Origin of the sequence: Streptomyces sp. NPDC051218 (genome assembly GCF_044455475.1) — a bacterium.
In the GTDB taxonomy this organism is placed as follows: Bacteria; Actinomycetota; Actinomycetes; order Streptomycetales; family Streptomycetaceae; genus Streptomyces.
The window spans coordinates 408,758-462,927 of sequence record NZ_JBITEU010000004.1 but is presented as its reverse complement, the minus strand read 5'-3'; the positions used below and the strand labels follow the sequence as shown (position 1 = coordinate 462,927).

The following is a 54,170-nucleotide window of genomic DNA, read 5'->3' as shown; positions in this document are numbered from 1 at the left end:
CCATGTGGCGAACCTAGCCCCTGGGGGGAGGGCTCAAACGTCTGCTTCTCGCCGCCGCCACCGCGAGCGCCCCCAGCGCGCACAGGGCGATCGCGAGACCCGCGTACAGCATCGTGTCCGACTCGTCGCCCGCCTCGGCGAGCCCCCGAGGTCCGCTCGCCATCCCCACCGGCTCCTCCTGCCGCTGCGGGGCCGGCCGTGCCTGCACCCGCTGGGCGACGATCGCCGACGTGCACGGGGTGCCGCCGCCCCGGACGGACGCGGGGCAGTTGCTGCCGGGCGCCGTCACGGTGATCGCGCGCGCCTCACCGGAGGTGCAGGGCGCCTTCAGCCGCTGGGTGACGGTGACCTTGCCGCGCCGGTGGACATCGCCCTTCCACACGTACGTCCGTCCCTGCGTGGTGACCTTGCCGCTGCTCGCCACCGGCTTCGAGCCGGGCGTCGCAGGCCAGGACGCGACGGCCCCGGTGCGCGGTCTTCCCGAGGAGTTCGCGAGGACGATGGTGTTCCAGACGTCACTGCACACCGGCGCGGTCCGCTTCGCGGGCACGTTGGTGACCGTGACGTCCGGCTGCTCACGCCCGGTGCGGGCGGTGCCGTTGTCGCCGCCTTCGGTGTCCGCCGCGGCGGACACGGCCGCGGCGCCGAGCGCTCCTGCCGCGAGGGTGGCCGTGGCCATGGCCATGGCACCCACGCGTAGCGCGTTTCCCGTTACCTGTCTGACCCACATAAGCACCCACATAAGTGGGGAATGTAGACAAAATGCCCGGCTCGGGGCGGTTACGCCACGCGGCGTGCCGTGTACTCCGCGATGCCGCACATCGGCGGGCGCTCCTCCGTGTCCACCGAATGGGTCCGCGGCTCGAACCCCTGCTCGCCCCGTTCGAACTGGGTGAGCTCGGGCCGTACGAGATGGCCGCGCGCGAGCCGCAGCTGTGCCGTCCGGTAGATCGCCGCGGCCATCCGGCCGAGCGCCTGCCCGTCCTGATGCCGGTGCTTGCGCACACCGACATCGACCTGCGCGAGCGCGTCCAGGCCCACGGTGTGCAGCGCGTCGACGAGCAGGCCGAGCTCCACCCCGTAGCCGACGGGGAACGGCAGCCGCTCCAGGAGGGACCTGCGGGCCGCGTACTCGCCGCCCAGCGGCTGGACGAAGCCCGCGAGCTGGGGCCAGTGCATGTTGAGCAGCGGGCGCGCCATCAGCTCGGTCACCCGGCCGCCCTGATCGGCGGTTCCGGCCAGGGGGCGGTCGTACATCGCCTTCACGAAGTCCACGTCGGGATCGGTCAGGAGGGGGCCCACTATCCCGGTCACGAAGTCCGCCGAGAACTCCCTGAGGTCCGCGTCGACGAACGCGACGATGTCGCCGCCGGTCACCAGGAGCGAGCGCCACAGGACCTCGCCCTTGCCGGGCACGGCCGGAAGGCGCGGCAGGATCTCATCCCGGTGCACGACCCGCGCGCCCGCCTCCCGGGCGACCTCGGCCGTGCGGTCACGGGAGCCGGAGTCGATCACCACGAGCTCGTCCACGAGGGCCGCCTTCTCCACCAGCTCACGGCGGATCTCGGCGACGATCGCACCGACCGTCCCCTCCTCGTCGAGGGCGGGCAGGACGACACTCACCGAGGCCCCCGACGCCCGCTTGGCGGCGACGAGTGCGCTGAGCGGACGGTCGGCGACGGACCAGGAACGCCTGGTCAGCCAGCGCTCGGCCTCTTCCAGCACGGGTGGCTCCTCCTGTATGTGGCCTACATGTGATCCATCTCGCGGTTCGGACGACTATCTCAAGGGTCCAGGCCGTCGGTTACAGTCTTGAACAACGCGGATGACCATCGCACGTCGGGGGTCATCGCGTAACAAATGCCCGGGGCCCATGAAGCCCCGGCGCCATACCGCTCATCCAGAGGGGCAGAGGGATACGGCCCGTTGAAGCCCCGGCAACCATCCCGCCGACCACGCACGCGAGGTCTCGGTGGGGAAGGTGCCAATTCCGTCTCGTGGCGAGATGCGCCGCGAGGAAGATGAGGAGAAAGGGCCTCGCCTCCATGGCTGCGCAGACTGTCGCAACGAACGAAAACACCTCTTCGACCACGGGTTCCGTGGATCTCGGCCCCGCGTCCGGCCTCTCCTGCCGCGAGTGCGGCGAGCTCTACGCGCTGGGCCCGATCTTCGCCTGTCAGGCCTGTTTCGGCCCGCTCGAAGTCGCGTACGACCTGCCGACCGGTGACCCCGAGGCACTGCGGAAGCAGATCGAGGCCGGCCCGGACAACATCTGGCGCTACGCCCCGCTCCTGCCCGTCCCCGCGGACGTGGCGTCCAAGCCGAACATCAACCCCGGCTGGACCAAGCTCGTCAAGGCCGACAACCTCGCCCGCGAACTCGGCGTCGAGCAGGGCAAGTTGTTCGTCAAGGACGACTCCGGCAACCCCACGCACTCCTTCAAGGACCGCGTCGTCGCGCAGGCCATCGAGGCGGCGCGCGCCTTCGGCTTCACCACGCTCTCCTGCTCCTCCACCGGCAACCTCGCCGGCGCCGTCGGCGCCGCCGCGGCCCGCGCCGGCTTCCGCTCCTGCGTGTTCATCCCGCACGACCTGGAGCAGGGCAAGGTCGTCATGGCCGCGGTCTACGGCGGCGAGCTCGTCGGCATCGAGGGCAACTACGACGACGTGAACCGCTTCTGCTCCGAGCTCATCGGCGACCCGCTGGGCGAGGGCTGGGGCTTCGTGAACGTGAACCTGCGGCCGTACTACGGCGAGGGTTCCAAGACCCTCGCGTACGAGATCTGCGAGCAGCTCGGCTGGGTCCTGCCCGACCAGCTGGTCATCCCGATCGCCTCCGGATCGCAGCTCACGAAGATCGACAAGGGTCTGAAGGAGCTGATCGCCCTCGGCCTCGTCGAGGACAAGCCCTACAAGATCTTCGGCGCCCAGGCCGAGGGCTGCTCGCCGGTGTCCACCGCCTTCAAGGCCGGTCACGACGTCGTGCGCCCGCAGAAGCCGGACACCATCGCCAAGTCGCTCGCCATCGGCAACCCCGCCGACGGGCCGTACGTGCTCGACATCGCGCGTCGCACGGGCGGGGCCGTCGAGGACGTGAACGACGAGCAGGTCGTCGACGCGATCGAGCTGCTCGCTCGGAGTGAGGGGATCTTCGCGGAGACCGCCGGCGGGGTGACGGTCGGCGTCACGAAGAAGCTGGTCGAGGCGGGCCTCATCGATCCCTCCCTCACCACGGTGGTGTTGAACACCGGCGACGGACTCAAGACGCTTGATGCCGTTGCCGAGAGGTCTCAGGCGACCGCGACGATCAAGCCCAGCCTTGAGGCGTTCCGCTCCGCGGGTCTTGCCAAGTAGGCATCGCTGTTGTCTGCGGGGCCGTCGTGGCTGGTCGCGCAGTTCCCCGCGCCCCTTCGGGGGCGCCCCCTGGCGGGGCGCCCCCCGATCTACCGAGGTGAATCCCATGAGCGTCAAGGTCCGCATCCCCACCATCCTTCGCACCTACACCGGCGGTCAGTCCGAGGTCGCCGCCGAGGGGGCGACGCTCTCCGAGGTCATCGCCGACCTGGAGAAGAACCACACCGGTATCGCTGCGCGCGTCCTGGACGACCAGGGCAAGCTGCGGCGCTTCGTGAACGTCTACGTGAACGACGACGACGTGCGCTTCGAGCAGGGTCTCGAGACCGCGACGCCGGACGGTGCCGGGGTCTCCATCATCCCCGCCGTCGCCGGTGGTTGATCCTTTAAAGAAACACCCTGCGTAATCTTCATTGCCCCCTCCGCGAGAGAAGCGGAGGGGGCAATTCCATGTGATTGAGCGCGGTACAGTTGGGAAGCGAGCTTCCTGTTTGTGCCGAGCGCATATACGAAGTCGCCCCGAGGGCGACAAGAAGTAGCCAAAGTGCACTGCCCATTTGCCCTCTCCGTGGCATTTGTCTGGCCCGACTTGCCCTGAACTCCGGCGAATTCTCCGCATATCACCGATCAGGCGTGCCCAGAATTCTCGTCCGATTGACCTGTTGCAGAGGGCAGTTGGACAGATACATTCAGCCGCGGTCGACGCGTTCCGGCGCACGCCTCCACAACCCATTGGGGGGGTGAGGTCTGACCCGGGTCCGCGAAGTGCGGGCCCGTGCAAGGGCCAGTAATAGGGGAGTTAGGCATGGCTCAGGGCACCGTCAAGTGGTTCAACGCGGAGAAGGGGTATGGCTTCATCGCGGTCGACGGTGGTGCGGATGTTTTCGTCCACTACAGCGCGATTCAGATGGACGGCTACCGCACCCTTGAAGAAGGTCAGCGAGTGGAGTTCGAGATCTCGCAGGGCCAGAAGGGTCCGCAGGCGGACATGGTCAAGCTCGCCGTCTGATCTCGGCGCGATCGGCCAGCGACTTAGCGAGTGACGAGGGCCCGCATCCCGACAGGGGTGCGGGCCCTCGTGCGTCCCCCGGCGGCCCGGCCGGGGACGCACCCCCCTCGTACGTCTGAGATCCGTGAGAGGCGCTTGCACTCGTAGGGGTCGAGTGCTAATCATTGGGCTTAGCACTCTCCGAGTGAGAGTGACAGAACTTGGATCGGGTCGGTGAGGCCCGCAGGCCGGGTGGGGCAAGGAACCACAAGGTTTGCAGGCCGTCCGTCGCGGGCACTGGCGCGATCCGGAGCATGCCACCCCTGTCCGGGAGGACCACTTCACATGGCCAAGATCATCGCGTTCGACGAGGAGGCACGGCGCGGCCTCGAGCGCGGCATGAACCAGCTCGCCGACGCCGTCAAGGTGACCCTGGGCCCCAAGGGTCGCAACGTCGTCCTCGAGAAGAAGTGGGGCGCCCCCACGATCACCAACGATGGTGTTTCCATCGCCAAGGAGATCGAGCTCGAGGACCCGTACGAGAAGATCGGCGCCGAGCTGGTCAAGGAGGTCGCGAAGAAGACGGACGACGTCGCCGGTGACGGCACGACGACCGCGACCGTCCTGGCGCAGGCGCTGGTCCGCGAGGGCCTTCGCAACGTAGCCGCCGGTGCCAACCCGATGGCCCTCAAGCGCGGCATCGAGAAGGCCGTCGAGGCCGTCTCGGGCGCCCTCCTTGAGCAGGCCAAGGACGTGGAGACCAAGGAGCAGATCGCTTCGACCGCCTCCATCTCCGCCGCCGACACCCAGATCGGCGAGCTCATCGCCGAGGCGATGGACAAGGTCGGCAAGGAAGGCGTCATCACCGTCGAGGAGTCGCAGACCTTCGGTCTTGAGCTTGAGCTCACCGAGGGCATGCGCTTCGACAAGGGCTACATCTCGGCGTACTTCGCCACCGACATGGAGCGTATGGAGGCGTCGCTCGACGACCCGTACATCCTGATCGTCAACTCGAAGATCTCGAACGTGAAGGACCTCCTTCCGCTCCTCGAGAAGGTCATGCAGTCCGGCAAGCCGCTGCTGATCATCGCCGAGGACGTCGAGGGCGAGGCCCTGTCGACCCTGGTCGTCAACAAGATCCGTGGCACGTTCAAGTCCGTCGCCGTCAAGGCCCCGGGCTTCGGTGACCGCCGCAAGGCCATGCTCGGCGACATCGCCATCCTCACCGGTGGCACCGTCATCTCCGAGGAGGTCGGCCTCAAGCTGGAGAACGCCGGTCTCGACCTGCTCGGCCGCGCCCGCAAGGTCGTCATCACCAAGGACGAGACCACGATCGTCGACGGCTCCGGTGAGAGCGACCAGGTCCAGGGTCGCGTCAACCAGATCCGCGCCGAGATCGAGAACTCGGACAGCGACTACGACCGCGAGAAGCTGCAGGAGCGCCTGGCGAAGCTCGCCGGCGGTGTTGCGGTCATCAAGGCCGGTGCCGCGACCGAGGTCGAGCTCAAGGAGCGCAAGCACCGCATCGAGGACGCCGTTCGCAACGCGAAGGCTGCCGTCGAAGAGGGCATCGTCGCCGGTGGTGGCGTGGCCCTCATCCAGGCCGCCGCTGTCTTCGAGAAGCTTGAGCTCGAGGGCGACGAGGCCACCGGTGCCGCCGCTGTGAAGCTGGCCCTTGAGGCCCCGCTGAAGCAGATCGCGGTCAACGCCGGCCTTGAGGGTGGTGTCGTCGTCGAGAAGGTGCGCAACCTGACCGTCGGCCACGGCCTGAACGCCGCGACCGGTGAGTACGTCGACATGATCGCCGAGGGCATCCTCGACCCGGCGAAGGTCACGCGCTCTGCCCTGCAGAACGCCGCGTCCATCGCCGCGCTGTTCCTCACCACCGAGGCCGTCATCGCCGACAAGCCGGAGAAGGCGGGCGCTGCCCCGGCCGGCGGCGGCATGCCGGGCGGTGACATGGACTTCTGATCGACCTCTGGTTGATCAGCGGTTCATCGCTTCACGCGAACCGAGGGCGGCACTCCTTCTCACGAAGGGGTGCCGCCCTCGGGCGTTTCGGGAGCCGTGCGTGACTACGGCAGGCTGACTACGGCAGGCGGTCGAGCAGCCAGGTGCAGAGTTCTTGCGTGATCAGGGTGTGGGCCTCGTTGTGGGTGGCGCAGAGGTACTCGTCCAACTCGCTCTCCTCGGACTGCTCCGGGAACGGCGCGTGCAGCTTCTCGTGGGTGTCGATGTCGCGCAGGGCCACCGCGCTCACGGCGGGTACGAAGCAGTGCTCGCGGATCTCGGCCTCGGAGCCGAGACCGATGATGGCGGGGATCTTGTTCAGCTCGTCGGCGAGGATGCCGAAGCCCTCCAGGGTGCCGCCGGGGGCGCCGTCGATCTCGGGCATGCCCGAGATGTGGATCTGCGGCTTGCGCAGGGTCACCACCCGCAGTTGCGCGACGAGTTGGTCCTCGCCCGCGGGCTGCGTGCAGAGGTGGGTGCCGGTGATGGCGAGGCCCTTGCCGCGGAACGCCCGCTGCCCGGGGGCGATGCCGTTGGCGACGCCGGTGCGCACGCCGTTGGCGACGCCGATCTTCCGCGGGCGGCTCGGCCAGCCGCCGACCCGCTCCAGCTCGGCGAGGAACTCGACGCGCTCCTTGTCGGTCTCCGGGGTGTCGTCCCACTCCGCGATGTGCTGCCACAGGAGCTGGCGCGCGGCCGGGCTGTTCATCTGGTTCGAGAAGGCCGCGTTGAGCCGCCGGATGTAGTGCGCGAACGACTGGAGCCCGATCGGGATCCAGGCCCCGCGGTGCGGGCTGTCGTAGGAGAGGTACAGCTTCGTCTGGTGGTCGACGCCGTCGCGCTCCATCTTGGCGAGCGCGTACCGCGTGACCAGACCGCCCATGCTGAAACCGCCGACGGTCAGCGGGTGGTCGCCGGTGCGTCGTGCGATCGCCTCCTGGATCGCCGAGCGCGCTGCCACGGCGTTGTCCAGGATGGAGGCGCTGCGTTCGTCGAAGCCGAGGATGATGACGTCCCTGCCGCGCGTCCGCAGCTCGCTGATGAGCGCGTACTCGCCGCGGTCCAGGCCTTCGTAGAGGAAGTCCAGGTCGCTCGGCCCCGCGCTGAAGCCGTCGGCGAGTAACACCGGCCGGGTCAGGCCCTGTTGGGGATCGGCGAGGTACACCCAGGCCCTGCCGCCCGGCAGCGTCCACTCCTGGTCCGGGGTGGGGGCCGCCTCGGACACCTCCTGGGGGCCGGGAGCCAGGGTGATGTGGGCGGCGGACCGCCAGGCCTCGATGATCTGCTCTTCGGTGGGCGCGTTGGGGTCGTTGGGCTCGTTGAGCTCGGTCATGAGGGGTCCCCTCCGGTTGTGCCGCTTCGATGACGTTCGGTGTCATCCTCGTTACGTCACGTAGGTGCCGGAAGGTGGTCCGGGGTTTCCACGCGGGGAGCGGGGCCCTTTCGGACGGAAGGGAAATGGCGGCATTTGCACTGCGTGGGCCGGGGAGTCTTCAGGGCCGCGTGGTCGACGGCCGGGCGTCGGTCGTGTCAGCGGCGGAACTCGGTCAGCGGGGCCTGAGGGGGCCTGCCGGGGCCGGGGAAGTATGTCGCGAAGGCGACCGGGGAGGGGGCCGGTTCAGCGTTCGCGCGGCGGGTCACCGTTCGTAGTGGTACCGGCACGAGGCGATGCGAATCTCATCCCCGGCGATCTTGTAGATGAGGCGATGCTCATCGGTGATGCGGCGGGACCAGTACCCCTGGAAGCCGTGTTTCAGAGCCTCGGGTTTGCCGATGCCCTCGTTGCCGTTGCGTGCGATGTCCTGGAGGAGCGTATTGATCCGCTTGAGGACCCTGCGATCCTGCATCTGCCACCAGACATAGTCCTGCCAAGGAGACTCGTCCCAGACGAACTTCACTCGGCGAGCTCCCTTACCGTGCCCCCGCCGTTCTCCAGGCGGTCGATGGAGGCCAGCAGGCGGCGGGCGTTCTCGGGGTTCCGCAGCAGGTAAGCCGTCTCCTTCAGGGACTCGTACTCCTCAAGCGCCACGATGACGACCGGCTCCCGCCCTGCGCGGGTCACTATGACTTCCTCGCGGTCGTCCGTGACGGCGTTGAGCGTCTCGGCGTACTTCGCTCGCGACTCTGTGTAGGTCATGGTGCGCATCGGGGCCTCCTTGGGTAGGTACGACATCCTGTACGTACAGGAAACTGTACGGCTTGGGCTATCGGTGGGCAACCGGCGCCCGGCCTGCCGGGGAGCGGGGTCAGTTGGCGTAGTCCTTGAGCTTTTCGGTTTCGAGGGTGATGTTCACGGGATCGGGCAGCCGGACGGTGCTTCCGAAGGGGTAGGAAGGGCAATGCCGGTACGCCCCATTCATGGGTTCGCTGAACACGACAAGTGCGTCCTTGTCGCGGTCGACGAGCAGGTAGACCGGGATGCCTGCTGCCGCGTAGCCGTCGCGCTTCTCCACTCGGTCACGGAGGTGGGTGTCCGCGTCGAAGGAAGTGACCTCGACGACCATGAGAACGCCGCTGCTGTCGGCCCACATGCCCGCTTGCGTCACGAAGTGGTCGACCGGAGCGAGGGCGGCGTCTGCGTAGGCGCGGCCGTTGCGGTACGTCTCCACCTTCAGATCCTGTTCCGGGTACAACAACAGCTCAGGGCGCTGCTGCATGCACTGTGTCAGCAACCACATGACGATGGCCCTGTGGCGCTGGTCCGGCATCGGCTTGACCTTCAGCTTTCCTCGGATGAATTCGAGCTTCACCGACTCGGGAGCATGCTTCTCCAGATGCTCGAACTCCTCGACGGTCATCTGGGCGTGCTCTGCGGTGCTGGGGGTCATGGCGTCGCCTCCTCCCCTACATCGTGCCCCGCTTCTGGCCCGAGTGAGCTGCACGGTCATGTTCGTGTCCTTTCGTGCTGGTGGGATACGGCCGCGCGGGCGTTGGCCGCGTGCGCGTGAACCTGGATCGGGGGCAGGGTGCCGGTTCGTCCCTGAGGGCCCGGCTCGCCCCGGCACGGGCCGCACAGGCCGCCCGGCAGAGCTTCCGGGCGGCCGGGGGCTCCGCATCTCCCGCACTCCAGGACGCGGAGCGCGGGCCGGGGGGCTGGTGCCGGCGGGAGCTTGGTCGTGAGGCGGCTGCGGATGAGGGCCGCCGGGCTGTGGACCGGGGTGGGGAGTCCTGCTGTGAGGGCGCGGAGGATGTCCGGCTCCGTGGCGCCGCGCGTGAACCACTCCGTGAGCTGGGGTTCCAGGGCGACGCAGTCCGCGTACGAGAGGGACAGTGCGGGGGCCGTCCGGCCGAGGGCCGCCAGGAGGATGAACGCGCGGCTGCGGGTGGGGCGTTGGGGTCTGTCCGGCTCCCGCCCCGGCTGGGGGTTCGGTTCCGGTACGTCGCCGCGCGTGAATGCCGTCCACCAGGTGTCGTCCCGCGCCGTCCGCGAGAACCACGTTCGGGTGATCCAGCGAGCGCTGCCGCTTCCGTATACGTGTTCCCTGCCCCGCCTCAAGTGCCCGGCCGCCTGGAGCTTGTTGAGGGCGGTGCGGAGGGCGCACTGGCCGTACGGGAGGTGCTTGGCCAGGGTCTTTACGGAGATGTCCGCGCCGTCGGGTAGCCGGTCGATGCTGGCTGCGATGGCGGCTTCGCGGGGTGGGAGGTGGGTGAAGTCGTTGTTTGTGCGGGGGAGTTGTTCGGGTGCCGAACGCTTTCCGTAGCCCGGGTTGGCCGCAGGGTGCGAGTCTGCGTGCGCGGGGCGGAAGGCGGTACTAAGCTTGGCGTCAGCCATGGATCGACTCTTTCTCGATCGTGATGGTTAAACCCCCGCAGGTGTTCGCAGCACCTGGCGGGGGTTGTTCGTTATTCGGGCACGCTAGAGCGTCGTCACGTTGCGTGGCAAGTCGAAGCCCGAAAGTGATCGACTGTGCCAACTCCTAGGGAGGGAGGGCGGGTTGAGGCCCGCCTCCCGTTCCTTGAAAAGAGGGCTCGGGGCTCGGCGCTTGAGCTTCGGGGTCAGTGATCCTTGAGGTCCGCGAGGAATGCGGACCAGGCCGTGGCCCGGAACACGAGCTTCGGGCCGGCGGGGTTCTTGGAGTCGCGGACGGGGATGATGGCCGGGTGCCCGTCGGCCACTTCGAGGCAGTCGCCGCCACTGCCGCCGCTGTACGTGGACTTGCGCCAGGAGGCTACTTCGAGGCAGTTGCCGCCGCTTGCGTCGCTGTAGCTGGACTTGTGCCAGAGGGCCGCGCTCAGGTCGTACTCGTACTCACGGGTGCTGTTCTCCATGCTCGTAATCCTGCGCCAACGACTCGATCAGGGCCAGGGAGTTCCGAGGGGGGAGGGCCGTGGCTTGGAGGAGGTTGAGCATCAACGTGTGGCGAGCGACGGTAGCCGGGTCGTCGAGGAGCTTTCCCATGTTCGGGCCTTCGACGAACGAGAGCGGAGGCGCGTCCTCGAACTCCATCAGCTTCAGATTGCCCTCCATAGCTGCGTGCGCACCCGCTCCGAACGTCAGCACCTGCGCGATGATGCGGTGCCTGCGCGCAAGGCCCGCCACATGGCGCAGCGCCTCCGCCATCACCGCACCGCCGCCGACCACTCGCCTGAGCGCCGCCTCGTCAACAATGCACCACAACAACGGCGTTGTTGGGTTGTCGAGGAGGTGGGCGCGTTCGAGCCGCACCTCCACCTGGGTGCTGATCGTGTCGTCCGTCGCTGTCGGGTGATAGGCGCGGAAGATCTCCGTCGCGTACGCCTTCGTCTGTAGCAGCCCCGGGATCAGCAAGGTCGCGTACTGCTTGATCGCCGTGGCGGCGGCCTCCGCCTCCGCCGCCTCAGCAAAATGATCCGGGTACTTCGACTTGGCGACCGCCCGGCAGTTGCGGGCGAAGAAGCCCCCCGTGTCCAGCACCTCGTCGAAGTGGTGGGCGTACTCCAGGTGCATGCGACGCGTACCCGCCTCCAGCTGGCCGATGAACGAGCCGCTGACGAACAGAGGTGCGCCGAGGGCCTCTTGGCTGATCCCCTTCCGCTCGCGCGCGTGTCGCAACTCGCAGCCGAGGAGGGCGCGGGGGTTCGATGAGGGGTCGAGGTCCTTGCGGCGGCCGGTCATGGGCAACTCCTCATCCAACAAGGCGGTTTGTTGGGACGCGGTTGCTTCTCAGGCTACGCAGCAGCGGACACGCTTAGTGAGGAAACGGCAACACCGAGTGGGAGAGGCGGAGGCAATGGCGCTGACGGCGGAGGAACGGGTGCGGGCGGTGGAGGAGGTCGTGCGGCAGTTGAGGGCGGGGCTCGAAGAGGCCGGGGTCACGTTGCCGTCCCTGCGGATGGATCCGCTGACGGCGGCGGCGGAAGGGGCCTTGCCGCTGGTGGAGTTGGGGCGCTGCAATCTCGACACGGCGTTGCGCCTGGCCGCCGTGGTGGAGGGCTCGCGGTGATCGAGGAGGACCCCGGGGTGCCGGAGGCGGGGACGTATGCCGTCGATTACCGGGACGGCAGCGTTGGTCAGGTCATGGGCTGCGAGGGCGGCCTCGTACAGCTGAGGCCGCTCGGTGGCGGCCGGGAGTGGGACTGCCCGCCGGAGTCGGTCGGGGAGGCGCCGGCGGGGGACGTGCTGCGGGAGCGGGTGCGCAGGCTGAACCGGGAGAGGCGGCTGCCGTGAGCGGCTCGCACCGGCAGGGTGGGGCCCTGCTATGTACACTCAGAGGGGTACAAGTGGGCTCTCTATGTACATGGCGGGAGATCGAGATGTCGCTGACACACATCGAAATCGACGACGAGGCCCTGGAGACCGCCAAGCGTCTCGGCGGCCACCGGACGAAGACGGCGGCTGTCGCGCATGCGCTGGAGGAGTACAACAAGCGGCTCAAGCGGGCCGCCGCGCTCGAGAAGTACTTCGAGCTCGCGCAAGGCTGGGATCTTGAAGGTGCGGAGGCGGCGCGTCGTGCCGCGAAGGAGGCAGGACGCGAGTGAGCGGCGGCTATCTGCTGGACTCCTCGGCGCTGTGGCGGCTGCTGCGCGACAAGGAGCTGTACAAGGCGTGGCACTCCGAGCTCATGGACGGCACGGTCCGCTCGTGCTATCCGCAGCGCGTGGAATTCATGCTCTCGGCCCGCGACCTGGGGGAGTACGAGGCCTACAGGTCGATGTTCGCGGAGATCTACGAGGATGTCTCCGTCCCCAAGAGCGCGGCGAAGTGGGTCGGCGCCGTGCAGCTGCGCGCCGCCGAGCAGGGCGCGCACAAGTCGCTGTCGGCGGTCGACCTCCAGGTCTGTGCGACTGCCGCTCACCACGGTCTCGTCGTCGTGCATGACGACAACGACTTCGTGACGGCCGAGAGGTTCGCTGCGGAAATGCGTCAGCGCAACGTACGCGAAGGCCCCCTGACGGTCTGACCCGGCCGGGGCGGGCGCGGCCAGGCTCAGCGCACCGGAAAGCCGAAAGCGTAACCCTGCTGCTTCAGTTGGGGGATGAGTGTGCGCAGGGCCTCGACCGTTTGGGTGCGGTCGCCGCCCGCGTCGTGGAACAGGAGCGTCGGGCCGTTGGGCAGCTCCCGCTGGACCGTGGCGACGATGGCGTCCGTGCCGGGGCGTTCGAAGTCCTTGGTGTCGACGTTCCAGCCCAGGGGGCGCATGCCGCGGTCGGCGGCGAGCTTGCGGCTGTGGGGGGTGAAGGCGCCGCCGGGCGCGCGGTAGTACTGGGGCCGTACGCCGCCGGACGCCTTCGTGATCATGCGTTCGGCGTCGAGGATCTGCCGGGACTGGTAGGCCTTGGAGTCCTTGTCCATGCCGGTGTCGTGCGACACCGAGTGGTCGCACAGCCGGTGCCCGGCGGCGACGACCTTCTTCACCATGTCCGGGTGCGCCTCGGCCTGCGTACCCACCATGCAGAAGGTGGCCTTCACGTCGTACTCCCGCAGGACGGCGAGGACTTCGGGTGTCCACTTGGGGTCGGGGCCGTCGTCGATGGTGAGGTTGATGCCGCGCTTCCCGGCCTCCGAGGAGTGCGCGATGGCCGCGGAGACCGGCTTGACGGCGCTCGGCTTCTTCGCCGCGGGTGAGGAGCTCTCCGTGGTGCCGGCCTGGGCGCTCCACACCCCCGCGCCGGTGGCGAGCATCGTCACCCCGAGCGCGGCTCCGATGACCTTGCCGTACCAGCCCCGCCCACCGCTGTGCCGTGCCATAGCCCGCCCCTTTGCGTACCGTCCCGCGCCGCGTCCCGGTCACTCGCGGCCACCCGGCAGGACGACGAACGGAGGCGCGGGGATGCGTCCGGGGCCGGTCCGTTACCGATCAAGAACAATTCCGGGGAAGTTCGCGGACAACTCCGAGCGGCGGCGTGGGCGGGGTGGCCGGTGGGGTTAGCGTCGGCGGCATGGACGTTGATCAACGACGTTGGCGGCAGTGTCTCCTCAGCGGGGCGGTGTTCGCCGTCTGCATGGCGGGCACCACGCTGCCGACTCCCCTCTACAGCCTCTACCAGGACAAGTTCGGCTTCTCCGAGCTGACGGTCACCGTCGTGTACGCGGTGTACGCCTTCGCGGTCATCGGCGTGCTGCTTCTCGCGGGCAACGTCTCGGACACCGTGGGCAGACGTCCCGTCCTGCTGTGGGGCCTGGGCTGCGCGGCGGCCAGCGCCGTCTGCTTCCTGTGCGCCGTCGGGATGGGCTGGCTGTACGCGGGGCGGCTGCTCTCGGGCCTGTCCGCCGGGCTGTTCACCGGGGCGGCCACGGCGTACGTGATGGACACGGCACCGCACGTCGGCGCCTCGCGGGCCACGTTCGTGGCGACGGCCGCCAACATGGGCGGCCTCGGCTGCGGGCCGCTGCTCGCAGGTGTGCTCGCGCAGTACGCGGACTGGCCGCTGTACCTGCCGTTCGCCGTGCACCTGGCGCTGGTCGCCGTCTCGGCCGTGGTCCTGCTGCGGCTTCCGGAGACCGTGCGGAAGCCGAGGCCGCTGAGCACGGTACGGCCGCAGCGGCCCGGGGTGCCGCCGCAGGTGCGGGCGGTGTTCGTGCCCGCGGGGATCGCGTCGTTCGTGGGGTTCGCGCTGTTCGGGGTGTTCACGTCGGTGAGCCCGGCGTTCCTCGCGGAGTCCCTGAACGTGGAGAACCACGCGGTCAGCGGCCTGGTCGTCGCGCTGGCCTTCTTCGCCTCAACAGCAGGGCAGTTGGCGACCGGCAGGGTCGGGCTGGGCCGGTCACTGCCCCTGGGCTGCGCCGCCCTCCTCGCCGGCCTCGCACTGCTCGCGGGCGCGCTGCACTGGGACCTGCTGGCCCTGGTGGTACTCAGCGCGGTGGTCGGCGGCTGCGGGCAAGGTCTGGCCTTCCGCGGGGCGCTGTCGGCGGTGGCCGCGGCATCCCCCACGGACCGGCGCGCGGCGGTGATCTCGACCCTGTTCGTGGTCGCGTACACGGGCATCTCACTGCCGGTCATCGGGGTGGGCCTGCTGACGGTCCCGATGGGCCTGGAGGGCGCAGGCCTGGTGTTCATCGCGTGCATGGCGGTTCTGGTGTCCGGCGCGGGGGTTTACTTGCTGCGGCGGCCGGTGGGCGCGGGGACGTAGACGCGCTACAGGTTGCGATAGACGTCACGCCGGCTACCGCCGCGCAGCCGGTACAGGCCGTCATGGCCTGGGAGTTTCTTGCTGTCCGCGTCTTCGCGACGTGGGTCGTCACCGAGTGCGGTGAGAGCCGTCAGGATGCGGGTGAAGCGGAAGGCGTGTTCACGGGGTCGCCCTCGCCCTTGCCGCCGTCCGCTTCGAAAAGGTCCGCGAGGAGCTCGATCATGCTGACGGTGGGGTCGTCGCGATGCTGCTCGGCCTCGCGCGCGGCCTGCTCGTCGCTCGCCTCGTCGAGTGCGTCCAGGACCTCGATGGGGACCAAGGCCGCTACGCGCTTCCCGTTACGGGTCAGCACGGTCACTTCGCCCGCCTCGGCCTTGTCGACGACCTCGGCGAGATGGGCGCGGGCTTCACGGACGGTGACGTACTCGCTCATGACGCGAGCGTACGCATCAGCGTGTACACGCGGCGTGATCCCGAGATCGGCCGAGGGAGGCCCCCGCCACGTGCGGGGTGCCGCCCTCGGGCGCTGAGGGCCCAAGGGCCCGGGAGGATCAGACCGCTGCCGGCTGCCTCTCCTTGCCGTCGCCGTCGGTGGGCGTCGGTGCCGAGGGGGCGGCCTCGCTGCGGGCCGCCGCCGACTCGCCCGCGTCCACATCCGCGTTCAGGTCCACCAGCATCTGCTTGCTGAAGCCGAAGAAGTACGTCGCGAAGAAGCCCACCGCGTAGCCGACCAGGAGGCCGCCGCCGTAGATCGCGATCGTCAGGCCCAGGCCCTTGTTGCCGTCCAGGAGGGGGAACAGGGCCCAGCCCGACGGGCCGATCGCCGTGGAGCCGACCTTTTCGCCGATCATCGAGAAGAAGCCGATGAACGCGCCGCCCGCCGCGCCGCCCACGCACGCCGTGATGAAGGGGCGGCCGAGGGGGAGCGAGACGCCGTAGATGAGGGGTTCGCCCACTCCCAGGAAGCCTGCGGGGAGCGCCGACTTGATCGTCGTACGGATGGACGTGTTGTGGCGCAGGCGCTTGTACACCGCGATCGCGCAGCCCACCTGGCCCGCGCCCGCCATCGCCAGGATGGGCAGCAGGACCGTGAAGCCCTGCTGCTCGATCAGGGTCGTGTGGATGGGGATGAGCGCTTGGTGCAGGCCCAGCATCACCAGGGGGAGGAACAGGCCGCCGAGGACCAGGCCCGCGAACGCGCCCGTGTTGTCCAGGAGCCAGTTCGCCGCCGTGCCGATGCCCGTCGAGACCTCGCCCGCCAGGAACATCAGGCCGAAGATCGTGACCAGGCCGGAGAGCAGGACCGTGATCGTGGGGGTGACCAGGACGTCCAGGGCCTCGGGGACCCACCTCCTGCACCACTTCTCGATGTACGTGGCCAGGACCGCGGCGCCGAGTGCGCCCAGGACGCCGCCCTGGCCCGGGGAGAGCTTCTGGCCGAACGCCTCGATGTTCGCCACGCCCGCGTAGACGATGATCGCCGCCACCGCGCCGCCCAGGATCGGCGTACCGCCGAACTCCTTCGCCGTGTTGAAGCCCACGAACACCGCGATCAGCGCCATGAAGCCGGAGGCGATGGCGGCGAGCGCCGGGGTGATGCCCGGCAGCCAACCGAGGTTGATCAACAGGCCGTTGATGCCCGCGATGATGCCGCAGCCGATGAGGGCCGGGATCAGAGGCACGAAGATGTTCGCGATGCGGCGCAGGAAGAGCTTGAAGGGCGTCGCGTTCTTCGCTTTTCTCGCTTCCTTGATCGCTGCTCCCTGCGCCGCCAACTCCTCGGCCGTGAGGGTGAGTTCGGCCGGGGCTTCGGTGTGCCCCTCCGCCACCAGGGCCTCGAACTCCGGCGTGACGCGGGCGACGGTGCCCGGACCGAGCACGATCTGGTACGTGTCGTCCTCGACCACGCCCATCACGGCGGGCAGCGCCTTCAGGGCCTCGTCGTCGACCAGCGAGCGGTCGGCGAGGCTCAGGCGCAGGCGCGTCATGCAGTGGGCGATGGAGGTGACGTTCTGGGCACCGCCGACGAGGGGGAGGATCGCGGCGGCTGTGGCGCGGTTCTTGTCAGTTGCCATGTGCGGGGTGCCTTGCTGTGCGTGCGGGTGGCGCTGTTCTTCCAGCGGCTGGGGGAGGTCGGTCAGGTGGTGCGGGGGGTGCGGTTCGTGCGGGAGGTGTCGAGGGCTGCCCTGAGGTGGCCGTCCGACGAGGCGAGGAGGCCGGCCGCTGTGGGGCCGTCCACCCCGCCGAGGATGGTGAGGATGGCGTTCTTCACCTCCCCGTCGGTGGCGGCGAGCGCGGCCTCGATCTCCTCGTCGGAGGCGCCGGTGGCGAGGGAGACGATCCGGCGCGAGCGGGCGCGCAGCTTCTCGTTCGAGGCGCGTACGTCCACCATCAGGTTTCCGTAGGTCTTGCCGAGGCGGATCATCGTGATCGTCGACAGCATGTTGAGGACGAGCTTCTGGGCCGTGCCCGCCTTCAGGCGGGTGGAGCCGGTGAGCAGTTCCGGGCCGACGACGACCTCGATGCCGTGGTCGGCGGCTGCCGCGAGACCGCTGTCCGCGTTGCAGGAGAGGCCGATGGTGAGGGCGCCGTAGCGGGTGCGCGCGTGTTCCACCGCGCCGATCGCGTACGGCGTGCGGCCGGAGGCGGAGATGCCGACGACCACGTCGTCCGCGGTGAGGCGGAGCCCGTCCAGGTCCTCGGCCGCGAGCTCCTTGCTGTCCTCCGCGCCCTCGACCGCCGTGACCATGGCGCTCGGGCCGCCCGCGATGAGACCGACGACCTCGGCCGGGTCGGTGTTGAAGGTGGGCGGGCACTCGGAGGCGTCGAGCACCCCGAGGCGCCCGGCCGTTCCCGCGCCCGCGTAGATGAGCCGGCCGCCGCGGGCCATGCGCTCCGCGGTGGCGTCGATGGCGGCGGCGATGGCCGGGAGCTGCTCGGCGACGGCCGTGGGGACCGTGGCGTCCTCGCCGTTCATGATCTTCGCGATCTCCAGCGTGGGCAGCCGGTCGATCTCGGAGAGCTCGGGCCGGAACGCCTCCGTGGTGAGCGTGTCCAGCTGGGCGCGGAGTTCGCCGTACGTGTCCCCGGATCCGCTTTCGGGGGCGGGGGAGTCCGTGGCGTCGGTCGTGGAGGTCATGAGGTGCGGCTCTTTCGTGTGCGGCGGGGGGTGGCGGGTCAGGGGCGGCGGGAGGTCAGCGGGTGCCGCCGCGCGGACTGTGGCGGTGCGCGAGCGCCTCGTACGAGGCGGCGAGTGCGGGGGCGGCCGTCTCGTACGTCCGCTGGGCGACGCCCACGAACAGGCAGTCCACGACGAGCAGCTGGCTCGTGCGGGACGACATCGCGGCGGGCCTGAGCTCGCTCTCGCGCGCGGTGGAGGTGGTCAGGATGTGATCCGCGTACTGCGATACGGGGCTGCCGGGGCGGCCGGTGATCGCGATGGTCGTCGCGCCGCGCTCGAAGGCGACCCGCAGCGGTTCGATGACGTCACCGGTCGACCCGGAGTGCGTGATCGCGATCGCCACGTCCTTGGAGCGCAGGGTGACGGCGTTCGTGACGGCCAGGTGCGGGTCGGAGTGCGCGTGGGCGATGTGGCCGATGCGCAGCAGCTTCTGCGCGAGGTCCTGGGCGACGAGGCCGGAGGCGGCGACGCCGTAGATCTCGGTGCGGGGTGCGACGGCGAGCGCGGCGACGGCGGCGCCGAGCTGGACGGTGTCGAGGCCGCCCGCGGTGTCGGCGAGGGTCTGCTGCTCGTCGTACGCCAGCTTCGCCACGACGTCCGCGATCGGGTCGTCGACGGCTATGTCGGCGGTGACGGCGGGCGCGCGGCCGGACTGCTGCTGGGCGGCGAGTCCGGCGAGGGCGAGCCGCAGGTCGCGGTAGCCGGGGTAGCCGAGGAGGCGGGCGGTGCGGACCACCGTGGCCTCGCTGGTGCCGGTGAGCTCGGCGAGGCCGGTGACCGTGAGGGCCGCGCAGCCCGCGGGGTCGCCTGCGACGGCTTCGGCGACGAGCTGCATGGAGCGGGTCATGGACGGCGCCAGGGTCCGCACCTTGGCCGCCAGGGCGGCCGGGGCGGGGGGCGCCGTGCCCGCGAAAATTTCCTTCACGTCATTGGTCACGCTTGAAAGATATTTTCGGACCCCGAATGGGTCAAGACCCCTTTGGTCCCGATCTCGCCGCACCGTGTGCCTCGCGGTCCGGGTGGATCTTCGGCGGGTTGCGCGTGGGGTGGACAATGGCTGCATGGACGCGATCGACCCCCTGGAGCAGGCGCTGCATGCCGCTCGTGCACTTGTCCTCGCCGATCTCGTGGCGCGCGAGGTCGCCCAGGCCGAGGTCGTCTCGCTGGTCGAGGAGTCGGTGGCGCACCGCCGCTGGTGGGTCGAGCAGTGGCCCGAAGGCGTCGAGTACGTGGCGGGCCTGGTCGCCCAGGACGTCCAGGACGCGCTCCTGGAGCGCTACGGCCGCTGGCCGCTCTGCCCGGTCTGCGGCGGGGGTGACCCGCACGCGCTGGACGTGGAGCCCGAGTTGGGACCCGATCCGCACTGGGTGTGCGGCAAGGCGGGCGTCGTCGTGGCCCCGGTGGGCGGCCTGACGTGACGGTCTATATCGACCCGCCGACGTGGCCGGGACACGGCCGCATGTGGTCGCACCTGGTCAGCGACGTCTCGTACGAGGAACTGCACGCGTTCGCCGCGGGCATCGGCGCCCCCGCCCGCGCCTTCGAGCGCGACCACTACGACCTGCCCTCGCACCGCTACGAGGACGCGGTGCGCGCGGGCGCGGTGGAGATCGGCTCCAAGGAACTGGTGCGCAGGCTCACGGAGGCGGGGCTGCGGCGGCCGAAGGGGCGGCCCGCGTAGCGGTGTCGCTCGTGTCGCCCGCCGATGCCGTGACCACGCGGCTCGGTGTCCTGCGGTGCAGCCGCAGGGACGCCGTGACCGCGATGATCGCCACGGCCGTCATCGCCGCGCCCGCCCACGCCGTCGAGGCGTAGCCCAGGTCGAGGTCGATCACCGTGCCGCCGAGCCAGGGGCCGCCGGTGTTGCCCAGGTTGAACGCGGCCGTCGTGGTCGCGCCGGCCAGGGTGGGGGCGGCGCCGGCGACGTTGAACATCCGGGCGTTGAGCGCCGGAGCGGTGTAGAAGGCGGAGACGCCGAGGAGGAAGGAGAGGGCGATCGCCACGGCCGCCGTACCGGCGAACAGCGCGAGCGTCACGAGGAACACCGTCGAGGCCGCGATGCCGCTGAGCAGGACACCGAAGAGGTGCGCGTCGGCGACGCGGCCACCGATCGCCGTGCCGATGAGGGCGCCGAGCCCGAAGAGGCCGAGGACGGTCGGCACCCAGCCCTCGTCGAGGCCGGCGACGTCCGTCAGGAGCGGGGAGAGGTACGAGAACGCGCAGAAGACGCCGCCCGCAGCGAGGGCGGTGACGGTGATGGAGAGCCAGACCTGCCGGTCGCGGTAGATGGTCAGCTCCCGCTTCAGGCGCGGCTTCTCGGCCGGGAGCGGGATGCGCGGGATGAGCGTCAGTACGCCGACGAGAGCGATCGCGGAGGCGGCGCCGACCGCCCAGAAGGCGGACCGCCAGCCGAAGTTGTCGCCCAGGAAGGCTCCGGCGGGGACGCCGAGCACGTTGGCGATGGAGAGGCCGCCGATCATCACGGCCATGGCGCGGGCGCGCTGGTTGACCGGCACCATCGCGATGGCGACGGCCGCGCCGACCGCCCAGAACCCCGCGCAGGCGAACGCGCTGACGACGCGGGACGCGAAGAGGATCTCGTACGAGGGCGCGAGCGCCCCGGCGACCTGGCCGAGTCCGAAGACGGTGATGAGCGTGATGAGGGTGGTCCGGCGGGGCAGCCGCAGGGTCGCCACCGCCAGGAGGGGGGCGCCGATGACCATGCCGATGGCGAAGGCGGAGATGAGGAGGCCCGCGCGGGGGATGGAGACGTCCATGTCGTCCGCGATGGGGGGCAGAAGCCCCGAGAGCATGAACTCGCTCGTACCGAGAGCGAAGACGGCGAGGCCGAGGATGTAGACGGCGACGGGCATGCGCTTCGGGGCAGGGGTGGGCATCACAGTGGGGAACGCCGGGGGTGGGGTGCGGCATTCCCTGGGGTGGAGCCTTCCCGCGCTCTGCGTGTGGGTCTCGCCCGCAGACCGTCTGCGGGGTAATCGGGCGGTGGGCGGGAGACATCGCCGCGGAGCGGCGGCTGTTTACGGCTCCCGCGCCGCGGGGCAAGCCGCACCGCGCCGCGGGGCAAGCCGCTCCGTGCCGCGGGGATATCCCCCCGCTACCCGCGCCGCAGGTACGCCCGAAGGTCCCCGCGGTCCGAGGCCCGGACGTACGACGCCCGGAGGGCCACCCTCTGCGAGGGCTCGTTGGCGGGTTCGATCAGGGCCAGGAGCGCGGAGAGCTCCGGGCGGGCCAGCGCCCAGGTGGAGAGGGAGTCAAGGGCCTCCGAGGCGTAACCCCGGCCCCGCGCGCCGACCGCCAGGTCATAGCCGACCTCGGCGATCCCCTCCTCGTCCGGCGGCCCATGGAAGCCCATCCCGCCGATCGCCACCTCGTCCTCCACCCGCACCAGGGCGAACATGCCCCACTCGGGCCGGTGCACCCCGGACGCGTAGGCCTTCGTCACCATCTCCGCGGCCCGCCGCGTCCCGTCGAAGGGCCCGCCCTCGATCCACGTCAGGCCCCCCGGCCCGCCCGCCGCGAGGTCCGCCGCCGCCGCGGGGGAGACCTCCCGCAGCGCGATCCGACCCGTGGGGATCGAGAGGGCGTTGTGCCAGCGCCACTTGTCGAGGCGGGGGCGCCCCGGCAGGGTCCCGCGGCCCGTGGCCCAGAGCAGCGTCGCCCAGTGGTCCTCGGGCGTGCGCGCGGGCGGAACCTGCGGGAAGAGCCAGGCGAGCACCGCCTCGCAGAGCGCGGCCGGCGGCTCCGCGTCCACGCCGAGGGCCTGCGCGATGTCGTACGTGTGCAGCAGTACCTCCGCGACGCCCATCGCCGCGAAGCCCACCGCGTCCGCGCTGCCGTGCGGGTACGGGTGGAAGGCCCTGACCCCCGGCGGCGTGGTCCGCACCACCGCCGAGAGCAGGCCGCCGGTCGACTCGATGACGCGGATCGCGTCCTCGGGGCCCGCGCCCTCGTCGAAGGCGATCTCGAAGGGCACGTACGCATCCTGCGCGCGGCCCGTCAACTGCCCCGCGTACGCGACGAGATCACCCGCGACGTGCTCGGCCGTCTCCAGACAGCTCCAGTCGAGACCGCCGGCCCGCACGCTCCAGTCGAGCCCAACTGCCGCACGCAGCACCCTCGCCGCGTGCGCCACGGCTTCCTCGACCTGGTCCCCACCCATGGAAAGCATGCGCCGAGCGTACGGGAGCGTCAGGCGCCGAGCAGCTGCAATTCCGTCGCCAGGTTCTCGCGCGCCGGGCCCTCCCACTCGGCCGCTCCGTGCGGCGTGCGGAACAGCCGGGGCAGGGCCAGGAGCTGCCGCAGCACCGCGGCGCGGCCCGCGCGGAAGTCCTCGTCCGGTACGAAGGCGTACTCCTCGCGGACAGCGGCGGCGTACGCGGCGTAGGCGTCCGGTGCGGCGGCCAGGATCGCGAGGTCGGCGTCGCACAGCGTCTCGCCGTTGTGGTCGCCGTCGGCGGGGTCGTGGGTGACGGTGAGGCGGACGAGGCGGGCCACCTCCGCCGTCGCGGCGGGCGTCAACCCGCTCTCCTGGAGGGCGCGTTCGGCGAGGCGGGCGCTGCGCTCCTCGTTCTCGGAGCGGTCCGGCGCGTACACCGCGTCGTGGAACCACGCCGCGAGCCGTACGAGATCGGGCTCCTCGGCGTGCTCCTCCAGTACGTCGATGTGGTCGAGGACCGCCGCGAGGTGAGCGGTGGTGTGGTACCGCCGCTGCGGCTCGGCCCAGCGCGCGAGCAGGTTGTCCGCGAAGGGCGCGGGGTCGGGGGTTCCTTCGCTCGCGCGCAGCAGGGTCGCGTGCCAGCGGGCGCGGAGTTCCTTGTCGTGGTGGGGCATGGGGGGACTCTAACGGTTGGGTGCGCGGGTACCCCTAGGGGGTGTGTTGGAGTGTGTTGCGTGCGGGGCGGCGTCCCGACCCCGTTGTCATGCGGGGCGGAGGGGGGTTGGCTTGCGGGATGACTGCGACCACGCACACACATGACGAGGCGTACGATCCCGAGCGCCCCGGACGCCTGCTGCGCACCGAACGCGACGTACTGATCCCGCTGTTGAGGGCCGCCGACGACTCCGCCTACGCGATCAGGACCTGCTGTCCGGGCTGGACGGTGCGGCATGTGCTCGCGCACTGCAGCTCGGCGCTGGCGCGCGTCGTCGAGAAGCGGTTCGAGGAGGGCGTGTACAGCCCGGAGAGCAATGACCGCGACATCGCCGAGCGCGCCGACTGGCCCAACTCCCGCATCGTGGACGAGCTCGAGCACGGCATGACGGAGGCGGGCGCGGTCATGGTGGCGTTCAAGGGGCGGCTCGACGGTGTGGCGCTGGGGGAGTGGGTGCATGCGGGGGATGTGCGGGAGGCGTGGGGGCTGCCGGGGGCGTATGGAGGGGCGGGGCTCGGTGATGCGTTGACGCTGCTGGGGGAGTACAGCAGGTCGACGTCGGCGGTTTCGCTGCATGCGGATGTGGACGGGTGGGATGAGCCGCTTTCCCTGGGCGTTCCGGACGGCCGGCGTCCGCCGGCCCGCTACATCGGGGACGCGCCGACCCTGATCCGTCTTTGCACGGGGCGGCCTCTTGTGGGGACGCGGTATGAGTTGGCGGGGGCGAGGGAGGGGGAGCTGCCGCTCTTCGACTGAGCGCCGGCTTCCCTGCGGGGTCGCGGCTGCGGGTGGGTTGTGGCTGGCCGCGCAGTTCCCCGCGCCCCTGGGGGTGGTGCCGGCCCTCTTGTACCTGCGGGCGGGAGGTGGCTGGTCGCGCAGTTCCCCGCGCCCCTAGGGGTGGTGCTCGCAGTGTGTGACTGCTGCGCCGTCGTGGCTTGGCGCGCAGTTCCCCGCGCCCCTGACGGGGCGCCCCCGAAGGGGCGCGGGGAACGGCGCGAGCAACCACGACGCGCCCGCAGGCGAGAGGGGGTTTAGGGGCGCGGGGAACGGCGCGAGCAACCACGACGCGCCCGCAGGTGAGAGGGGGTTTAGGGGCGCGGGGAACGGCGCGAGCAACCACGACGCGCCCGCAGGTGAGATGGGGTTTAGGGGCGCGGGGAACGGCGCGAGCAACCACGACGGGCCGGTAGGTGGGTACGGCGGGGTGGGGGTTTAGGGGCGCGGGGAACGGCGCGAGCGACCGCAACCGGCCCGCAGGTGATTCTGTTCGCTCAGTGCGTGTGGGCCGGGGGCTGGGACTCGGTGGGGCCCCCGGCGGAGCCGGTCCGGACCGTGAAGGCGGCCGTCCGCACAACCCCCTCATGCTTGAAGTCGAGGAACAGCCGATAAGCGCCCCCGCTAGGAGCCGTCGCCGCGAAGGAGACACCCGGCCCCGGCTTCGTCCGGCCATCGCCGGGCCCACCGGTGGGGTGCACATGGAGGTACGCCAAGTCACCTGCGCGCAACGCGACCAGGTGCCCGTACGAACCGAGGTACGGCTGAAGGTCAGTCACCGGCCTGCCGTTCTTCTCCACGTTCAGCGTCACGTCAGCCGCCTTCCCAGGCTTCAACTCACCCTGGAGACTGACCTCGTAGCCGTCGACCGAGGCCCGCGCCTCCGCCCCAGGAAGCGCCTTGGGAACGTACCTGCCCGCCACCGCGAGATCCGCACCCAGCGTCAGCCCCTCCTTCGCCCCCGCCGGCTTGAAGTCGGCGAAGACGCGGTAGCCGCCCGCCTCCGGCAGCTCGACCGGGGTCGACCAGGTGCCGTCCGACGCCCGGGTCGGGTGCAGGTGGCGGTAGGTCGTCAGGTCACGTGACGCGACGATGAGGTGCAGCTCCTTGCCGTGCTCCCTCTCGTACGCCGTGACGTTCTTGCCCCGACCCTCCTTGACCACCCTGAACCGCAACTCCTCGCGCTGCTCGGCCTCGATGCGGGGGGTCTGGAGGTCGAGGGCGTAGCCGCCCTCGGAGATCTGCAGGCCGCCGGGCACGGCCTCCGCGTGCCCCGCGCCGGCTTCCTCGCCGGCACCCTCGCCGGCCGGCTTCTCCTTCTCGCCCGTGTGCCCGCCGTGCTCGCTCGCGGGCTTCTTCTCCGCGGTCACGGGGTCGACGCCCTGCCCCACGCCGTACGCGGTGCCGAACGTCGCGGCGACGGCGGCGGTGAAGGCGGTGATCTTCAGTCCGGTGTTCATGACGGCTCCCGAAAGCGAACGGAGAGTGGGGTGGAGCGTGCCGGCCGGCCGCTCCTCATACATCCGAAGATACCCCCTGGGGGTACTAAGTCAAGCCGGATCCGCTCTTGCGTCCGATACCCCCCAGGGGTATAAATGGTTCCCGTCGGAGGTACCCACCCCGGGTACCCTCGGAATCTGCCCCCGTCACAAGGAGCCCGCAGCCATGTCGACCACACCCGGCACCCCCGAGGTGGCGTCCACCGCCGAAGTGGAACTCGCCATCGGCGGCATGACCTGCGCCTCGTGCGCCGCCCGGATCGAGAAGAAGCTCAACCGCATGGACGGCGTCGAGGCGACCGTCAACTACGCCACCGAGAAGGCCAAGGTCAGCTACCGCGGCCAGGACGTCGCCGTACAGGACCTGATCGCCACCGTCGAGGCCACCGGCTACACCGCGCAGGAGCCCGTACCCGCCCGCACGGCGGATCCGGACGCGGACGCCGGCGAGTGGCAGGCGGACGACGAACTGCGGCCGCTGCGCGAGCGGTTGACCACCGCCGTACTGCTCTCCCTGCCCGTCGTCGCGATGGCGATGATCCCGGCCCTGCAGTTCGAGTACTGGCAGTGGTTGTCCCTGACCCTCGCGGCGCCGGTCGTCACGTACGCGGCCTGGCCCTTCCACAAGGCCGCGTACACGAACGCGCGGCACGGCGCCGCGACGATGGACACGCTGATCTCGGTCGGCACATCGGCCGCGTTCCTCTGGTCGCTGTGGGCGCTGTTCTTCGGGACGGCCGGTACGCCCGGTATGACGCACCCCTTCGAGCTGACCATCTCCCGTACGGACGGCGCGGGGAACATCTACCTGGAGGCGGCGGCGGGCGTCACCGCCTTCATCCTGGCGGGGCGCTATTTCGAGGCCCGCTCCAAGCGCAAGGCGGGGGCGGCCCTGAAGGCGCTGCTCCAGCTCGGCGCCAAGGACGTCACGGTCCTGCGGGACGGCGGACGTGAAGCGACCATCCCCGTGGGCGAGTTGACGGTCGGCGACCGCTTCCTCGTACGGCCCGGAGAGAAGATCGCCACCGACGGCAGGGTCGTCGAGGGCGCCTCGGCCGTCGACGCCTCCATGCTCACCGGCGAGTCCGTGCCGGTCGAGGTCGCCACGGGCGACGCTGTCACCGGGGCCACGCTGAACGTCGGCGGGCGTCTGGTCGTCGAGACCACCCGCGTCGGCGCGGACACCCAACTCGCCCGTATGGCCAAGCTCGTCGAGGACGCGCAGAACGGCAAGGCGGCGGCCCAGCGCCTCGCCGACAAGATCTCCGCAGTGTTCGTGCCGGTCGTCATCGCCTTGGCCGTCGCCACGCTCGGCTTCTGGCTCGGCAACGGTTCCGGGCTCACGGCGGCCTTCACCGCGGCGGTCGCCGTACTGATCATCGCCTGCCCCTGCGCCCTGGGGCTCGCGACGCCGACCGCCCTGATGGTCGGCACCGGGCGCGGCGCCCAGCTCGGCATCCTGATCAAGGGCCCGGAGGTCCTGGAGACGACCCGCGAGGTCGACACGATCGTCCTGGACAAGACCGGCACCGTCACCACCGGCAAGATGACCCTGCTCGCCACGCATGCCGCACCCAGTACCACCGAGACCGAAGTCCTGCGCCTGGCAGGGGCGTTGGAGCACTCCTCGGAGCACCCCATCGCCCAGGCCGTCGCCAAGGGGGCGGCCGAGCGGGTCGGCACGCTGCCCGCCCCCGAGGACTTCGCGAACGTCGCGGGCCTCGGCGTCCAGGGCATCGTCGAGGGCCACGCGGTCCTGGTGGGGCGCGCGGCGCTGCTCAAGGAGTGGGCGATCGGGCTCCCCGTCGAGCTGGAGCGGGCGAAGGCGGAGGCCGAGGCGGCCGGGCGTACGGCCATCGCGGTCGCCTGGGACGGCGAGGCGCGCGCCGTCCTGGAGGTGGCGGACGCGGTGAAGGAGACCAGCCCGGAGGCGATCCGCCGCTTCCGTGCCCTCGGCCTCACGCCCATCCTCCTCACCGGTGACAACGAGGCGGTAGCGGCGTCGGTGGCCGCCGAGGTGGGCATCGCGGCCGAGGACGTGATCGCGGAGGTCATGCCGCAGGACAAGGTCGACGTGGTCAAGCGCCTCCAGGCGGAGGGCCGGAGCGTGGCGATGGTCGGCGACGGTGTGAACGACGCGGCGGCGCTCGCCCAGGCCGACCTGGGTCTGGCGATGGGCACGGGCACGGACGCCGCGATCGAGGCGGGCGACCTCACCCTCGTACGGGGAGACCTGCGCGCGGCGGCGGACGCCATCCGCCTCTCCCGCAGGACGCTCGGCACGATCAAGTCGAACCTCTTCTGGGCGTTCGCCTACAACGTGGGCGCGCTGCCACTGGCCGCGGCCGGCCTCCTGAACCCGATGATCGCGGGCGCCGCGATGGCGTTCTCCTCGGTCTTCGTGGTCGGCAACTCGCTGCGGTTGCGGGGTTTCAAGCCGCTGAGCTGAACGGCCGGCGGCGGCGGTCTCAACCCCGGGCAAGTTCGACGTGTACATGTCTTTACGATCACCCCGGCGCGCATGGGGCGCGGCGGGGTGATCTGCGCGTAGGCTGGGTAATTGGACTAGACCTATGTGTGGTGTATGCGGAGGCCTCCGCGTCGCCCATCCCCGCGTCGCCCGCCCCGCGGCCCCGGACCCTAAGGAAGACATCCATGAGCAAGCGTGCAGTCCTGGAGGTGATCGCCCTCGACGCCGAGGACGCCGTCGCCGCCCAGGCCGGAGGTGCTGACCGCCTCGAGCTGGTCACCGACATGGCCGCGGACGGCCTGACCCCGTCCCGCGAGACCTTCGCCGAGATCCGCGCCGCCGTGGACATCTCCCTGCGCGTGATGCTGCGCCTCGCGGACGGCTTCGACGCGGGCGACGTCGACGCTCTCGTACGCCGTGCGCGCGAGCTCAGGAGCGCGGGAGCCGACGAGTTCGTCCTCGGCTTCCTCGACGAGACGGGCGGCCCCGACCTGGCGGCGGTGGAGACCGTGGTGGGCGCGCTCGACGGCTGCCGCTGGACGTTCCACCGGGCCATCGACAGGACCCCCGACCGCGACGCCCTGCGCAAGCAGCTCGCGGACCTGCCCGGCCTCGACACCTACCTCACCGCGGGCGCGGCGAGCGGCGTGGACGACGGCCTGCCCACGCTGCTCGCCGAGGCGGCGCGCTTCGGGGAGCAGGGCTACGAGCAGCAGATCCTGGTCGGCGGCGGCCTCCGCCTCGACCATCTGCCGCAGCTCAGGGCGGCGGGCGTCGACGCGTTCCACATCGGCGGGGCCTCCCGGCCCGACGGCTGGTCGGCGCCGGTCTGCGCCGCGGCCGTCGCCCGGTGGCGGGAAGCACTGGACGGCTGATCGTTCCCGGCGCGGGACGCGATACAACTGGTCCGACAAGGAGGGGACTTCATGCCGACACCAGCAGACCAGACGCGTCCCGCAGACAAGGCGCGTGCCACGAATCAGAAACTTCCCACGGGCAAGGCGCGTCCCGGGGGCTCGGAGCGATTGCTCGCGGCCGGGACACTGTCCGTCGCCGCGACGCTGCTCACCGGGACAGTGGCGCTCTACATCTCACTCGTCGCGTTCGGGAACATAACCGACTTCGACTCCAACCAGCAGTTCGTACGCCATGTCCTGGCGATGGACACCACCTTCAAGGACGACGACCTGATGTGGCGCGCGGTGGGGTCCACCGCGCTCCAGGACACCGCGTACGTCGCGATCATCGTCTGGGAGACCCTGGCCGGTCTCGTCCTGCTCACGGCGACGGTCCTGTGGGCCGGGGCCCTGCGCCGCCCCCAGGGAATGCGCCGGGCCCGACGGACGGGCACGACCGGACTGCTGATGATCCTCGTCCTCTTCGGGGCGGGCTTCATCGGGATCGGCGGCGAATGGTTCGCCATGTGGCAGTCGGAGGACTGGAACGGCCTGGACGCGGCCACGCGGGTCGTGACCCTTGCGGGCATCGTGCTCCTGGTCACGCACCTGCCGTCCGCCGCTGCCCCGGCGGACGACTCGGACGGCCCCGAGGAGAACGCCTAGGCGGCGAGCTGCTCCGGCAGTCCGGCGGCATGCACGACGGTGAGGCCCGAGACGGCGCGGGTCAGGGCGACGTACAGCCGCCGTAGTCCCGTCCGCTCGTCGGGCTCGCCGTCGACCACGGCGGCGGGCTCGTCGAGGACCACGTAGTCGTACTCAAGTCCCTTGGCGAGGGAGGCGGGTACGAGCGTGAGCCGAGTGTCCGCGGTGGTCTCGTCGCCGGGCGAGAGGTACGTCATCCCCGCGGCGCCGAGTGCTTCGGCGAGCGCGGGGATACGGGCGTCGGCGGCGATGAGCCCGATGGACCCCTCCTGCCGCAGCGACTCGACGCAGGCTTCGACGGAGGCGGCGTCGAGATCCGCCGTGGGCCGCACCACGAGCGAACCCGGCGACTCACGCACGGACTTCACCTCGGCGAGCCCGGGGGCGATGGAGGGCAGCAGCCGGGAGGCGTACGCGATGACTTCCCGCGGCACACGGAAGCCCGCGGTGAGCTCCTCCACCACGGCCTCGCCCTTCCCCAGATGCTCCAGGGCCTGCTCCCAACTCCGGGTGGCCCAGGGGGTGGTGCCCTGGGCGAGGTCACCGAGGACGGTGGCGGAACCGGTGGTGCAGCGGCGCCCGACGGCGCGGTACTGCATGGGGGAGAGGTCCTGCGCCTCATCGAGCACCACATGCCCGAGGGAATGGGTCCGCGCGACCAGGTCGTTCGCCTCGTCGATCAACACCGCGTCGGCGGCCGACCACTTGGCTGCCTTGAGGCTCCGCGCGGGCTTCGCCCAGAGGATCAGCTTCTGCTCGTCGGGATCGAGAATCCCCTCGGCGTGCAGGGCGAGGAAGTCGGCGTCGGAGAGCAGCCGCAGCACCAGCTTCGCGGGATCGACGGGCGGCCACATGGCCTTGACGGCCGCCTTCACGGCGGTGTTGCGCGCGACGGCGTCCTGCACGCGGTCGTCGGGGGCCTCGCCCGCCTGCTCCATGCGGACGAGCACGGCGTGCGCGATGCGCTGCGGCAGGGCGTCGCGGGCGGCCCCGTACCGGATGTCGCGGGCAAGCAACTCCCCGACGATTTCCTCAAGTTCGTAGGCGGGAACGCGCCAGCGCCGTGACCCGCGCACCACGACGACGGGCTCGGCGGGCATGGTGACGTGGGACCGCAGAGCTTTCCGCAGCACCTCGGCCATGCGGGCGTCACCCTTGACGACGGCAGCGGCGGCATCATCCGTCCGCCGCACCTCCACGTGGGCGACCAGGTCGTCGACGGTGGCCTGCTTGACCTCCAACTCACCGAGCGCGGGAAGGACTTGCTCGATGTAGTGCAGGAAGGACTTGTTGGGCCCGATGACCAGGGTGCCGGTCCGGGCGAGGCGCTCGCGGTGGGCGTAGAGCAGATAGGCGACGCGGTGCAGGCCGACGGCGGTCTTGCCGGTGCCGGGACCTCCCTGCACGCACACGGACCCCCCGAGACCACTCCGGACGATCTCGTCCTGCTCGGGCTGGATCGTGGCGACGATGTCGCGCATGGGGCCGACGCGGGGCCGCTCGATCTCCTGCTGGAGCAGCTTGCTGGTCTGCTCGGCCTCGTCGGGGTCGGCGTCGGCGCCGCTGAGGTGCTCGTCCTCGTACGCGGTGAGGTCGCCGCCCGTGTATCCGAACCGGCGCCGCAGGGCGATGTCCATCGGCGCCTTCTTGGAGGCGCGGTAGAAGGGCTGCGAGACGGGGGCGCGCCAGTCGATGACCATGGGGTCGCCGTCGGCGTCGTGGACGTGGCGCCGCCCGATGTAGAACTGCTCGCCCTCGGCGCCTTCCGCCTGGTCGGCGCCGGGGGCGTGGAGATAGTCGAGGCGCCCGAAGAAGAGAGGGGTGTGGGAGAGGTCGGCGAGGGACTTGATCCGCTCGTCGAGCTGGCTCTGCAGGACGGCGGCGTTGACCCAGTTCGCGGTGACATCGCGGATGTCGAGTGCTTCGGCGTCCTCGCGCATGGCTCTCAGGGCCGAGCGGGATGCGGCGAGGTGGTTCCGCTCTCGGGAGAGGGGGTCGGGCTGGGCGTGCACGGTTGCCTCCGGCGGGGGTGTGGGGTCTGGGCCGGCCGGTTGCCGACCGGGCGGTGGCGGGCGCGAGGCACGCGGGCAGACCGGGCATCTTATGCCGCGCCCCCACCCCGGGCCACCGAATTTCCCCCACGGGGCGGGGGCGCTGCCGGTCTGCCCTTTCCCCCGCATCCGCCTCGCGCCGACCGGGCCTCTCCCACCCACCCACCCGATCACCCCGCATCCACCTCGCACCGAACAAGCCTCTCCCGCCCACCCGCCCGATTGCCCCGCATCCGCCTCCTGCCGAACAAGCCTTTCCCGCCCACCCGCCCGATTGCCCCGCGGTGACTGGAGGGGTGGGGCTTGGGTGGGTGACGTACGCGGCGGGGTGGGACCTGGGTCGCATGGACCCGCAGTCGGCAGTGAGACGCGAGGGGGCGTGTCGGTTTGTCTGCCCGGAGCACGGTTCGCGGCGTTTCGGGGGCGAAGTGGCCCTGCGGTCACCGGACGATAGCGAGGACGGACATACCGGCGCGGCCCCGTACCCGAGGGCGGGCCAGCTCCGTAGCCGCACGCGTCCGCAGTCGGCAGCGCGCGGGAGGGGGCGTGTCGGTTTGTCTGCCCGGAGCACGGTTCGCGGCGTTCCGGGGGCGAAGTGGCCCTGCGGTCACTGGACGATAGCGAGGACGGACATACCGGCGCGGCCCCGCACCCGAAGACGGACCGGCTCCGAAGTCGCACGCGCCCGCAGTCGGCAGTGAGACGCGAGGGGACGTGCCGGTATGTCTGCCCGGAGCACGGTTCGCGGCGCTCCCTCGCCGAAGTGCCAAGTCGGCCACCGGACGATAGCGAGGACGGACATACCGGCGCGGCCCCGTACCCGAAGACGGACCAGGCCTGAGGTCCACTAAGGTCGCGGGCGTGCAGGAACCCTCTGTTGTTGGCGAGTCGCCGTGCGTGACGGCCTGGCGGTCCGCCCCCGCCGTCCTCCTCCTCGGCGGCTCCCTCCTCGCCCTCGCCGCCCTCTGCCTCGCTCAACGCATCCCCATGGCCGACACCCTCGTCTACCGGGCGGAAGGCGCCGCCGTCGTCGACGGAGGGGATCTCTACGGGTTCACCGTCACCGAGTGGCAGCTGCCGGCCACCTACCCGCCCTTCGCCGCGCTCCTCTTCGTACCCACCACCTGGCTCCCCCTCCCCGCCCTCAAGCTCACCTTCCTCGCGGGGAACGTCGCCCTCCTCGTCCTCTTCATCCACCTCTCCTGCCGCCTCGCCGGCCTCCCCACCCGCACCGCCCCCCTCCTCGCGGGCACCGCCCTCGCGCTCTGGATCGAGCCCGTCTTCCAGACCATCCTCTTCGGGCAGATCAACCTCGCCCTCGGCTGCCTGATCCTCTGGGATCTCACCCGCGCACCCCGCGCACCCCGCGCACCCCGCGCACCCGCCGCCCCCGGCAAAGGCATCGCGATCGGCATCGCCGCCGGGATCAAGCTCACCCCCGCCATCTTCATCGCGTACCTCCTCCTCAGAGGGCGCGTACGCGAAGGGCTCACCGCCACCGGCGCCCTCATCGGCACCGTCGCGCTCGGCGCGGCGATCCTCCCCGGTGCCAGCGTCGACTTCTGGACGCGTCGTATCTTCGAGACCGGCCGCGTCGGCAAGGCGTGGATCGTCGACAACCAGTCGCTGCAAGGGCTCATCGCCAGAGCCACGCACGACCCGCACCCCGGCCTCCTGTGGGCCGTCCCCGCCGCCTGCGTCGCCGTCGTCGGCCTGTGGCTGGCCGCCCGCACCCCGAGCGAAGCCCGCGGCGTCCTCATCGCCGCCGCCACCGCGCTCCTGGTCTCGCCCATCAGCTGGTCCCACCACTGGATCTGGTGCGTACCGCTCCTGGTCCTGCTCATGGCGGAGGGCCGCCCCCACCTGACCGCGGCGGTGGCGACCCTCTTCACGGCCCGCACCCTGTGGCTCGTCCCGCACCAGGGCGCCCTGGACCTGCGACTCCCGCACTGGCAGCAGCCGCTCGCCTCGCCCTACCCCCTGCTGGCCGTGGCGGTCGCAGCCGTCCTCAGTTGTCGGCCAGCAGCTCGTCCGCGTCCACGATCCGGTACGCGTAACCCTGCTCCGCCAGGAACCGCTGCCGGTGTGCCGCGAAGTCCTGGTCGATGGTGTCCCGCGCCACGACGGAGTAGAAGCGGGCCTCGTGACCGTCGGCCTTCGGACGAAGGACACGACCGAGGCGCTGTGCCTCCTCCTGCCGGGAGCCGAACGTTCCCGACACCTGGATCGCGACCGTAGCCTCGGGCAGGTCGATCGAGAAGTTCGCGACCTTCGACACGACGAGGACGGAGATCTCGCCCTCCCGGAACGCGCCGAACAGCTTCTCGCGTTGCGCGTTCGTCGTCTCGCCCTTGATGACCGGAGCGTCCAGGTGCTCGCCGAGTTCGTCGAGCTGGTCGATGTACTGGCCGATGACCAGGGTCTGCTCGCCCGCGTGCTTCTTGACCAGCGCTTCCGTCACCTTCCGCTTCGTTGCCGTCGTGGCGCAGAAGCGGTACTTCTCCTCGGCCTCGGCCGTCGCGTATGCGAGCCGCTCCGAGTCCGTGAGGTTCACCCGCACCTCGACACAGTCCGCCGGCGCGATGTACCCCTGCGCCTCGATCTCCTTCCACGGAGCGTCGAACCGCTTGGGGCCGATGAGGGAGAAGACGTCCGACTCGCGGCCGTCCTCCCGCACCAACGTGGCCGTCAGGCCGAGCCGCCGCCGCGCCTGGAGGTCGGCGGTGAACTTGAAGACGGGCGCGGGCAGCAGGTGCACCTCGTCGTAGATGACCAGGCCCCAGTCGCGGGAGTCGAAGAGTTCGAGGTGCGGGTAGACGCCCTTCCGCTTCGTCGTCAGGACTTGATACGTGGCGATGGTGACCGGACGGATCTCCTTGCGCGTACCGCTGTACTCGCCGATCTCCTCCTCGGTCAGCGAGGTCCGCTTGATCAGCTCGTGCTTCCACTGCCGCGCGGAGACCGTGTTGGTCACCAGGATCAGCGTCGTCGCCTTGGCCTCGGCCATGGCACCGGCCCCGACCAGCGTCTTTCCTGCTCCACAGGGCAGCACGACCACGCCACTGCCGCCGTGCCAGAACCCCTCGACGGCCTGCTTCTGATACGGCCGCAGCGCCCAGCCGTCCTCCGCGAGGTCGATGCGGTGCGCCTCGCCGTCGACGTACCCGGCGAGGTCCTCGGCGGGCCAGCCCAGCTTCAGGAGGGTCTGCTTGATCTGCCCGCGCTCGGACTGATGTACGGCGACGGTGTCCGCGTCGAGGCGCTCACCGACGAGCGGCTGCACCTTCTTGGAGCGCAGGATCTCTTCCAGGACCGGCCGGTCGGTGGTGGTCAGGACCAGGCCGTGCGTGGGGTGCTTGGAGAGCGTGAGCCGGCCGTAGCGCGCCATCGTCTCGGCGATGTCCACGAGCAGCGCGTGCGGCACGGGATAGCGGGAGAACTCCACCAACGCGTCCACGACCTGCTCGGCGTCGTGCCCCGCGGCACGGGCGTTCCACAGCCCGAGCGGCGTCACGCGGTAGGTGTGGATGTGCTCGGGAGCACGCTCCAGCTCCGCGAAGGGCGCGATGACACGGCGGCAGGCCTCCGCCTGCTCGTGGTCGACCTCGAGCAGGAGAGTCTTGTCCGACTGGACGATCAGGGGACCATTCACGCGCGCACCCTTTCGGTAAGCCAAACGTCCAGTGTGCCGCATGGCGCGCGCATACGGTCCAGGCCGCGGGCCCGGCTGCGTCACAGCCGTCGCAGCCCGTGGGCCGCCCTCAGTCGTCCGCCAGCTCCGCGACGCCCGTGACCCGGTGCAGGGGGTACGTCTTCACCTCGTCCGCCGTGTGGTCGTACGCCGTGACGAAGCCGCCCTCCACCCGGATCGGGGCGATCACGCGCTGGCTGGCCGAGCCCTCCGCGTTGACGTAGCCGATCCACACCGCCTCGCCGGTCAGGACCGCGGCCTGCATCGTGGCGAGGGTCTCAGCGGCGGTGGTGCGGGGCAGCGCGTCGCCCTTCTCCGGGGTCGCCTTGCGGGGCGCGGTCGACGCGAGGTCGCCGGCGCGGATGGCGCGTACGGCCGTGCCGATCAGGGTGGTGTCGGGCAGCGGCGGCCCGTCGTGGACCGGCTCCGGTCTGGCGCGGGGCGGTGAGCGGTGGGCGTGCGCCCGCGTGATCAGTACGTCGCCCTCGGCACTCTCCGCGGCGGGCGCGAAGCCCATCCCGCGCAGGCCTTCGAGGAGCGCCCCTGGGTCGGCCTGCGCGGCGAGCACGGTCGGCGCGAGGCGGCGCAGGCGCAGGCCCTGGGAGCGCTTGTCGGCGAGGATCTCGTTCAGGAGGGCCTCGTCGTCGCAGCGTACGTACGCGGACGCGGCGCCGATCCGCAGGTGGCCGTGTTTACGGGCCACGTCGTCGATGAGGTACGCGAGGGGCTGCGGCACCGGCGTACGCGAGTGCGCGGCCAGGAAAGCGTGCAGGTCGGATGCGGCCTTGCCCGCGTCGAGCGCGCGTCGTACGGAGCCGGGCGTGAAGCGGTACACCGTCGCCCCGCCCTTCGACTCGACGTCGGCGAGCACGGAGAGCGTCTCGGCGAGCGGGCGCTCCAGCGGGCCCGGGGCCACGGCCGTGAGGTCGGCCTGGAGCAGGACGTGGTCGAGCGGTTCGGGGAGCAGGGGGGCGAGGAGTCGGGCGGCTCGGGCGCCGGATGCGGCGAGTTCGGCGGGGGAGGGGTGGGGGGCCGCGGCTCCCGCGGCGTCGTCCTCGCTCTCCGATCCGAGGAGCGCCCGTCCGTGCGCGGACAGCGCCCCGCGGCCCGTGACGCCCAGCAACTCCGCCTCGTTCAGGGTCCATTGGGCGATGCGGGCGCGCAGTTCCATGGGGGTGTTGGGGCCGGGGGATGTGCTGGGGGCGCCCGGGGTGCCGGAGGACGTGCTGCCGCGCGGGGGGCGTTCCCAGCGCAGGCGCGCCAGCATCGACTCGGGGGTCGGGCTCGCGCCGTCCGGCAGGGTGGTGAGGAGCGTGAGCACGCGGCGGCGGATCTCCGGGGCCGATGAGCGGTCCAGGTGCGGGCCGAGCGCCGACAGCGTGCGGTCCTTGCCGTCACGGCCGCCGATCAGGCCCGCCGTGCGGGTCGCCGTCAGCCATGCCGTGGCCAGGACCGACCAGCGCTCGGCGGCGGGCCGTTCCTGCCAGTCGTCGTAGGCGGGCGTCGCCGCGTACCGCTCGTCCGCCTCGCCGTCCGACGCCACGAGGCCCGCCGCGTAGGCCAGTTCGACCCAGAACGCCGCCACCGGCTCGGGTACGTCCAGGGCGACCGCCGTCCGCTTCAGGTCGCGCACGCTGAGGCCGCCCGCGCGGAGCACGGTGGGGCCGCCCTCGTCCCAGTCCTTCAGGAGCTCCTCGACCGTGTCGAGCGCCATGTACGCCTGGCTCGCCGCCGCGGCGTCCACAGCCTGTGGACGGTGTTCGCGCAGCGGCTCGACGGCGGGCGGCGCCGGTTCGAGCACCCGGTGGGCGCGGCCCGCACGCAGATGCAGGGCCGCCTCGCGGGGGAGTACGACGGTGCCGGGCGCGGTCGGGAGCAGCAGCCCCCGGTCCAGGAGCCAGCGCAGGTGGCGGGCCGGATCGGCGGTGACCTGGCCGTACGGCGGACCCCAGACGAGCCGCGAGAGTACTTCGACGGACTCGGCGGGGGCTTCGTCGAGGAGCGCGGACATGCGGGTGCGGTCGGTGAAGAGTTCGGTGAGCGAGCGGACCGCCGAGACCGCGTCGTGAGTGGACGGCAGCCCGGCCGCCGCCACGATGTCCTGCATACGGTTCGGCGACATGCCCGCGGTGGCCTCGGCGACGGTGGGGCCGAGGCCGGTGGGGGAGGGGTACTGCGGGGCGGGGGCGAGGAGTTCGCGTGCGGTGCGGACCAGGCGGAGGCGGTCGTCGGAGCCCCAGACGACGGCTTGTTCGCGGAGGGTGGCGAGGGCGGCGGCGAGCGCCGCGGTGACGGCGCGGCTCTCCTCCGCTTCCACCGCTCCCTCGTCTCCGGCGACGAGGGCGTGGAGCTCTTCGTACGTGGCCGGTTCCGGAGCTACGGCGAGGGCCTCGGCGACCTGCTGGGCGAACCGGTCGAGCCGCTCCAGGGCGCGGACCACCGAGGCGCGGGTGGCTGCGCGGGTGGCGAGCTGGGTGAGGTCGTTCGGGACCGGCGTGAGCAGGTCGGGGCGGGCGTGGAGCAGCGCGCCGAGGGACGCGTCGTCACGGGAGCGGAGTGCCTCGGCGAGGGACCGGGGGCTGTCCGCTGGGCGCTGGGGCTGCTCGTCGGTGCTCATCAGGCTCACGGTAGCGCTTCGGCCAATGCTGCCGCGTCGTCTGCGGGTGCGGTGCGGTGCGTTGCCGGCTGCGGGCGAGCTCGTGCCGCGGAACTGGTCCGCCTCCGGGTGCGGGTATGTCCGCCCTCGCTGTGGCGCGCTGCTGACTGCGTCTACGGAGCTGGTCCGTCTTCGGGTGCGGGGCCGCGCCGGTATGTCCGTCCTCGCTATCGTCCGGTGGGCGCAGGGCTACTTCGCTCCCGGAGTGCCGCGAGCCGTGCTCCGGGCAGACATACCGGCACGTCCCCTCGCGAGCGCTGCCGGCTGCGGGTGCGTGCGACTTCGGGGCTGGTCCGTCTTCGGGTGCGGGGCCGCGCCGGTATGTCCGTCCTCGCTATCGTCCGGTGGTCGCAGGGCTACTTCGCTCCCGGAGTGCCGCGAGCCGTGCTCCGGGCAGACATACCGGCACGTCCCCTCGCGAGCGTCGCCGACTGCGGGCACGAGGCACTTGCCCGCCCCCGCCCTCCCGGCAGGGCTCCCCCTAACCCGCCCACTTGCCGGCCCCGCCCCTCTCTGTCGGGTCGCCCCCCTATCCCGCCCACCAGCCGGCCAAGTCCCTCTCTGTCGGGTCGCCCCCCTGGCCCGCCCACTTGCCGGCCCCGCCCCTCCCTGTCGGGCTGCCCCTATCCCGCCCCCCTGTCCGCCCCTCACCCCCCAGGTCACTGCGGGGCAATCGGGCGGGTGGGTGGGAGAGGTTTGTTCGGCAGGGGTGGATGCGGGGTGATCGGGTGGGTGGGTGGGGAAGGCCTGTTCGGCCAGGAACGGATGCGGGGGGTGGAGGTTAGGGCGCCCACGCCAGGAAGCGGTACCGTCGGGTACGGGCAAGGCGTCAACGGGACCACCCCGGAGGGGACTTCGTGGGGATCGAGAGCGATCAGCTCGTCTTCGACTATCTGAGCCGCGTCGGCGACCTGGCCCAGCAGCACCAGCTGCCCTCAGGCACCCGCATGCGCCTCGTCTCCGACCTGCGGAACCAGATCGACCGGAGCCGGGCGAAGACCACGGTCGACAGCCCGGCCGCGATACGCCGCATCCTGGACCGCCTCGGCACCCCCGAAGACCTCGTAGAGGCCGCGGGCTCCGGTGGTGGTGACGTACCGAAGACCGCCGAGCCCCGCCCCGCCGTCCCCACCCAGCGCACATCGGAGCCGAAGGAACGCCCCAAGCGGGCGCGCCGCGTGGTCCCCCGACCCCGCCCCGCGGCGGAGAAGCCGGCGCCGCCCCAGGAGGACCTGCCGTCACCGCCGCACCTCGCGAGCACGGACGAGCTCGGCCCGAGCGGCTCCGAGCCCGACTGGTGGCGGGTGGACAGCAGCCCCTTCGGCCTCGCCGACACCGTGCCGGGCTTCACCGGCGGCGTAGAAATCCCGGAGCTTCTCAAACCCCCGCCGAAGAAGCGGCTCGAGGATGAAGCCGCCGAGGGGGAGGACGAGGACCAGGATGAGGGAGACGGGGAGGGGGACGGAGGAGTTGTTGATGCGGTCGTGCCTGGGCCTCGGCGCCGCCTCCGCCTCCGTCGGCCCGCCACCGCATCCCTCGCCCCCGCCCGCTTCACCAACCCCCTCCTCCTGCTCGCCGCAGCCCTCCTCACCGTCGGCGCCATCCTCGGCAACTGGCTCGCCCTGGGCGGCGGCTGGCTTCTCGCCTACGCCTCGCGCAGGCTCAGCCGCGCCGAGGCGAAGTGGGCCGTGATCGGTCTGCCGGGGCTTTCCGTGGCCGCCGGGATCACCTGGCTGTGGGGCAGGAACGAGGGCCGCTGGGGCGACCCCGTCCGCGACGGCCACATGAGCGACGCGATGGCCGAGACCTGGCCGTGGGTGGTACGCGGCGCCGCCATCGCCTCCGCCCTCTACCTGTTGTGGCGGTCGCAGCGTCAACGCCCTTGATCCGCGGCCGGGTTCGAGCAGTGGCGCCTAGCCGTGATCCGCGTCCGGCTCCTCGCTGGCGCCCGGCTCCGTCCCCGGCTTCGTGTGGAGAATCTCGCGGGCCTGGTCCGCGGCGCGGGCGAGGCTCTCGCTGACGAAGTCCAGGAAGCGCGCGATGTTCTCGAGCCGGGCGGCGGCCGGCGTACCGGGGCCGAGGATGCCGACGCCCTGCCGTGCGGTCTGCACGACGTGGGCGGTGGAGCGGGCGCTGGCCATCATGGACTGGTACCAGATGTCGTCGTCGACGACGTAGCGCTCGCGGCGGCGTTCGTCGCGCTCCCGGCGGATGAGGCCCTGGCCGTCGAGGAACGTGATCGCCTTGGAGATGGACGCCGGGCTGACCTGAAGGCGCTGGACGAGTTCTGACGCGGTGAGGCTGCCCGAGTCGGTGGTGCACAGGCAGGCATGCACCCGGGCCATCATCTTGGGCATTCCCGACTGCATGAAGACGGTGGTGAGTGACTCCTCGAACTCGCGCACGGCATCGGCGTCACGTCCGTGAGCCTGCGGGGCCGCGTCCGGCTCTCGGGGCGCGGTCTGCCTGCGGCGGTGGGTGCGGCGTTCGGTGGCGCGGTGGGCGAGATCGGCGCGGTAGGCGGTGGGGCCGCCGTTTCGCATCACCTCGCGCGTGATCGTCGAAGTCGGACGGTCGAGGCGTCTGGCGATCTCCGCGTAGGCAAGGCCGTCGGCCAGCCCCAGCGCGATCTGCTGACGTTCCTGCTGAGTGAGTCTGCCGCCCGGCATCGCGATCTCCTTCGTACTCCTCGGATGCCCCCACCATAGCGTTCGCTCTCAATCTATTGCAACGAACCTCGGGGTGGCGTTGCGTTATCTTCTGGAGCGTTGCAACGAAAAGTGTGTTGTGAACTGGGGGTTTGTGTTTTCTGCGCAACGAAGTTGTTGCCAGGGTCGTGAACGCAACGTAGCTTTTCCCATGTCAGAAACAACGACCCGAAGGAGCACACCATGCAGAACTTCGACACCCCCGCCCCGATCTCCGCCGTGCTCGACATCCCTGCGGGCAGCTTCCGGTTCATCGCCGCCGACCGGGCCGACACCGCGGTCGAGGTCCGGCCCGCGAACGCCTCCAAGGACCGCGACGTGACGGCGGCGGAGCAGACCACGGTCGAGTTCGTCGACGGCGTCCTGCGGATCGAGGGCGCCCCGGCGAAGAACCGGATCCTCGGCAGCGGCTCCGGATTCGTGGAGGTGACCGTCCAACTGCCCCCCGGCTCCCACGTCGAGGCGAAGGCCGCCGCCGCGGAATTCCGGGGGGTCGGACGGCTCGGCGACGTGGTCTTCGAGGGCGCACAGGGCACGGTCAAGCTCGACGAGACCGCGAGCGCCCGCCTCGCCCTCCAGGCCGGTGACGTCTCGGTCGGCCGGCTCGGCGGCCCCGCGGACATCAGTACGCAGAAGGGTGATCTCCACGTCGCCGAGGCCGTGCACGGCACGGTCTCCCTGCGGACGGAGTCCGGCGAGATCTCGGTCGGCGCCGCCCGCGGAGTCTCCGCGTCCCTGGACGCCGGCACCTCCTTCGGCCGGATCCACAACACGCTCAAGAACGCCGACGGCGCCGACGCCGGCCTGAACATCCACGCGACCACCGCCTACGGCGACATCACCGCCCACAGCATCTGACCCCCGGGCCTCGCAGGCCTCGCAGCCCCCGCAGCCCACGTAGACCCCGAGGAGCATCCACCATGACCACCACCGCCATCGCGGCGAACGGACTACGCAAGTCCTACGGCGACAAGACCGTGCTCGACGGCATCGATCTCACCGTCCCGGCAGGATCCGTCTTCGCGCTGCTCGGGCCGAACGGCGCGGGCAAGACCACCGCCGTGAAGATCCTCTCCACGCTCATCACGGCCGACGGCGGGGACCTGCACGTCGGCGGCCACGACCTGGCAGCCGACCCCCAGGCCGTGCGTGCCGCGATCGGTGTCACCGGCCAGTTCTCCGCCGTGGACGGCCTGATCACCGGCGAGGAGAACATGCTCCTCATGGCCGATCTGCACCACCTGCCCAAGGCCGAAGGGCGCCGGGTCGCCGCTGAACTCCTTGAGCGGTTCGACCTCACCGAGGCCGCCAAGAAACCGGCCTCCACCTACTCGGGCGGTATGAAGCGGCGTCTGGACATCGCCATGACCCTGGTCGGCAGCCCGCGGATCATCTTCCTCGACGAGCCCACCACCGGCCTTGACCCCCGCTCCCGGCACAACATGTGGGCCATCATCCGGGAGCTGGTCTCCGGCGGGGTGACCGTCTTCCTCACCACCCAGTACCTGGAAGAAGCCGACGAACTCGCCGACCGCATCGCGGTGTTGAGTGACGGCAAGATCGCCGCCGAAGGCACCGCCGAGGAGTTGAAGCGGCTCATCCCCGGTGGTCACGTGCGCCTGCGCTTCACCGACCCCGACGCCTACCGCGCTGCCGCCGCCGCCTTGAACGACGTCACCCGCGACGACGAAGCACTCGCCCTGCAGATCCCCAGCGACGGCACCCAACGCGAACTGCGCTCCATCCTCGACTGGCTCGACTCCGCCGGCATCGAGGCCGACGAACTCACCGTCCACACCCCCGACCTCGACGACGTCTTCTTCGCCCTCACCGGCCCGGCCACCGTTCCCAGCCAGCCCGCCAACCAGCACGCCCAGACCAAGGAGAACGCCCGATGAGCTCCCTCGCCCTCGCCGTCCGCGACTCGAACACGATGCTGCGCCGCAACCTCCTGCACGCCCGGCGCTACCCCTCCCTCACCCTGAACCTGCTGCTCACCCCGGTCATGCTGTTGCTGCTCTTCGTCTACATCTTCGGAGATGTGATGAGCGCGGGCATCGGCGGCGCCGACCGCTCCGACTACATCGCCTACATCGTCCCGGGCATCCTGCTGATGACCATCGGCTCCACCGTCATCGGGACCGCGGTGTCCGTCTCCAACGACATGACCGAGGGCATCATCGCCCGCTTCCGCACCATGAACATCCACCGCGGTTCGGTGCTCATCGGGCACGTGGCCGGCAGCGTCCTCCAGACGGTCATGAGCGTGGTCCTGGTCGGCGCCGTCGGCGTGGCCATCGGCTTCCGCTCCACCGACGCCACCGCCCTGGAATGGCTCGCCGCCTTCGGACTGCTCGTCCTGTTCGCCATGGCCCTCACCTGGGTCGCCGTCGGCATGGGACTGGTCAGCCCGAACGCCGAGGCCGCCGGCAACAACGCCATGCCGATGATCCTGCTGCCCCTCCTGTCCAGCGCCTTCATCCCGGTCGACTCGATGCCGGGCTGGTTCCAGCCCATCGCCGAGTACCAGCCCTTCACCCCCGCCATCGAAACCCTGCGCGGCCTCCTCCTCGGCAGCGAGATCGGCAACAACGGCTGGATCGCCATCGCCTGGTGCCTGGGACTGACCGTGCTCGGCTACTACTGGTCCAAGTCGAAGTTCAACGAGGACCCGAAGTAGGTCCCATGACACCGCGCAGCCGTCACGGCCCCGCGGGCAGCACCCGCAACTCGTCCCTCCAGCCCCCGAGTCACCCCCCGAGGCGGCGTACACCGACACCACGTCGGAGTACGCCGCCTACTTCTTCGTCAGCGCCTGCCGCATCTCGTCCAGGATCTTGTTCGCCGCCGTGTACCCGATGCCCTGGATCCACAGTTCGTCGTCGACCGTGTGGACGTTGCCCTTCTTCACCGCGTCCATGTTCTTCCACAGGCCGCTGCCGACGGTCTGCGTCTGCTTGGACTTCTTCGGATCGCCGTACGTGGAGCGGAAGATGACATCCGCGTCGGCCAGGTCGATCCTCTCGGGCGACACGTCGTACGAGAAGCCGTCCTTGGCCTTGGCGGCGATGGCGGGGCGGCCGAGGCCCACGTCCTTGAGGAGCGTGGCGACGTACGTCTGTTCGCCGTAGATGCGGATGTCCGCGCCCTCCACGAAGCGCACGACGTTGACCTCTGTCGCCTTGGCCTTCGCGGGGCCGCCGACCGCGGTGGTGACCCGCTCGGCGTGCGCGTCGTACGCGGAGACGACCTTCTTCGCCTCGGCCTTCTTGCCGAGCGCGTCGGCGTGTACCTGGAAGTTCTCCTTCCAGGGGTGGCCGGTGTTCTCCGTCATCACGGTCGGCGCGATCTGCTTGAGCTGCTCGTACTTCGCCGCGTGCCGGATCTTGCTGGTGAGGATGATGTCCGGCTTGAGGGCCGCGATGGCCTCCATGTTCGGGTTCAGCATCTCGCCGACGTCCTTGATGCCGCTGACCTTGTCCTTGGGCAGGTAACCGGGGTAACCCGACGAGGCCTCGACGTGCGTGGAGCCGACCGGCCGCACGCCCAGCGTGATCGCGGAGTCCAGCTCGGCCGTGTCGAGGACGACGACCCGCTTCGGGGCGACCGGGACCTGCACGTCACCCATGGCGGTCTTGACGACGTGTGTCCCGCCGGAACGGGCGTCCTCCTTGCCGGAGTCCGACGACCCGCAGGCGGAGAGCGCGAGCGCGCCGCCGAGGGCGAGTGCCCCGGCGGACAGGGCGCGGTAGCGGTGCGGTGAGCGGGGCTTGGCGGTCATGGTCCGGGAGCCACCTTTCGGTCGGAGGAGGGGTGCGGGTGCGCGTCGGCGGTCCACGGGGCGCCGGGGACCACCAGGGGCGACCCCGTCACCGGATCCGGTACCACCACACACTCCAGACCGAACACCTCGCGTACGAGATCCTCGGTGACGACGTCGGCCGGCGGGCCCTCGGCCACGATCCGGCCCGACTTCATGGCGACGAGGTGATCGGCGTACCGGGCGGCCTGGTTGAGGTCGTGCAGCACGACGACCACGGTCCTGCCGCGCTCGCCGTCCGGCCCTTCGGCGGCCAACTGGCGGACCAGATCGAGTACTTCGACCTGGTGCGAGATGTCGAGATACGTGGTCGGCTCGTCCAGGAGCAGGATGTCCGTCTCCTGCGCGATGGCCATCGCGATCCACACCCGCTGGCGCTGGCCGCCCGACAGCTCGTCCACGGACCGCTCGGCGAGCGTGGCCACGTCGGTACGCTCCATCGCCTCCGTCACGGCCCGCTCGTCCTCGCCGGACCACTGCTGCCACCAGTGCTGGTGCGGCTGGCGTCCGCGCGCGACGAGGTCGGCGACGGTGATGGCCTCGGGCGCGACGGGCGTCTGCGGGAGCAGTCCGATCTGCTGGGCGATCCTCTTGGTCGGCAGCTTGGCGAGCGCGTCGCCGTCCAGCAGGACCGTGCCACGCCTGGGCTTGAGGAGGCGGCCGAGCGCGCGCAGGGTGGTCGACTTCCCGCACGCGTTGGGGCCGACGATGACCGTGACCCTGCCGTCGGGCACGGTGAGGTCGAGGTCGTGCACGACCTCGCGGTCCTCGTAGGCGAGGGTCAGCTCGCGGGCGCGGAGGCGGGCGGCGGCGGTCACGAGGTGCCTCCATTGCGGACGGAACGGCTGCGGTCGCTGTGGCTTCGCACGATCAGCCAGATCAGGTACGGGGCTCCGACGGCCGCCGTCAGCACGCCGACCGGCAGCTCCGTGGGCGAGAAGAGCCGCCGGGCGAGCAGATCGGCGACGACCAGGATCAGCGCGCCGGTCAGCGCCGAGCAGAGCAGCGGGATCTGCGCGGTGCGGGTGAGGCGGCGGGCGATCTGCGGGGCCAGCAGCGCCACGAAGTCGACGGGGCCCGCGGCGCCGGTCGCCACCGATGCGAGGACGACGCCGAGCAGGACGAGACCGAGGCGTACGTGCCCGAGGCGTGTCCCGAGGGCGGTCGCCGTGTCGTCGTCCATGGTCACCGAGCGCTGGGCGCGGGCGGCCCAGCACACGAACGGGAGCAGGACGAGCAGGGTCAGGGCGAGCGGCGACGCCTCCGTCCAGCCACGGCCGTTGAGGGAGCCCGTCATCCAGATCTGCGCCTGCTGGGCGACGAGATGGTCGCCCTTGGTCATGAAGAGCGTGGTGACGGAGCGCAGGGCGATCGCGAAGCCGATGCCGATGAGCACGAAGCGGGTGGCGTGCAGGCCGCCGCGCCAGGCGAAGACGTACACGAGGGCGGCGGCCGCGATGCCGCCGAGCACCGAGAGGTAGGGCAGGACGGTGGCGGAGGTGACCCCGAGGGTCATCGCACCCACCGTCAGGGCGCTCGCGCCCTGGCTGATGCCGATGATGTCCGGGCTCGCCAGGGGGTTGCGGGCGACGGTCTGGATGAGCGCGCCCGCGACTCCGAAGGCGGCGCCGACGAGGAGGGCGACGACCATACGGGGTTCGCGCAGCGTTCCCACCACCAGTTCGTCGGGGGATGGTCGCCCCGTCAGGACCTTCAGGACTTCGCCCGGCGTGACGAAGGACTCGCCTATGCAGAGGTACGCGAGGCTGGTCGCCGCCAGGAGCAGCGTCAGCAGTAAGGCCGCCGCTGCTGCCCTGCGGTGCACGAGGAACGCGGCTTTCCGGAGACGCAGTACGGCATACCCGGCTGGACGCAGCTTCATCGGTGGGCCCGCATCAAGGGTTGTGCCCACCCTCCCCCACTCTCGGCTGCGCTCGAGCGGGGGGACCCCCATCGCCCTGCGGAACGCCTGCCCACAACGCGGGGCCGTCACGCCGCCACCGCCCTGCGTCGCACCAAGGTCACCAGGAACGGCACCCCGATCAGCGCCGTCATCACCCCGGCAGGCACCTCGCTCGGCGGGAAGATGACGCGCCCCACGGTGTCGGAGACGAGAAGCATCACCGGGCCGAGGACCGCGGCCATCGGCAGGACCCAGCGATGCCCGCTGCCCACGATCGCGCGGGCGATGTGCGGGACCGCGAGCCCGATGAAGGCGATGGGGCCGGCCGCCGCGACCCCCGCCCCGGTCAGGACGGTCGCCCCGAGGCCCCCGACGATCCGCACGGTCGCGACCTTCTGGCCGAGCCCCTTGGCCACGTCCTCGCCGAGGGCGAGCGCGTCGAGTCCGCGCGCCACGGAGAGGACGAGTACGAGCCCCACCAGGAGGAACGGCCAGATCTGCCCGGCGATCTCCGCGTCACGCCCGGAGAGCGAACCCACCTGCCAGAAGCGGAACTCGTCCAGGGCGGACGCCTTGGTGGTGAGGATCCCGGTGGTCACGGAGACCAGCAGGGCGTTGATCGCGGCTCCGCCGAGTGCGAGCTTCACCGGGGTCGCACCGCCCCGTCCGCTCGCGGCGATCGCGTACACCGCGACGGACGCGATGCCCGCGCCGACGAAGGCGTACCAGACGTATCCGGTCAGGGTGTGTACGCCCGCGAAGGCGATCGCCAGCACCACGCCCACCGACGCGCCCTGGCTGACGCCGAGGATGCCTGGGTCGGCGATGGGGTTGCGGGTGATGCCCTGAAGGACCGTGCCGGCGAGGGCGAGCGCGGCGCCGACCATCAGGCCGATGAGCGTGCGCGGCACCCGCATCTCGCGGACGACCTCGGCGGCGTCGCCGTGCCCGCCGTGCAGCAGGGCGTCGATGACGGCGGCCGGTGCGATGGCGCGGGCGCCGACGGCGAGGCTGAGCAGCACCGCGAGCAGCAGGGCCACGACAGCCGCCGTCATCGCGACGGCGCGTCCGGCGGGCACACGCATCGGCTGAGCTCGTTTCGGTTCGGCGGGGCTGAACGGAAAGCTCGGTAGGGCCTGGCTGAGCGCTGAGCGCTGAGCGCCAAGCGTAAGGGCGACCCCAGTGCCCGTCACCCACGCGTCGGGCCTCTGCACAATGGCCTCATGACTTCACGCGCTCTGACCGTCGGCTTCGACCTCGACATGACCCTGATCGACTCCCGCCCCGGCATCAGGGAGGCCTATCTGGCCCTGTCCGCCGAGACCGGCACGTACATAGACGCCGAGCTGGCCATCAGCCGGCTCGGCCCGCCGCTGGAGGAGGAGCTGCGCAACTGGTTCCCCGCGGAGCGGATCCAGGAGATGGGCGACCGCTACCGTGAGATCTATCCCACATACGCCATCGCCCCCACGCTCGCGATGCCCGGCGCCCGTGAGGCCGTGGCGGCCGTCCGCTCGCACGGCGGCCGGGCGATCGTGGTGACCGCCAAGCACGAGCCGAACGCGAAGCTGCACCTGGCGCACCTCGGCATCGAGGCGGACGCGGTGATCGGCTGGCTGTGGGCCGAGGCCAAGGCGGAGGCGCTGCGCGAACACGACGCGGCGGTGTACGTCGGTGACCACACCGGTGATGTACGCGGCGCGCGTACGGCGGGCGCGCTGTCCGTCGCGGTGGCGACCGGGCCGTGCGACGCAGCGGAACTGCGCGCGGAGGGCGCGGATGTGGTGCTCAGCGACCTGACGGAGTTCCCCGCCTGGCTCGACGGGTACGTCGCGAACGCCGCTTGAGAGCCGTCAGGTGGCCGCCGACTTGGCCTGGCGGCGCTGTACGGCGATACCGCGCAGCACTCCCGCCACGGCGACGACGAAGCCGACGCCCATCAGCATGCACACCGCGTAGGCGATGGACGGGAAGGGCTCGGTGCCGAGGAACAGTGGGGCCACCGTGACCAGAGTGGCCACGGCTCCGACGAAGAAGACGATGGCTCCGGCACGAACCAGGCCATCGCCCGGTCCGGCGGAATTCGCTTGGGTTTTGTCACGCACCCGACCAGGGTAGTTCCCAGCGCGAAGGAAGAATCCGGGGACGTCTTGTCACCGGCTCCCGGACCAATAGTCTTGGTTCCGGCGGGTCGGGCGACCCGCTGTAGTGCTATCCAGAGCCGTTTTCCGCGGCATAGACGCGTACGACGACAAGTACGAGGACGAGGACTTCAGGTGCCTACCGGCAAGGTCAAGTGGTTCAACAGCGAGAAGGGCTTCGGCTTTCTCTCCCGCGATGACGGCGGCGACGTCTTCGTGCACTCCTCCGTACTGCCCGCAGGTGTCGACACACTCAAGCCCGGCCAGCGCGTCGAGTTCGGCGTCGTCGCGGGCCAGCGCGGTGACCAGGCCCTGTCGGTGACGATCCTCGACCCGACGCCGTCCGTCGCGGCCGCGCAGCGGCGCAAGCCGGACGAACTGGCGTCCATCGTGCAGGACTTGACGACCCTCCTGGAGAACATCACGCCGATGCTGGAGAAGGGCCGCTACCCCGACAAGGCCTCGGGCGCGAAGATCGCCGGCCTGCTGCGGGCTGTCGCGGACCAGCTGGACGTCTAGGCCCGCGGACTCAACTCACGCACGGACTCGGGCGGCAGGCTCAGGGAAACGCGAGCGCGGTCGGCGCGAGGGGCGGTACGAGCCCCTCCGCCGCGGCGCGCGTCAGCAGTCCGCGGATCGCCGCGTAGCCGTTCTCACCGAGGTCGGCCGTGAACTCGTTCACGTACAGGCCGATGTGCTGGTCGGCGACCGCCGGGTCCATCTCCTGGGCGTGCTCCTGCACATAGGGACGCGAGGCCTCGGGGTCGTCCCAGGCCATGCGGACCGAGGTGCGTGCCGCGTCCGCGAGCTGCCGCAGCCGGTCCTCGCCGAGCGACCGCCTGGCGATGATCGCGCCCAGCGGGATGGGCAGGCCCGTGGTCCGCTCCCAGTGCTCGCCCATGTCGGCGAGGCAGTGGAGCCCGTAGTTCTGATAGGTGAAACGCGCCTCGTGGATGACGAGCCCCGCGTCGACCTTGCCGTCCCGCACCGCGGGCATGATCTGGTCGAAGGGCAGCACCACGATCTCGCCCACACCGCCGGCCAGGGTGTCCGCGGCCCAGAGCCGGAACAGCAGGTACGCCGTCGACCGCTCGCTCGGCACGGCCACCGTCTTCCCGGAGAGGTCGACCCCGGCCTCCCGGGTCAGGACCAGCGGGCCGCAGCCACGCCCCAGAGCCCCGCCGCACGGCAGCAGCGCGTACTCGTCGAGGACGTAGGGCAGCACGGCGAACGACACCTTCAGTACGTCGAACTCGTCCGAGCCGCGCTCGGCCACGCCGTTGGTGATGTCGATGTCGGCGAAGGTGACATCGAGCGCGGGCGCGTCCGGTACGCGGCCGTGGGCCCAGGCGTCGAAGACGAACGTGTCGTTCGGGCAGGGCGAGTAGGCGATCCGCAGGGTGTTCGCGTCGTGGGCGTCCTGCGCGGGTGATTCAGTCATGCCGGTTCCAACTCTCCAGTACGGGCGCGAATTTCCCGAACGCGTCCCCCAGCGCGCCCAGCGCCTCGCCGATCCGCCAGGCTCCGCGGTCCCGGGGCCCGACGGCGTTGGAGATCGCGCGTATCTCCAGGGCGGGCAGCGCGTACGCGGCGGCGGCCTCGGCGACCCCGAACCCCTCCATCGCCTCGGCGAGGGCCCGCGGATGGCGTCGCCGCAGCTCGGCGGCGCGCTCGGCGGAGCCGGTCACGGTGGAGACGGTCAGGACGGTGCCGGTGGCGGCTCCGCAGGCGGCGGCCAGGTCCCGTACGAGGGAAAGCGGCGGCCGGTGGGTGACGGCGCCGAACCCGAGTTCGGTGACGGGCAGGAACCCGTCGGGCGTCTCGGCGCCCAGATCGGCGGCGGTGATCTCGTCGGCGAGCACGAGGGAGCCAAGAGGCGCGTCGGGCTGGAAGCCGCCGCCGATCCCGGCGGAGACCACCAGGTCGTACGGGGCGCGCGCGAGGGCGGCGGCCGTGTGCGCACCGGCGGCCGCCGGGCCGACGCCGACGGCGATCGCGTCGGCGTGCGGAGGCAGGCGGTCGGCCACCGCGTCCCGTTCGGCGGGGACCGCGGTGGCTACCAGTACGCGGGGAAGGGACCTCAAGGGAGGTGTCAGGCGTCCTTCTTGAGCTTGAACGACCACAGGCCGGTCGCCTTGGCCGACGAGCCCTTGCCGCCTTCGAGGAGGCTGACGGTGGTGGAGTTGGTGCCGCCGCCGTACTGCTGGTTGAAGAAGACGCTGCCGGGGATGACGACGTACGTCTTGTTGCTCGCCTCGGTGAGCGGCTGACCGTTCATCAGGAGCGTCCAGCCCTTGTCGGCGACCTCGGGGTCGACGCCGAAGCGGACCTTCTCGTCGGGGTCGACCTTGATGGACTTGACGTCCTTCTCCTTGAGGCAGCCCTGCAGCTGCGACTGCTCGAGCTCCTTGCCGTCGTTGTAGCAGGAGGCCTCGGTGTTCACCGAGTCGCCGCCGACCGTGATGGTGGCGAGCGGCGTCGGCTTGTCGCAGGCCGACAGGACGAGGAGTCCGGCGGAGACAGCGCCGAGGGCGGCCACGGAACGGCGACGGCGTGCCGGCTTGAGAACGTGTGCGGCTCCGCCGCGGAGCAGGGAGGTCATGGGCGAAGGCTATCGGGCACCCCGTGCCGTCCCGCCACGTGGGGGTCGCGGCGTGCCGCACCCATTGATCTGCCGGGCTCACGCCACCCGCGGTCGGCGCTTCCCGCCGTGCCGGGCCGCCGAGAGCAGGCCGCGCGCGGTCGTCAGCCAGCCGATGGCGACGATCCCCGCGGCCACCGCGAGCCCCAGTGACCCGATCAGCGGCAGGGCCATGCCGATTCCGCCGCCCACCACCCACGCCATCTGGAGGATGGTCTCCGAGCGGGCGAAGGCGGAGGTCCGCACTTCTTCCGGTACGTCCCGCTGGATCAGCGCGTCCAGGGAGAGCTTCGACATGGCCTGCGCGAAGCCCGCCACCGCGCCGAGGCATGCCACGCCCACCGCCCCGAAGAACACCGCCGCGGTGATCGCCACGCCGAGTACGACGGCGACGACGGTCACGATGATGAGCTCCGGCGCCCGCGATCTCAGCCCGGCGCCGACCGCCGTGCCGAGCGCGTTGCCCACGCCGGCCGCGACACCCACTATCCCCAGGGACACCGCGGCACTCTGGCCGCCGAGCGGTTCCTCGCGCAGCAGGAAGGCGAGGAAGAAGATGAGGAAACCGGAGAGGCAGCGCAGCGAGGCGTTGACGGTGAGGGCGTGCGTGACGGCGGGTCCGACCGTACGGAGCCCGAGGCGCCGCTTCTTGGAGGTGTCCGTGGCGGCTTCGGCGCGCGCGTGCAGATGCAGATGTTCCTCGTCGGCGGCGAGCAGCGCCTTGTGTTCGCCCTTCGCCGAGTCGACCTTCGGCGGCAGCGACAGGGACAGGACCATCCCGACGATGAACAGCACGAAGGCGCCGTACAGCGGCCAGCGTGGCCCGAGCGCCTGGAGCCCCGCGCCGATCGGAGCCGCGATCCCGGTGGCGAGCAGACCGCCGAGCGTGACTCTGGAGTTGGCCTTGACCAGGGAGAACCCCTTGGGCAGGAGTCTGGGCACCACGGCGCTTCGTACGACCCCGTACGCCTTGGACGCGACCAGGACGCCGAGCGCGGCCGGATAGAGCTCCAGACTTCCGGTGATCACCGCTTCGGACAGCAGCAGGGCGAGGAGGGCGCGGGCCACCATCGCGGCGGCCATCGCGTAGCGGCGGCCGTGCGGGAGACGGTCCAGGAGGGGGCCGATGACGGGGGCGAGCAGGGTGAAGGGCGCCATGGTGATGGCGAGGTAGAGGGCGACGCGGCCGCGCGCCTCGTCCGTGGGGACGGAGAAGAAGACGGTCGACGCGAGCGCGATGGTGATCATGACGTCACCCGCGCCGTTCACCGCGTGCAGCTCGATGAGTTTGCCGAGCCCCGACTCGCCCGCGCCGTGCGCGTGCGTGGCCTTGCGGATGCCGCGGGCCGTGCCGGTGAAGGGCAGGTGCAGGGCACGGCCGATCCAGCGGGCGGCCCGGTTCAGCACCGAACCCCGTCCGCTGATGCCCTGGGACGACGACCTTGCGGCAGCCACCTCGTCATAGTGCCCCCTTATGGCCCGCGCTAGCGCGTATCGACTGCCCGGTAATCGGGTGGGCGGGCGGTAAAACCGCCGCGAAGCGGCATCGGACCGGGCCCGCGGCAGAGGGGCGGGCACGCCGGTGTAGGCCCAGGGGCCAGGAGAAGGTAGCGTGCGTAGCGCGCCTGCGGCGGTTGTTCTTGGCCGCGCGCCTCTCGGTCATCCCGCAGAATGGATGACGTAGGTGCGCCCGAGGACGTTCGGGCGCGGACGTCGACGCGGCCCTCCGGTCCGCTCCGTCCGCACTCCCGCGTATGGGTGGCGCACTCGTGAGACGGCGTAATGGAGAAGCGATACCTGTGAGCGCAGCGACAACGCGAAGCCGTACCCCGCGTACCCCGCGTACTCCCGACCGCCTGTGCGCCGAGGCGGTGGGACTGGCCAGGGACGCGGCCGAGGAGGCCGCCGCGCCCGGTGTGGTCGGCGAGCACGTGGAGGTCGTGGTCGAGGGCGACCGCGTCGTCACGCACCTTTTCGAATGCAAGGAGTTCGGCTACCGCGGCTGGCGCTGGGCCGTGACGGTGGCCCGCGCCTCGCGCGCCAAGGTCGTCACGCTCGACGAGACGGTGCTGCTGCCGGGTCCCGACTCCTTGCTGGCCCCCGAGTGGGTGCCGTGGAGCGAGCGGCTGCGCCCCGGTGACATGGGCCCCGGGGACCTGCTCCCCACCGACGCGGAGGATCTGCGCCTGGAGCCCGGCTACTCGGGCGAGGAGGAGCCGCCGCCGAACTCCGTGTTCTCGGAGGAGATGGCGGAGCTCGTCGAGGCGGAGGACGCGGAAGTGACGGCGGGCTCGCCCGCCGAGCTGCCCGCGGCCCCCGCGCGCGGCTCGATCGCCGCGATCGCCGACGAGCTTGGCATGCGCAGGGCGCGCGTCCTCTCCCGGTACGGGCTGCACACCGCGGCCGATCGCTGGGAGGAGTCGCACGGCGCCAAGACGGCGATGGCGCAGGCCGCGCCCGCGTCCTGCGTCAGCTGTGGCTTCCTTGCCCCGATCGGCGGATCGCTCGGGCAGGCGTTCGGTGTGTGCGCCAATGAGTTCGGTCCCGCGGACGGGCATGTGGTCTCCCTCGCTTACGGCTGCGGGGGGCACTCGGAGGCGGCCGTGATGCCGGCTCCGTCGCGGCCTGCCGCGCCCGTCCTCGACGAGACCCGGGTGGACGTCCTGCCCCTGCGGCCCGCTCCCGACTCCGGCTCGGTGCCGGTGGAGGGGGCCCCGGAGGAACTCGGCCACAGCTGAGCTCCCGCTGGGGGTGACGGCTCGGGCTCGCCCCGTGGCCGGGGCTGCGCTCCCCCTGCGGGTGCTGTCCGGGGCCCTCCCTCGCTTTACCGCGCTCCGCGCGGACCTTTCCCGCCCACCCACCCGATTACCCCGGGGTGTGCTTCCGGGAGCCTGCGCCTGTTCTCTGCCTGCGGCCCGGCGGTCGCTTTACCGCGCTCCGCGCGGATCTTTCCCGCCCACCCACCCGATTGCCCTGGGGTGTGCTTTCGGGGGTCTGTGTCTGTTCTCTGCCTGCGGCCCGGCGGTCGCTTTACCGCGCTTCGCGCGGATCTTTCCCATACCGCGCTTCGCGCGGATGTCTCCCGCCCACCCACCCGATTGCCCCGGGGTAATCGGGTGGGTGGGCGGGAAAGCCCCGCGCGGAGCGCGGTATGGGTGTCCGGCCGCACGACGAGGAGCTTCCCGCAGCCCACAGCGCTCCTACGGGGAGGCTCGTGCTGTGGGGCGATCGGGTGGGTGGG

54 protein-coding genes, 1 pseudogene and 1 riboswitch (1 of these 56 cut by a window edge) are annotated in these 54,170 nt (G+C 71.1%); of the genes and pseudogenes, 23 read left to right on the top strand and 32 right to left on the bottom strand.

Going from position 1 to position 54,170, the window contains the following annotated elements:
- The 3 genes from ACIBCK_RS15615 to ACIBCK_RS15605 all read right to left on the bottom strand — a co-directional run.
- Positions 1-4, bottom strand: the beginning of a protein-coding gene (locus ACIBCK_RS15615) for a trehalose-6-phosphate synthase (RefSeq protein WP_399390439.1). 1,388 nt of this gene lie to the left of the window's left edge; the window shows 4 of its 1,392 coding nt (coding positions 1-4); it begins with the start codon at positions 2-4; its stop codon lies beyond the left edge, outside the window.
- A gap of 9 nt (positions 5-13) precedes the next feature.
- On the bottom strand, positions 14-679 hold the full coding sequence (locus ACIBCK_RS15610) for a hypothetical protein (protein WP_399390437.1): 666 nt from the start codon (positions 677-679) through the stop codon (positions 14-16).
- Positions 680-780: 101 nt separating this feature from the next.
- The gene (locus tag ACIBCK_RS15605; protein WP_399390435.1) at positions 781-1,725 is read right to left on the bottom strand and encodes a glucosyl-3-phosphoglycerate synthase; all 945 of its coding nucleotides are present in this window, start codon (positions 1,723-1,725) and stop codon (positions 781-783) included.
- A gap of 168 nt (positions 1,726-1,893) precedes the next feature.
- Positions 1,894-2,028, top strand: a riboswitch (SAM riboswitch).
- A gap of 17 nt (positions 2,029-2,045) precedes the next feature.
- On the opposite strand from ACIBCK_RS15605, the gene thrC reads away from it, so the two are divergent.
- The 4 genes from thrC to groL all read left to right on the top strand — a co-directional run bounded on the left by thrC (position 2,046) and on the right by groL (position 6,312).
- On the top strand, positions 2,046-3,353 hold the full coding sequence (thrC, locus tag ACIBCK_RS15600) for a threonine synthase (RefSeq protein ID WP_399390433.1): 1,308 nt from the start codon (positions 2,046-2,048) through the stop codon (positions 3,351-3,353).
- Between the two features lie 106 nt (positions 3,354-3,459).
- On the top strand, positions 3,460-3,735 hold the full coding sequence (locus ACIBCK_RS15595; RefSeq protein ID WP_367043229.1) for a MoaD/ThiS family protein: 276 nt from the start codon (positions 3,460-3,462) through the stop codon (positions 3,733-3,735).
- Positions 3,736-4,158: 423 nt separating this feature from the next.
- Positions 4,159-4,362, top strand: coding sequence for a cold-shock protein (locus ACIBCK_RS15590; protein WP_005315736.1), 204 nt, complete (start codon positions 4,159-4,161; stop codon positions 4,360-4,362).
- Between the two features lie 324 nt (positions 4,363-4,686).
- The gene (groL, locus tag ACIBCK_RS15585) at positions 4,687-6,312 is read left to right on the top strand and encodes a chaperonin GroEL (RefSeq protein ID WP_055551550.1); all 1,626 of its coding nucleotides are present in this window, start codon (positions 4,687-4,689) and stop codon (positions 6,310-6,312) included.
- Between the two features lie 118 nt (positions 6,313-6,430).
- Here groL and ACIBCK_RS15580 read toward each other — a convergent pair whose 3' ends face one another.
- From ACIBCK_RS15580 to ACIBCK_RS15550, 7 genes are all read right to left on the bottom strand, one after another.
- Positions 6,431-7,684: an esterase/lipase family protein gene (locus tag ACIBCK_RS15580; protein ID WP_399390432.1), complete on the bottom strand. Its 1,254-nt coding sequence runs from the start codon at positions 7,682-7,684 to the stop codon at positions 6,431-6,433.
- A gap of 304 nt (positions 7,685-7,988) precedes the next feature.
- On the bottom strand, positions 7,989-8,249 hold the full coding sequence (locus tag ACIBCK_RS15575) for a Txe/YoeB family addiction module toxin (protein ID WP_399390430.1): 261 nt from the start codon (positions 8,247-8,249) through the stop codon (positions 7,989-7,991).
- Entirely contained in the window at positions 8,246-8,497 is a 252-nt protein-coding gene (locus ACIBCK_RS15570; RefSeq protein WP_399390428.1) for a type II toxin-antitoxin system Phd/YefM family antitoxin, read from the bottom strand. Before ACIBCK_RS15570 ends, ACIBCK_RS15575 begins: the two co-directional genes overlap by 4 nt.
- Positions 8,498-8,597: 100 nt before the next feature.
- The gene (locus ACIBCK_RS15565) at positions 8,598-9,179 is read right to left on the bottom strand and encodes a Uma2 family endonuclease (RefSeq protein WP_399390427.1); all 582 of its coding nucleotides are present in this window, start codon (positions 9,177-9,179) and stop codon (positions 8,598-8,600) included.
- Positions 9,180-9,235: 56 nt separating this feature from the next.
- A complete protein-coding gene (locus ACIBCK_RS15560) occupies positions 9,236-10,123 on the bottom strand; it encodes a hypothetical protein (protein WP_399390425.1) in 888 nt (295 codons plus the stop codon).
- A 224-nt stretch (positions 10,124-10,347) separates the two neighbouring features.
- Positions 10,348-10,620, bottom strand: a complete 273-nt coding sequence (locus ACIBCK_RS15555; protein ID WP_399390423.1) for a DUF397 domain-containing protein — start codon at positions 10,618-10,620, stop codon at positions 10,348-10,350.
- Positions 10,601-11,446: a helix-turn-helix domain-containing protein gene (locus ACIBCK_RS15550; RefSeq protein WP_399390421.1), complete on the bottom strand. Its 846-nt coding sequence runs from the start codon at positions 11,444-11,446 to the stop codon at positions 10,601-10,603. Before ACIBCK_RS15550 ends, ACIBCK_RS15555 begins: the two co-directional genes overlap by 20 nt.
- 115 nt (positions 11,447-11,561) lie before the next feature.
- On the opposite strand from ACIBCK_RS15550, the gene ACIBCK_RS15545 reads away from it, so the two are divergent.
- The 4 genes from ACIBCK_RS15545 to ACIBCK_RS15530 all read left to right on the top strand — a co-directional run bounded on the left by ACIBCK_RS15545 (position 11,562) and on the right by ACIBCK_RS15530 (position 12,731).
- Positions 11,562-11,774 carry a hypothetical protein gene (locus ACIBCK_RS15545; RefSeq protein WP_367043204.1) on the top strand — a complete coding sequence of 71 codons (213 nt, stop codon included), beginning with the start codon at positions 11,562-11,564 and terminating at the stop codon, positions 11,772-11,774.
- Positions 11,771-11,998: a hypothetical protein gene (locus tag ACIBCK_RS15540; protein WP_399390419.1), complete on the top strand. Its 228-nt coding sequence runs from the start codon at positions 11,771-11,773 to the stop codon at positions 11,996-11,998. The genes ACIBCK_RS15545 and ACIBCK_RS15540 overlap by 4 nt, the downstream gene beginning before the upstream one ends.
- 86 nt (positions 11,999-12,084) lie before the next feature.
- Positions 12,085-12,309 carry a type II toxin-antitoxin system VapB family antitoxin gene (locus tag ACIBCK_RS15535; protein ID WP_399390417.1) on the top strand — a complete coding sequence of 75 codons (225 nt, stop codon included), beginning with the start codon at positions 12,085-12,087 and terminating at the stop codon, positions 12,307-12,309.
- A complete protein-coding gene (locus ACIBCK_RS15530) occupies positions 12,306-12,731 on the top strand; it encodes a PIN domain-containing protein (protein WP_399390415.1) in 426 nt (141 codons plus the stop codon). The genes ACIBCK_RS15535 and ACIBCK_RS15530 overlap by 4 nt, the downstream gene beginning before the upstream one ends.
- Before the next feature lie 26 nt (positions 12,732-12,757).
- On the opposite strand, the gene ACIBCK_RS15525 is transcribed toward ACIBCK_RS15530, so the two are convergent.
- Complete coding sequence (locus ACIBCK_RS15525) at positions 12,758-13,519, bottom strand: polysaccharide deacetylase family protein (RefSeq protein ID WP_399390413.1); 762 nt, start codon at positions 13,517-13,519, stop codon at positions 12,758-12,760.
- A 191-nt stretch (positions 13,520-13,710) separates the two neighbouring features.
- Here ACIBCK_RS15525 and ACIBCK_RS15520 point away from each other — a divergent pair, with 191 nt between their 5' ends.
- Positions 13,711-14,901, top strand: coding sequence for an MFS transporter (locus ACIBCK_RS15520; protein ID WP_399390411.1), 1,191 nt, complete (start codon positions 13,711-13,713; stop codon positions 14,899-14,901).
- A gap of 130 nt (positions 14,902-15,031) precedes the next feature.
- On the opposite strand, the gene ACIBCK_RS15515 is transcribed toward ACIBCK_RS15520, so the two are convergent.
- The 4 genes from ACIBCK_RS15515 to ACIBCK_RS15500 form a co-directional block, all read right to left on the bottom strand.
- Positions 15,032-15,334: a type II toxin-antitoxin system Phd/YefM family antitoxin gene (locus ACIBCK_RS15515; protein ID WP_399390409.1), complete on the bottom strand. Its 303-nt coding sequence runs from the start codon at positions 15,332-15,334 to the stop codon at positions 15,032-15,034.
- Positions 15,335-15,452: 118 nt separating this feature from the next.
- Positions 15,453-16,976, bottom strand: coding sequence for a PTS transporter subunit EIIC (locus tag ACIBCK_RS15510; RefSeq protein ID WP_399390407.1), 1,524 nt, complete (start codon positions 16,974-16,976; stop codon positions 15,453-15,455).
- Positions 16,977-17,038: 62 nt separating this feature from the next.
- Positions 17,039-18,040, bottom strand: coding sequence for an N-acetylmuramic acid 6-phosphate etherase (gene murQ / locus ACIBCK_RS15505; RefSeq protein WP_399390405.1), 1,002 nt, complete (start codon positions 18,038-18,040; stop codon positions 17,039-17,041).
- 55 nt (positions 18,041-18,095) lie between these two features.
- Positions 18,096-19,019, bottom strand: coding sequence for a MurR/RpiR family transcriptional regulator (locus ACIBCK_RS15500; protein ID WP_399390403.1), 924 nt, complete (start codon positions 19,017-19,019; stop codon positions 18,096-18,098).
- 124 nt (positions 19,020-19,143) lie between these two features.
- On the opposite strand from ACIBCK_RS15500, the gene ACIBCK_RS15495 reads away from it, so the two are divergent.
- Both ACIBCK_RS15495 and ACIBCK_RS15490 read left to right on the top strand, forming a co-directional pair.
- The gene (locus ACIBCK_RS15495) at positions 19,144-19,500 is read left to right on the top strand and encodes a hypothetical protein (protein ID WP_399390401.1); all 357 of its coding nucleotides are present in this window, start codon (positions 19,144-19,146) and stop codon (positions 19,498-19,500) included.
- A complete protein-coding gene (locus ACIBCK_RS15490; RefSeq protein ID WP_367043171.1) occupies positions 19,497-19,763 on the top strand; it encodes a DUF4031 domain-containing protein in 267 nt (88 codons plus the stop codon). The genes ACIBCK_RS15495 and ACIBCK_RS15490 overlap by 4 nt, the downstream gene beginning before the upstream one ends.
- Here ACIBCK_RS15490 and ACIBCK_RS15485 read toward each other — a convergent pair.
- From ACIBCK_RS15485 to ACIBCK_RS15475, 3 genes are all read right to left on the bottom strand, one after another.
- Positions 19,720-20,955 (bottom strand): Cmx/CmrA family chloramphenicol efflux MFS transporter, encoded by a 1,236-nt coding sequence (locus ACIBCK_RS15485; protein WP_399390702.1) that lies wholly within the window; start codon positions 20,953-20,955, stop codon positions 19,720-19,722. The two genes, ACIBCK_RS15490 and ACIBCK_RS15485, sit on opposite strands and share 44 nt — an antisense overlap.
- 242 nt (positions 20,956-21,197) lie before the next feature.
- Positions 21,198-22,271: a GNAT family N-acetyltransferase gene (locus ACIBCK_RS15480; RefSeq protein WP_399390400.1), complete on the bottom strand. Its 1,074-nt coding sequence runs from the start codon at positions 22,269-22,271 to the stop codon at positions 21,198-21,200.
- A gap of 20 nt (positions 22,272-22,291) precedes the next feature.
- Positions 22,292-22,933, bottom strand: coding sequence for a hypothetical protein (locus ACIBCK_RS15475; protein WP_399390398.1), 642 nt, complete (start codon positions 22,931-22,933; stop codon positions 22,292-22,294).
- 119 nt (positions 22,934-23,052) lie between these two features.
- On the opposite strand from ACIBCK_RS15475, the gene ACIBCK_RS15470 reads away from it, so the two are divergent.
- Positions 23,053-23,730, top strand: a complete 678-nt coding sequence (locus ACIBCK_RS15470) for a maleylpyruvate isomerase family mycothiol-dependent enzyme (protein WP_399390396.1) — start codon at positions 23,053-23,055, stop codon at positions 23,728-23,730.
- Between the two features lie 515 nt (positions 23,731-24,245).
- Here ACIBCK_RS15470 and ACIBCK_RS15465 read toward each other — a convergent pair.
- Positions 24,246-25,208, bottom strand: coding sequence for a hypothetical protein (locus tag ACIBCK_RS15465; RefSeq protein WP_399390394.1), 963 nt, complete (start codon positions 25,206-25,208; stop codon positions 24,246-24,248).
- 205 nt (positions 25,209-25,413) lie between these two features.
- On the opposite strand from ACIBCK_RS15465, the gene ACIBCK_RS15460 reads away from it, so the two are divergent.
- From ACIBCK_RS15460 to ACIBCK_RS15450, 3 genes are all read left to right on the top strand, one after another.
- Positions 25,414-27,696: a heavy metal translocating P-type ATPase gene (locus tag ACIBCK_RS15460; RefSeq protein WP_399390392.1), complete on the top strand. Its 2,283-nt coding sequence runs from the start codon at positions 25,414-25,416 to the stop codon at positions 27,694-27,696.
- A 206-nt stretch (positions 27,697-27,902) separates the two neighbouring features.
- On the top strand, positions 27,903-28,592 hold the full coding sequence (locus ACIBCK_RS15455; RefSeq protein ID WP_399390390.1) for a copper homeostasis protein CutC: 690 nt from the start codon (positions 27,903-27,905) through the stop codon (positions 28,590-28,592).
- Between the two features lie 51 nt (positions 28,593-28,643).
- On the top strand, positions 28,644-29,279 hold the full coding sequence (locus ACIBCK_RS15450; protein WP_399390388.1) for a DUF2165 domain-containing protein: 636 nt from the start codon (positions 28,644-28,646) through the stop codon (positions 29,277-29,279).
- On the opposite strand, the gene ACIBCK_RS15445 is transcribed toward ACIBCK_RS15450, so the two are convergent.
- On the bottom strand, positions 29,276-31,330 hold the full coding sequence (locus ACIBCK_RS15445) for a HelD family protein (RefSeq protein WP_399390386.1): 2,055 nt from the start codon (positions 31,328-31,330) through the stop codon (positions 29,276-29,278). The two genes, ACIBCK_RS15450 and ACIBCK_RS15445, sit on opposite strands and share 4 nt — an antisense overlap.
- 900 nt (positions 31,331-32,230) lie before the next feature.
- Between ACIBCK_RS15445 and ACIBCK_RS15440 the strand changes: the two are divergent.
- Positions 32,231-33,475, top strand: a pseudogene (locus tag ACIBCK_RS15440) (glycosyltransferase 87 family protein); the annotation flags it as partial.
- On the opposite strand, the gene ACIBCK_RS15435 reads toward ACIBCK_RS15440, so the two are convergent.
- Complete coding sequence (locus ACIBCK_RS15435; protein WP_371528563.1) at positions 33,378-35,021, bottom strand: DNA repair helicase XPB; 1,644 nt, start codon at positions 35,019-35,021, stop codon at positions 33,378-33,380. The pseudogene ACIBCK_RS15440 and the gene ACIBCK_RS15435 overlap by 98 nt on opposite strands.
- Before the next feature lie 109 nt (positions 35,022-35,130).
- Positions 35,131-37,677 carry a helicase-associated domain-containing protein gene (locus tag ACIBCK_RS15430; RefSeq protein ID WP_399390383.1) on the bottom strand — a complete coding sequence of 849 codons (2,547 nt, stop codon included), beginning with the start codon at positions 37,675-37,677 and terminating at the stop codon, positions 35,131-35,133.
- An 896-nt stretch (positions 37,678-38,573) separates the two neighbouring features.
- Between ACIBCK_RS15430 and ACIBCK_RS15425 the strand changes: the two genes are divergently transcribed.
- The gene (locus ACIBCK_RS15425; RefSeq protein ID WP_399390381.1) at positions 38,574-39,602 is read left to right on the top strand and encodes a hypothetical protein; all 1,029 of its coding nucleotides are present in this window, start codon (positions 38,574-38,576) and stop codon (positions 39,600-39,602) included.
- Between the two features lie 27 nt (positions 39,603-39,629).
- Here the strand turns inward: ACIBCK_RS15425 and ACIBCK_RS15420 are convergent, their stop codons facing one another.
- Entirely contained in the window at positions 39,630-40,385 is a 756-nt protein-coding gene (locus ACIBCK_RS15420; protein ID WP_399390379.1) for a helix-turn-helix domain-containing protein, read from the bottom strand.
- A 222-nt stretch (positions 40,386-40,607) separates the two neighbouring features.
- On the opposite strand from ACIBCK_RS15420, the gene ACIBCK_RS15415 reads away from it, so the two are divergent.
- The 3 genes from ACIBCK_RS15415 to ACIBCK_RS15405 all read left to right on the top strand — a co-directional run bounded on the left by ACIBCK_RS15415 (position 40,608) and on the right by ACIBCK_RS15405 (position 43,104).
- Complete coding sequence (locus ACIBCK_RS15415) at positions 40,608-41,282, top strand: DUF4097 family beta strand repeat-containing protein (RefSeq protein WP_399390377.1); 675 nt, start codon at positions 40,608-40,610, stop codon at positions 41,280-41,282.
- 62 nt (positions 41,283-41,344) lie between these two features.
- A complete protein-coding gene (locus ACIBCK_RS15410) occupies positions 41,345-42,322 on the top strand; it encodes an ATP-binding cassette domain-containing protein (RefSeq protein WP_399390375.1) in 978 nt (325 codons plus the stop codon).
- Positions 42,319-43,104: an ABC transporter permease gene (locus tag ACIBCK_RS15405; protein WP_399390373.1), complete on the top strand. Its 786-nt coding sequence runs from the start codon at positions 42,319-42,321 to the stop codon at positions 43,102-43,104. The genes ACIBCK_RS15410 and ACIBCK_RS15405 overlap by 4 nt, the downstream gene beginning before the upstream one ends.
- 117 nt (positions 43,105-43,221) lie before the next feature.
- Here ACIBCK_RS15405 and ACIBCK_RS15400 read toward each other — a convergent pair whose 3' ends face one another.
- The 4 genes from ACIBCK_RS15400 to ACIBCK_RS15385 all read right to left on the bottom strand — a co-directional run bounded on the left by ACIBCK_RS15400 (position 43,222) and on the right by ACIBCK_RS15385 (position 47,232).
- Positions 43,222-44,205 (bottom strand): ABC transporter substrate-binding protein, encoded by a 984-nt coding sequence (locus tag ACIBCK_RS15400; protein ID WP_399390371.1) that lies wholly within the window; start codon positions 44,203-44,205, stop codon positions 43,222-43,224.
- Positions 44,202-45,062 (bottom strand): ABC transporter ATP-binding protein, encoded by an 861-nt coding sequence (locus tag ACIBCK_RS15395; RefSeq protein WP_399390369.1) that lies wholly within the window; start codon positions 45,060-45,062, stop codon positions 44,202-44,204. Before ACIBCK_RS15395 ends, ACIBCK_RS15400 begins: the two co-directional genes overlap by 4 nt.
- Positions 45,059-46,126, bottom strand: coding sequence for a FecCD family ABC transporter permease (locus ACIBCK_RS15390; RefSeq protein WP_399390367.1), 1,068 nt, complete (start codon positions 46,124-46,126; stop codon positions 45,059-45,061). Before ACIBCK_RS15390 ends, ACIBCK_RS15395 begins: the two co-directional genes overlap by 4 nt.
- A gap of 107 nt (positions 46,127-46,233) precedes the next feature.
- Positions 46,234-47,232: a FecCD family ABC transporter permease gene (locus tag ACIBCK_RS15385; RefSeq protein WP_399390365.1), complete on the bottom strand. Its 999-nt coding sequence runs from the start codon at positions 47,230-47,232 to the stop codon at positions 46,234-46,236.
- Positions 47,233-47,370: 138 nt separating this feature from the next.
- Here ACIBCK_RS15385 and ACIBCK_RS15380 point away from each other — a divergent pair, with 138 nt between their 5' ends.
- Entirely contained in the window at positions 47,371-47,994 is a 624-nt protein-coding gene (locus ACIBCK_RS15380; protein WP_399390363.1) for an HAD family hydrolase, read from the top strand.
- A 6-nt stretch (positions 47,995-48,000) separates the two neighbouring features.
- Here ACIBCK_RS15380 and ACIBCK_RS15375 read toward each other — a convergent pair whose 3' ends face one another.
- A complete protein-coding gene (locus ACIBCK_RS15375; protein WP_399390361.1) occupies positions 48,001-48,252 on the bottom strand; it encodes a hypothetical protein in 252 nt (83 codons plus the stop codon).
- A gap of 171 nt (positions 48,253-48,423) precedes the next feature.
- On the opposite strand from ACIBCK_RS15375, the gene ACIBCK_RS15370 reads away from it, so the two are divergent.
- Positions 48,424-48,807: a cold-shock protein gene (locus tag ACIBCK_RS15370; RefSeq protein WP_055701393.1), complete on the top strand. Its 384-nt coding sequence runs from the start codon at positions 48,424-48,426 to the stop codon at positions 48,805-48,807.
- Between the two features lie 40 nt (positions 48,808-48,847).
- Here ACIBCK_RS15370 and ACIBCK_RS15365 read toward each other — a convergent pair whose 3' ends face one another.
- The 4 genes from ACIBCK_RS15365 to ACIBCK_RS15350 all read right to left on the bottom strand — a co-directional run bounded on the left by ACIBCK_RS15365 (position 48,848) and on the right by ACIBCK_RS15350 (position 52,384).
- Positions 48,848-49,729 (bottom strand): 1,4-dihydroxy-6-naphthoate synthase, encoded by an 882-nt coding sequence (locus tag ACIBCK_RS15365; RefSeq protein ID WP_399390359.1) that lies wholly within the window; start codon positions 49,727-49,729, stop codon positions 48,848-48,850.
- Positions 49,722-50,411, bottom strand: coding sequence for a futalosine hydrolase (locus tag ACIBCK_RS15360; protein ID WP_399390357.1), 690 nt, complete (start codon positions 50,409-50,411; stop codon positions 49,722-49,724). Before ACIBCK_RS15360 ends, ACIBCK_RS15365 begins: the two co-directional genes overlap by 8 nt.
- A complete protein-coding gene (locus ACIBCK_RS15355; protein WP_399390355.1) occupies positions 50,381-50,890 on the bottom strand; it encodes a DUF2771 domain-containing protein in 510 nt (169 codons plus the stop codon). Before ACIBCK_RS15355 ends, ACIBCK_RS15360 begins: the two co-directional genes overlap by 31 nt.
- 78 nt (positions 50,891-50,968) lie before the next feature.
- Positions 50,969-52,384: an MFS transporter gene (locus tag ACIBCK_RS15350; protein ID WP_399390353.1), complete on the bottom strand. Its 1,416-nt coding sequence runs from the start codon at positions 52,382-52,384 to the stop codon at positions 50,969-50,971.
- A gap of 344 nt (positions 52,385-52,728) precedes the next feature.
- Between ACIBCK_RS15350 and ACIBCK_RS15345 the strand changes: the two genes are divergently transcribed.
- The gene (locus tag ACIBCK_RS15345; protein ID WP_399390351.1) at positions 52,729-53,667 is read left to right on the top strand and encodes a DUF3027 domain-containing protein; all 939 of its coding nucleotides are present in this window, start codon (positions 52,729-52,731) and stop codon (positions 53,665-53,667) included.
- The last annotated feature ends 503 nt before the right edge of the window (positions 53,668-54,170 follow it).

What these genes read in the sequence shown, in the direction of transcription:
- ACIBCK_RS15390 (WP_399390367.1), bottom strand. Translation starts at nt 46,126, where the DNA reads ATGAAGCTGCGTCCAGCCGGGTATGCCGTACTGCGTCTCCGGAAAGCC.
- ACIBCK_RS15590 (WP_005315736.1), top strand. Translation starts at nt 4,159, where the DNA reads ATGGCTCAGGGCACCGTCAAGTGGTTCAACGCGGAGAAGGGGTATGGC.
- ACIBCK_RS15465 (WP_399390394.1), bottom strand. Translation starts at nt 25,208, where the DNA reads ATGAACACCGGACTGAAGATCACCGCCTTCACCGCCGCCGTCGCCGCG.
- ACIBCK_RS15405 (WP_399390373.1), top strand. Translation starts at nt 42,319, where the DNA reads ATGAGCTCCCTCGCCCTCGCCGTCCGCGACTCGAACACGATGCTGCGC.
- ACIBCK_RS15355 (WP_399390355.1), bottom strand. Translation starts at nt 50,890, where the DNA reads ATGACCTCCCTGCTCCGCGGCGGAGCCGCACACGTTCTCAAGCCGGCA.
- thrC (WP_399390433.1), top strand. Translation starts at nt 2,046, where the DNA reads ATGGCTGCGCAGACTGTCGCAACGAACGAAAACACCTCTTCGACCACG.
- ACIBCK_RS15420 (WP_399390379.1), bottom strand. Translation starts at nt 40,385, where the DNA reads ATGCCGGGCGGCAGACTCACTCAGCAGGAACGTCAGCAGATCGCGCTG.
- ACIBCK_RS15545 (WP_367043204.1), top strand. Translation starts at nt 11,562, where the DNA reads ATGGCGCTGACGGCGGAGGAACGGGTGCGGGCGGTGGAGGAGGTCGTG.
- ACIBCK_RS15495 (WP_399390401.1), top strand. Translation starts at nt 19,144, where the DNA reads ATGGACGCGATCGACCCCCTGGAGCAGGCGCTGCATGCCGCTCGTGCA.
- ACIBCK_RS15535 (WP_399390417.1), top strand. Translation starts at nt 12,085, where the DNA reads ATGTCGCTGACACACATCGAAATCGACGACGAGGCCCTGGAGACCGCC.
- groL (WP_055551550.1), top strand. Translation starts at nt 4,687, where the DNA reads ATGGCCAAGATCATCGCGTTCGACGAGGAGGCACGGCGCGGCCTCGAG.
- ACIBCK_RS15570 (WP_399390428.1), bottom strand. Translation starts at nt 8,497, where the DNA reads ATGCGCACCATGACCTACACAGAGTCGCGAGCGAAGTACGCCGAGACG.
- ACIBCK_RS15385 (WP_399390365.1), bottom strand. Translation starts at nt 47,232, where the DNA reads ATGCGTGTGCCCGCCGGACGCGCCGTCGCGATGACGGCGGCTGTCGTG.
- ACIBCK_RS15555 (WP_399390423.1), bottom strand. Translation starts at nt 10,620, where the DNA reads ATGGAGAACAGCACCCGTGAGTACGAGTACGACCTGAGCGCGGCCCTC.
- ACIBCK_RS15485 (WP_399390702.1), bottom strand. Translation starts at nt 20,955, where the DNA reads ATGCCCGTCGCCGTCTACATCCTCGGCCTCGCCGTCTTCGCTCTCGGT.
- ACIBCK_RS15560 (WP_399390425.1), bottom strand. Translation starts at nt 10,123, where the DNA reads ATGGCTGACGCCAAGCTTAGTACCGCCTTCCGCCCCGCGCACGCAGAC.
- ACIBCK_RS15430 (WP_399390383.1), bottom strand. Translation starts at nt 37,677, where the DNA reads ATGAGCACCGACGAGCAGCCCCAGCGCCCAGCGGACAGCCCCCGGTCC.
- ACIBCK_RS15550 (WP_399390421.1), bottom strand. Translation starts at nt 11,446, where the DNA reads ATGACCGGCCGCCGCAAGGACCTCGACCCCTCATCGAACCCCCGCGCC.
- ACIBCK_RS15455 (WP_399390390.1), top strand. Translation starts at nt 27,903, where the DNA reads ATGAGCAAGCGTGCAGTCCTGGAGGTGATCGCCCTCGACGCCGAGGAC.
- ACIBCK_RS15415 (WP_399390377.1), top strand. Translation starts at nt 40,608, where the DNA reads ATGCAGAACTTCGACACCCCCGCCCCGATCTCCGCCGTGCTCGACATC.
- ACIBCK_RS15565 (WP_399390427.1), bottom strand. Translation starts at nt 9,179, where the DNA reads ATGACCCCCAGCACCGCAGAGCACGCCCAGATGACCGTCGAGGAGTTC.
- ACIBCK_RS15410 (WP_399390375.1), top strand. Translation starts at nt 41,345, where the DNA reads ATGACCACCACCGCCATCGCGGCGAACGGACTACGCAAGTCCTACGGC.
- ACIBCK_RS15510 (WP_399390407.1), bottom strand. Translation starts at nt 16,976, where the DNA reads ATGGCAACTGACAAGAACCGCGCCACAGCCGCCGCGATCCTCCCCCTC.
- ACIBCK_RS15400 (WP_399390371.1), bottom strand. Translation starts at nt 44,205, where the DNA reads ATGACCGCCAAGCCCCGCTCACCGCACCGCTACCGCGCCCTGTCCGCC.
- ACIBCK_RS15470 (WP_399390396.1), top strand. Translation starts at nt 23,053, where the DNA reads ATGACTGCGACCACGCACACACATGACGAGGCGTACGATCCCGAGCGC.
- ACIBCK_RS15610 (WP_399390437.1), bottom strand. Translation starts at nt 679, where the DNA reads ATGGCCACGGCCACCCTCGCGGCAGGAGCGCTCGGCGCCGCGGCCGTG.
- ACIBCK_RS15520 (WP_399390411.1), top strand. Translation starts at nt 13,711, where the DNA reads ATGGACGTTGATCAACGACGTTGGCGGCAGTGTCTCCTCAGCGGGGCG.
- ACIBCK_RS15480 (WP_399390400.1), bottom strand. Translation starts at nt 22,271, where the DNA reads ATGCTTTCCATGGGTGGGGACCAGGTCGAGGAAGCCGTGGCGCACGCG.
- ACIBCK_RS15365 (WP_399390359.1), bottom strand. Translation starts at nt 49,729, where the DNA reads ATGACTGAATCACCCGCGCAGGACGCCCACGACGCGAACACCCTGCGG.
- ACIBCK_RS15380 (WP_399390363.1), top strand. Translation starts at nt 47,371, where the DNA reads ATGACTTCACGCGCTCTGACCGTCGGCTTCGACCTCGACATGACCCTG.
- ACIBCK_RS15475 (WP_399390398.1), bottom strand. Translation starts at nt 22,933, where the DNA reads ATGCCCCACCACGACAAGGAACTCCGCGCCCGCTGGCACGCGACCCTG.
- murQ (WP_399390405.1), bottom strand. Translation starts at nt 18,040, where the DNA reads ATGACCTCCACGACCGACGCCACGGACTCCCCCGCCCCCGAAAGCGGA.
- ACIBCK_RS15460 (WP_399390392.1), top strand. Translation starts at nt 25,414, where the DNA reads ATGTCGACCACACCCGGCACCCCCGAGGTGGCGTCCACCGCCGAAGTG.
- ACIBCK_RS15580 (WP_399390432.1), bottom strand. Translation starts at nt 7,684, where the DNA reads ATGACCGAGCTCAACGAGCCCAACGACCCCAACGCGCCCACCGAAGAG.
- ACIBCK_RS15515 (WP_399390409.1), bottom strand. Translation starts at nt 15,334, where the DNA reads ATGAGCGAGTACGTCACCGTCCGTGAAGCCCGCGCCCATCTCGCCGAG.
- ACIBCK_RS15595 (WP_367043229.1), top strand. Translation starts at nt 3,460, where the DNA reads ATGAGCGTCAAGGTCCGCATCCCCACCATCCTTCGCACCTACACCGGC.
- ACIBCK_RS15525 (WP_399390413.1), bottom strand. Translation starts at nt 13,519, where the DNA reads ATGGCACGGCACAGCGGTGGGCGGGGCTGGTACGGCAAGGTCATCGGA.
- ACIBCK_RS15450 (WP_399390388.1), top strand. Translation starts at nt 28,644, where the DNA reads ATGCCGACACCAGCAGACCAGACGCGTCCCGCAGACAAGGCGCGTGCC.